This window comes from Scandinavium sp. (assembly GCF_032012665.1).
Taxonomy (GTDB): Bacteria; Pseudomonadota; Gammaproteobacteria; order Enterobacterales; family Enterobacteriaceae; genus Scandinavium.
In genome coordinates, this window is the sequence record NZ_DALZVG010000015.1 from 1 (window position 1) to 56,933 (window position 56,933).

The 56,933-nt window shown below is 48.4% G+C and carries 59 protein-coding genes (1 of these 59 running past the window's edge); 19 read left to right on the plus strand and 40 right to left on the minus strand.

The genetic code is table 11. From position 1 onward, the window contains the following. On the minus strand, positions 1-415 hold a 415-nt coding region (tpiA, locus tag RTU33_RS13095; protein ID WP_312627924.1), incomplete at its 3' end, for a triose-phosphate isomerase. A 111-nt stretch (positions 416-526) separates the two neighbouring features. Continuing rightward, positions 527-1,126, minus strand: coding sequence for a DUF1454 family protein (locus RTU33_RS13100; RefSeq protein ID WP_312627925.1), 600 nt, complete (start codon positions 1,124-1,126; stop codon positions 527-529). Positions 1,127-1,241: 115 nt separating this feature from the next. Here RTU33_RS13100 and RTU33_RS13105 point away from each other — a divergent pair, with 115 nt between their 5' ends. Next, positions 1,242-1,661 carry a DUF805 domain-containing protein gene (locus tag RTU33_RS13105; RefSeq protein ID WP_312627926.1) on the plus strand — a complete coding sequence of 140 codons (420 nt, stop codon included), beginning with the start codon at positions 1,242-1,244 and terminating at the stop codon, positions 1,659-1,661. On the opposite strand, the gene fpr is transcribed toward RTU33_RS13105, so the two are convergent. From fpr to gmk, 7 genes are all read right to left on the minus strand, one after another. Further along, entirely contained in the window at positions 1,662-2,408 is a 747-nt protein-coding gene (gene fpr, locus RTU33_RS13110; RefSeq protein ID WP_312627927.1) for a ferredoxin--NADP(+) reductase, read from the minus strand. 96 nt (positions 2,409-2,504) lie between these two features. Beyond that, a complete protein-coding gene (glpX, locus tag RTU33_RS13115) occupies positions 2,505-3,515 on the minus strand; it encodes a class II fructose-bisphosphatase (RefSeq protein ID WP_312627929.1) in 1,011 nt (336 codons plus the stop codon). Between the two features lie 43 nt (positions 3,516-3,558). Then, positions 3,559-5,640 carry an ATP-dependent DNA helicase RecG gene (recG, locus tag RTU33_RS13120; protein WP_312627931.1) on the minus strand — a complete coding sequence of 694 codons (2,082 nt, stop codon included), beginning with the start codon at positions 5,638-5,640 and terminating at the stop codon, positions 3,559-3,561. Positions 5,641-5,643: 3 nt separating this feature from the next. Then, positions 5,644-6,333 carry a tRNA (guanosine(18)-2'-O)-methyltransferase TrmH gene (gene trmH, locus RTU33_RS13125; RefSeq protein ID WP_312627932.1) on the minus strand — a complete coding sequence of 230 codons (690 nt, stop codon included), beginning with the start codon at positions 6,331-6,333 and terminating at the stop codon, positions 5,644-5,646. Positions 6,334-6,337: 4 nt separating this feature from the next. Then, on the minus strand, positions 6,338-8,452 hold the full coding sequence (gene spoT / locus RTU33_RS13130) for a bifunctional GTP diphosphokinase/guanosine-3',5'-bis pyrophosphate 3'-pyrophosphohydrolase (RefSeq protein ID WP_312627934.1): 2,115 nt from the start codon (positions 8,450-8,452) through the stop codon (positions 6,338-6,340). Between the two features lie 19 nt (positions 8,453-8,471). Continuing rightward, a complete protein-coding gene (gene rpoZ / locus RTU33_RS13135) occupies positions 8,472-8,747 on the minus strand; it encodes a DNA-directed RNA polymerase subunit omega (RefSeq protein WP_031523238.1) in 276 nt (91 codons plus the stop codon). 54 nt (positions 8,748-8,801) lie between these two features. Next, entirely contained in the window at positions 8,802-9,425 is a 624-nt protein-coding gene (gene gmk / locus RTU33_RS13140; RefSeq protein WP_312627936.1) for a guanylate kinase, read from the minus strand. A gap of 253 nt (positions 9,426-9,678) precedes the next feature. On the opposite strand from gmk, the gene ligB reads away from it, so the two are divergent. After that, positions 9,679-11,361: an NAD-dependent DNA ligase LigB gene (gene ligB / locus RTU33_RS13145; RefSeq protein WP_312627937.1), complete on the plus strand. Its 1,683-nt coding sequence runs from the start codon at positions 9,679-9,681 to the stop codon at positions 11,359-11,361. On the opposite strand, the gene RTU33_RS13150 is transcribed toward ligB, so the two are convergent. Beyond that, entirely contained in the window at positions 11,355-11,972 is a 618-nt protein-coding gene (locus tag RTU33_RS13150; RefSeq protein ID WP_312627938.1) for a trimeric intracellular cation channel family protein, read from the minus strand. The two genes, ligB and RTU33_RS13150, sit on opposite strands and share 7 nt — an antisense overlap. A 195-nt stretch (positions 11,973-12,167) precedes the next feature. Here RTU33_RS13150 and RTU33_RS13155 point away from each other — a divergent pair, with 195 nt between their 5' ends. The 8 genes from RTU33_RS13155 (at position 12,168) to RTU33_RS13190 (ending at position 19,473) form a co-directional block, all read left to right on the plus strand. Continuing rightward, positions 12,168-12,560 carry a hypothetical protein gene (locus RTU33_RS13155; protein WP_312627940.1) on the plus strand — a complete coding sequence of 131 codons (393 nt, stop codon included), beginning with the start codon at positions 12,168-12,170 and terminating at the stop codon, positions 12,558-12,560. Between the two features lie 186 nt (positions 12,561-12,746). Further along, positions 12,747-13,604: a DUF6387 family protein gene (locus tag RTU33_RS13160; protein ID WP_033631362.1), complete on the plus strand. Its 858-nt coding sequence runs from the start codon at positions 12,747-12,749 to the stop codon at positions 13,602-13,604. Positions 13,605-13,696: 92 nt separating this feature from the next. Further along, the gene (locus RTU33_RS13165) at positions 13,697-13,894 is read left to right on the plus strand and encodes a helix-turn-helix transcriptional regulator (RefSeq protein ID WP_021463370.1); all 198 of its coding nucleotides are present in this window, start codon (positions 13,697-13,699) and stop codon (positions 13,892-13,894) included. A 297-nt stretch (positions 13,895-14,191) separates the two neighbouring features. Then, positions 14,192-15,406, plus strand: a complete 1,215-nt coding sequence (locus RTU33_RS13170) for a tyrosine-type recombinase/integrase (RefSeq protein WP_142470231.1) — start codon at positions 14,192-14,194, stop codon at positions 15,404-15,406. Beyond that, positions 15,399-16,712 carry a site-specific integrase gene (locus RTU33_RS13175; RefSeq protein ID WP_205067603.1) on the plus strand — a complete coding sequence of 438 codons (1,314 nt, stop codon included), beginning with the start codon at positions 15,399-15,401 and terminating at the stop codon, positions 16,710-16,712. The genes RTU33_RS13170 and RTU33_RS13175 overlap by 8 nt, the downstream gene beginning before the upstream one ends. Positions 16,713-16,716: 4 nt before the next feature. Then, the gene (locus tag RTU33_RS13180; protein WP_205067602.1) at positions 16,717-18,552 is read left to right on the plus strand and encodes a DNA-binding protein; all 1,836 of its coding nucleotides are present in this window, start codon (positions 16,717-16,719) and stop codon (positions 18,550-18,552) included. A gap of 10 nt (positions 18,553-18,562) precedes the next feature. Continuing rightward, positions 18,563-18,970, plus strand: a complete 408-nt coding sequence (locus tag RTU33_RS13185; protein WP_096960497.1) for a hypothetical protein — start codon at positions 18,563-18,565, stop codon at positions 18,968-18,970. Between the two features lie 83 nt (positions 18,971-19,053). Beyond that, complete coding sequence (locus RTU33_RS13190; RefSeq protein ID WP_142470228.1) at positions 19,054-19,473, plus strand: hypothetical protein; 420 nt, start codon at positions 19,054-19,056, stop codon at positions 19,471-19,473. 51 nt (positions 19,474-19,524) lie between these two features. Here RTU33_RS13190 and RTU33_RS13195 read toward each other — a convergent pair whose 3' ends face one another. The 10 genes from RTU33_RS13195 to RTU33_RS13240 form a co-directional block, all read right to left on the minus strand. Next, on the minus strand, positions 19,525-20,103 hold the full coding sequence (locus RTU33_RS13195) for a DUF4755 domain-containing protein (RefSeq protein ID WP_205067601.1): 579 nt from the start codon (positions 20,101-20,103) through the stop codon (positions 19,525-19,527). A 237-nt stretch (positions 20,104-20,340) separates the two neighbouring features. Next, entirely contained in the window at positions 20,341-21,528 is a 1,188-nt protein-coding gene (locus tag RTU33_RS13200; RefSeq protein ID WP_205067600.1) for a relaxase/mobilization nuclease domain-containing protein, read from the minus strand. Then, a complete protein-coding gene (locus RTU33_RS13205; protein ID WP_205067599.1) occupies positions 21,525-21,908 on the minus strand; it encodes a hypothetical protein in 384 nt (127 codons plus the stop codon). Before RTU33_RS13205 ends, RTU33_RS13200 begins: the two co-directional genes overlap by 4 nt. A gap of 211 nt (positions 21,909-22,119) precedes the next feature. Beyond that, a complete protein-coding gene (locus RTU33_RS13210) occupies positions 22,120-23,808 on the minus strand; it encodes an AAA family ATPase (RefSeq protein WP_205067598.1) in 1,689 nt (562 codons plus the stop codon). Between the two features lie 22 nt (positions 23,809-23,830). Beyond that, positions 23,831-24,703 (minus strand): DNA adenine methylase, encoded by an 873-nt coding sequence (locus RTU33_RS13215; protein ID WP_021463360.1) that lies wholly within the window; start codon positions 24,701-24,703, stop codon positions 23,831-23,833. 88 nt (positions 24,704-24,791) lie between these two features. After that, a complete protein-coding gene (locus RTU33_RS13220; RefSeq protein WP_046623977.1) occupies positions 24,792-26,264 on the minus strand; it encodes a hypothetical protein in 1,473 nt (490 codons plus the stop codon). A gap of 412 nt (positions 26,265-26,676) precedes the next feature. Beyond that, positions 26,677-27,147 carry a hypothetical protein gene (locus RTU33_RS13225; protein WP_205067597.1) on the minus strand — a complete coding sequence of 157 codons (471 nt, stop codon included), beginning with the start codon at positions 27,145-27,147 and terminating at the stop codon, positions 26,677-26,679. A 27-nt stretch (positions 27,148-27,174) separates the two neighbouring features. Beyond that, positions 27,175-28,071 carry an SMEK domain-containing protein gene (locus tag RTU33_RS13230; RefSeq protein ID WP_205067596.1) on the minus strand — a complete coding sequence of 299 codons (897 nt, stop codon included), beginning with the start codon at positions 28,069-28,071 and terminating at the stop codon, positions 27,175-27,177. Between the two features lie 17 nt (positions 28,072-28,088). Next, the gene (locus RTU33_RS13235) at positions 28,089-29,312 is read right to left on the minus strand and encodes a site-specific integrase (protein WP_205067595.1); all 1,224 of its coding nucleotides are present in this window, start codon (positions 29,310-29,312) and stop codon (positions 28,089-28,091) included. A gap of 203 nt (positions 29,313-29,515) precedes the next feature. Further along, a complete protein-coding gene (locus RTU33_RS13240; RefSeq protein ID WP_312627951.1) occupies positions 29,516-30,379 on the minus strand; it encodes a YicC/YloC family endoribonuclease in 864 nt (287 codons plus the stop codon). A gap of 125 nt (positions 30,380-30,504) precedes the next feature. On the opposite strand from RTU33_RS13240, the gene rph reads away from it, so the two are divergent. Together rph and pyrE are read left to right on the plus strand one after the other, a co-directional pair. Beyond that, complete coding sequence (gene rph / locus RTU33_RS13245) at positions 30,505-31,221, plus strand: ribonuclease PH (protein WP_312627953.1); 717 nt, start codon at positions 30,505-30,507, stop codon at positions 31,219-31,221. A gap of 76 nt (positions 31,222-31,297) precedes the next feature. After that, positions 31,298-31,939, plus strand: a complete 642-nt coding sequence (pyrE, locus tag RTU33_RS13250) for an orotate phosphoribosyltransferase (protein ID WP_312627954.1) — start codon at positions 31,298-31,300, stop codon at positions 31,937-31,939. Positions 31,940-32,021: 82 nt separating this feature from the next. On the opposite strand, the gene slmA is transcribed toward pyrE, so the two are convergent. The 3 genes from slmA to coaBC form a co-directional block, all read right to left on the minus strand. Continuing rightward, entirely contained in the window at positions 32,022-32,618 is a 597-nt protein-coding gene (gene slmA, locus RTU33_RS13255; protein ID WP_312627955.1) for a nucleoid occlusion factor SlmA, read from the minus strand. Between the two features lie 120 nt (positions 32,619-32,738). Further along, positions 32,739-33,197: a dUTP diphosphatase gene (gene dut / locus RTU33_RS13260; RefSeq protein ID WP_312627956.1), complete on the minus strand. Its 459-nt coding sequence runs from the start codon at positions 33,195-33,197 to the stop codon at positions 32,739-32,741. Beyond that, the gene (gene coaBC, locus RTU33_RS13265; RefSeq protein ID WP_312628041.1) at positions 33,175-34,386 is read right to left on the minus strand and encodes a bifunctional phosphopantothenoylcysteine decarboxylase/phosphopantothenate--cysteine ligase CoaBC; all 1,212 of its coding nucleotides are present in this window, start codon (positions 34,384-34,386) and stop codon (positions 33,175-33,177) included. The genes dut and coaBC overlap by 23 nt, the downstream gene beginning before the upstream one ends. A 173-nt stretch (positions 34,387-34,559) precedes the next feature. Between coaBC and radC the strand changes: the two genes are divergently transcribed. The 4 genes from radC to mutM all read left to right on the plus strand — a co-directional run bounded on the left by radC (position 34,560) and on the right by mutM (position 36,768). After that, positions 34,560-35,228: a RadC family protein gene (gene radC / locus RTU33_RS13270; RefSeq protein WP_312627957.1), complete on the plus strand. Its 669-nt coding sequence runs from the start codon at positions 34,560-34,562 to the stop codon at positions 35,226-35,228. 205 nt (positions 35,229-35,433) lie between these two features. After that, entirely contained in the window at positions 35,434-35,670 is a 237-nt protein-coding gene (gene rpmB, locus RTU33_RS13275) for a 50S ribosomal protein L28 (protein ID WP_312627958.1), read from the plus strand. Positions 35,671-35,690: 20 nt separating this feature from the next. Next, on the plus strand, positions 35,691-35,858 hold the full coding sequence (gene rpmG / locus RTU33_RS13280) for a 50S ribosomal protein L33 (RefSeq protein WP_003024094.1): 168 nt from the start codon (positions 35,691-35,693) through the stop codon (positions 35,856-35,858). 100 nt (positions 35,859-35,958) lie between these two features. Beyond that, on the plus strand, positions 35,959-36,768 hold the full coding sequence (gene mutM, locus RTU33_RS13285; RefSeq protein WP_312627959.1) for a bifunctional DNA-formamidopyrimidine glycosylase/DNA-(apurinic or apyrimidinic site) lyase: 810 nt from the start codon (positions 35,959-35,961) through the stop codon (positions 36,766-36,768). 48 nt (positions 36,769-36,816) lie between these two features. Here mutM and coaD read toward each other — a convergent pair whose 3' ends face one another. From coaD to rfaQ, 7 genes are all read right to left on the minus strand, one after another. Next, a complete protein-coding gene (coaD, locus tag RTU33_RS13290; protein ID WP_312627960.1) occupies positions 36,817-37,299 on the minus strand; it encodes a pantetheine-phosphate adenylyltransferase in 483 nt (160 codons plus the stop codon). 3 nt (positions 37,300-37,302) lie between these two features. Continuing rightward, positions 37,303-38,073: a glycosyltransferase family 2 protein gene (locus RTU33_RS13295; protein WP_312627961.1), complete on the minus strand. Its 771-nt coding sequence runs from the start codon at positions 38,071-38,073 to the stop codon at positions 37,303-37,305. Continuing rightward, the gene (waaA, locus tag RTU33_RS13300) at positions 38,073-39,347 is read right to left on the minus strand and encodes a lipid IV(A) 3-deoxy-D-manno-octulosonic acid transferase (RefSeq protein WP_312627962.1); all 1,275 of its coding nucleotides are present in this window, start codon (positions 39,345-39,347) and stop codon (positions 38,073-38,075) included. Before waaA ends, RTU33_RS13295 begins: the two co-directional genes overlap by 1 nt. Positions 39,348-39,430: 83 nt before the next feature. Further along, on the minus strand, positions 39,431-40,426 hold the full coding sequence (locus RTU33_RS13305) for a glycosyltransferase (protein ID WP_312627963.1): 996 nt from the start codon (positions 40,424-40,426) through the stop codon (positions 39,431-39,433). 11 nt (positions 40,427-40,437) lie between these two features. Beyond that, complete coding sequence (locus RTU33_RS13310) at positions 40,438-41,538, minus strand: glycosyltransferase (protein ID WP_312628042.1); 1,101 nt, start codon at positions 41,536-41,538, stop codon at positions 40,438-40,440. A gap of 2 nt (positions 41,539-41,540) precedes the next feature. Next, positions 41,541-42,668: a glycosyltransferase family 4 protein gene (locus tag RTU33_RS13315; RefSeq protein ID WP_312627964.1), complete on the minus strand. Its 1,128-nt coding sequence runs from the start codon at positions 42,666-42,668 to the stop codon at positions 41,541-41,543. After that, complete coding sequence (gene rfaQ / locus RTU33_RS13320) at positions 42,665-43,735, minus strand: putative lipopolysaccharide heptosyltransferase III (RefSeq protein ID WP_312627965.1); 1,071 nt, start codon at positions 43,733-43,735, stop codon at positions 42,665-42,667. Before rfaQ ends, RTU33_RS13315 begins: the two co-directional genes overlap by 4 nt. 150 nt (positions 43,736-43,885) lie before the next feature. Between rfaQ and RTU33_RS13325 the strand changes: the two genes are divergently transcribed. After that, the gene (locus RTU33_RS13325) at positions 43,886-44,851 is read left to right on the plus strand and encodes a polysaccharide deacetylase family protein (protein ID WP_312627966.1); all 966 of its coding nucleotides are present in this window, start codon (positions 43,886-43,888) and stop codon (positions 44,849-44,851) included. 23 nt (positions 44,852-44,874) lie between these two features. Here the strand turns inward: RTU33_RS13325 and RTU33_RS13330 are convergent, their stop codons facing one another. From RTU33_RS13330 to rfaD, 6 genes are read right to left on the minus strand one after another with little or no spacing between them, the layout of a single operon-like run. Next, the gene (locus RTU33_RS13330) at positions 44,875-46,080 is read right to left on the minus strand and encodes an O-antigen ligase family protein (RefSeq protein ID WP_312627967.1); all 1,206 of its coding nucleotides are present in this window, start codon (positions 46,078-46,080) and stop codon (positions 44,875-44,877) included. After that, positions 46,068-46,976, minus strand: a complete 909-nt coding sequence (locus RTU33_RS13335; protein ID WP_312627968.1) for a glycosyltransferase family 2 protein — start codon at positions 46,974-46,976, stop codon at positions 46,068-46,070. Before RTU33_RS13335 ends, RTU33_RS13330 begins: the two co-directional genes overlap by 13 nt. Before the next feature lie 4 nt (positions 46,977-46,980). Next, entirely contained in the window at positions 46,981-48,087 is a 1,107-nt protein-coding gene (locus RTU33_RS13340; RefSeq protein WP_312627970.1) for a glycosyltransferase family 9 protein, read from the minus strand. Between the two features lie 3 nt (positions 48,088-48,090). Next, positions 48,091-49,074 carry a lipopolysaccharide heptosyltransferase RfaC gene (gene rfaC / locus RTU33_RS13345; protein ID WP_312627971.1) on the minus strand — a complete coding sequence of 328 codons (984 nt, stop codon included), beginning with the start codon at positions 49,072-49,074 and terminating at the stop codon, positions 48,091-48,093. Between the two features lie 3 nt (positions 49,075-49,077). Then, on the minus strand, positions 49,078-50,124 hold the full coding sequence (rfaF, locus tag RTU33_RS13350) for an ADP-heptose--LPS heptosyltransferase RfaF (RefSeq protein WP_312627972.1): 1,047 nt from the start codon (positions 50,122-50,124) through the stop codon (positions 49,078-49,080). Between the two features lie 8 nt (positions 50,125-50,132). Further along, positions 50,133-51,065 (minus strand): ADP-glyceromanno-heptose 6-epimerase, encoded by a 933-nt coding sequence (rfaD, locus tag RTU33_RS13355; RefSeq protein ID WP_312627974.1) that lies wholly within the window; start codon positions 51,063-51,065, stop codon positions 50,133-50,135. A 216-nt stretch (positions 51,066-51,281) separates the two neighbouring features. Here rfaD and kbl point away from each other — a divergent pair, with 216 nt between their 5' ends. Continuing rightward, positions 51,282-52,478 carry a glycine C-acetyltransferase gene (gene kbl / locus RTU33_RS13360; RefSeq protein WP_312627976.1) on the plus strand — a complete coding sequence of 399 codons (1,197 nt, stop codon included), beginning with the start codon at positions 51,282-51,284 and terminating at the stop codon, positions 52,476-52,478. A 9-nt stretch (positions 52,479-52,487) separates the two neighbouring features. Beyond that, positions 52,488-53,513 (plus strand): L-threonine 3-dehydrogenase, encoded by a 1,026-nt coding sequence (tdh, locus tag RTU33_RS13365; RefSeq protein ID WP_312627978.1) that lies wholly within the window; start codon positions 52,488-52,490, stop codon positions 53,511-53,513. An 87-nt stretch (positions 53,514-53,600) separates the two neighbouring features. On the opposite strand, the gene RTU33_RS13370 is transcribed toward tdh, so the two are convergent. From RTU33_RS13370 to envC, 4 genes are all read right to left on the minus strand, one after another. After that, on the minus strand, positions 53,601-54,518 hold the full coding sequence (locus RTU33_RS13370) for a hypothetical protein (protein WP_312627979.1): 918 nt from the start codon (positions 54,516-54,518) through the stop codon (positions 53,601-53,603). Next, on the minus strand, positions 54,511-55,743 hold the full coding sequence (locus RTU33_RS13375; protein ID WP_312627980.1) for a glycosyltransferase: 1,233 nt from the start codon (positions 55,741-55,743) through the stop codon (positions 54,511-54,513). The genes RTU33_RS13370 and RTU33_RS13375 overlap by 8 nt, the downstream gene beginning before the upstream one ends. A gap of 88 nt (positions 55,744-55,831) precedes the next feature. Further along, positions 55,832-56,764, minus strand: coding sequence for a divergent polysaccharide deacetylase family protein (locus RTU33_RS13380; protein ID WP_312627982.1), 933 nt, complete (start codon positions 56,762-56,764; stop codon positions 55,832-55,834). A 3-nt stretch (positions 56,765-56,767) separates the two neighbouring features. After that, a protein-coding gene (gene envC / locus RTU33_RS13385) for a murein hydrolase activator EnvC (protein ID WP_312627983.1) crosses the window boundary here: on the minus strand, positions 56,768-56,933 show its 3' end. Its footprint extends 1,106 nt past the window's final position; only the last 166 of its 1,272 coding nucleotides appear in the window; its start codon lies beyond the right edge, outside the window — the gene reads right to left on this strand; the stop codon is at positions 56,768-56,770.

The following is a 56,933-nucleotide window of genomic DNA, read 5'->3' on the forward strand; positions in this document are numbered from 1 at the left end:
TTTTGCCCGCTTCGTTTTCTGCTTCGGTTTCACCGATGCACAGAACCGGGATCAGGCCCTGCTCTTTCAGCACGGCGAATTTTTTGGCGATCAGCTCGTCGGATTCTTTGTGATAGGTACGACGCTCAGAGTGGCCGATGATGATGTATTTCGCGCCAATATCTTTGAGCATTTCTGCGGAGGTTTCACCGGTGAATGCGCCGGACAGGTTCAGGTCAACGTTCTGCGCGCCCAGGTTGATGTGGCTGCCGCCAGCGGCCTGTTTTGCCAGGTCGATGTACATTTCTGGTGGGGCAATAGCTACGTCGCAGCCGGTCACGCCGGTCAGCTCTTTACGCAGGTTCGCAACCAGCTCGTTTACCATATGGCGGCTGCCGTTCAGTTTCCAGTTACCCATCACTAAAGGATGTCGCATTTGAATTCTCCACGCTTTGAAAAGCGAATAAAGGAAGATGGCCGCCCGTAAGGCGCGGCATGGTCTGTGAAACAGTATAGAGATTCGGCGCTGGAAAGGCTTTGCTTTTTGTCATTTATTGTTGTTTTCCAGCGTCTCAGATAGCGCCAGCTTAATCGGTTCAACAGCGAAGGTCAGCCCCTTTTCACCGTTATCTGCCACCACATAGCGCAGTGCACCCTCACTGACGGTGTAATAGCTTTTGCTCTTACCCGCCACCAGCAGCTTTTGCAGTTTCTGCAGGCTCTGCGCTTTGGTAATGGCCGGGGTAAACACCCGCAGAACTGCGCTCATATACTCCTGCGCCTTCGCTTTGGCGGCCTTCTGCTCCGGCCCCTGAATGGGCAGCCAGGTTATCTGCATTGATTTGATTTTCAGCGTGCCACGCTCAAGCGCGGTGGAAGCGTAAAGGTTTTCATTGATTTTGCTGGCGGCGCGGGTCAGCGTCAGCTGATCGCGGTTGGTGGTGATGGAGCGAAATTCGTTCAGCGGCAGCGTGGGATTGTCGGCGTTAAATTTCTCGCGGAACTGGCTGATGGAGAGATCAAACGTTGGCGAGCCTGTCAGCAAATAAGGCGCGGTGGTGGCGTCTGTGGTTTCAGCCGAAAGCACAAATGGGCTGACCACAAGCACAGTCAGCCCAAGAAAACACACCATCAGCCATTTTGTCATGTCTGTTACCTAAGATTGTTATACGACGACGATTAAAACGGTAAACCGCCCCGCTTGTCAAAAAGAGACCACTTCAGGGTAAACTACGCGACATGATGACAATTAGGAATGTTCCATGACTCTGCAGCAATGGTTATTTTCAATTAACGGGCGCATCGGGCGCCGCGACTTCTGGATGTGGATGGGCATTTGGGTACTGGCGATGATTGTGCTGTTTACCCTGGCAGGAAACGGCTGGCTGAATCTGCAAACCGCTGCCTTTGCGCTGGTGTGCCTGCTCTGGCCCACGGCGGCCGTGACCGTAAAACGCCTGCACGACCGGGGCCGCTCGGGCATTTGGGCGCTGCTAATGATTCTGGCGTGGATGCTGCTGGCCGGAAACTGGTCCGTTCTGCCGGGCGTCTGGTCGTGGGCCGTCGGGCGGCTGCTCCCGACAATTATCATGGTCATGATGCTGATTGACCTGGGCGCGTTCGTTGGCACCCAGGGAGAAAACAAGTACGGCAAAGAGACGCTGGATGTCAAATACCGCTGATCACCAGTAGTGTTCAGCGGTCATATGGCCCGGTCGGCGGCGCAAATGTTTGGTCATCTGCCGGGAATCTTTCAGTAACTGCTGCGTATCACGTACCATCTGCGGGTTGCCACACAGCATCACATGACTGTTTTCCGTGGTCATCGTCAGACCGGCTGCCGCTTCCAGTTCCCCGCTTTCAATCAGCGCTGGCACGCGGCCCGTCAGCGAACCTGGTACACTTTCGCGGCTCACGACGGTTTGAATCCTCAGTTTCCCTTCGTAGCGCTTTTGCAGCTCCAGCATCAGCGGCAGGTAGCTTAAATCGGCGGCGTAACGCACGGCGTGAACCAGCACGAGGTTTTTAAAGCGCGCCAGATCTTTACCTTCCTGCAAAATCGACAGATACGGCCCAAGCGCGGTACCGGTTGCCAGCATCCAGAGCGTCTCGCAGTCCGGCACTTCGTCCAGAACGAAGAAGCCGGCAGCTTCGCTGACCACCTGCACCTCGTCACCCGGCTTCAGCGCCGCAAGGCGCGGGCTCAGTTTGCCTTCAGGGACGGTGACCAGGTAAAACTCAAGATCGGGATTATTCGGCGCATTGACGTAAGAATAGGCGCGCTGGACGCGCTCGCCGTCGATTTCCAGCCCAAGCTTGGTGAACTGGCCAGCCGTAAAAGGATGAACAGGGGCATGCACGGTGAGGCTGAACAGGGCATCCGTCCAGTACTCGACTTTGGTAACTTTACCTGTAACCCAATCCGCCATGATCTTCTCCTCGCTGCGTTGATGTGCCTATCTTCGCCAGGCGAGAAGAAGATTTCCAGCCCTTAACCGGCTGGAAAGCTCTTGCGGACAAATGATTTACAGGATGTGGCGCTGAATTTCCGGGTCTTTACGGTCCAGATAATGAATGGACTGAATCCGGCGAATGGTACGTGACTTACCGCGAATCATCAGGGTTTCAGTGGTGGCGATATTGCCTTTGCGGGTAATGCCGTCAAGCAGATCGCCTTTGGTGATCCCGGTGGCGGAGAAAATCACGTTATCGCTCTTCGCCATTTCATCCAGCCGCAGCACTTTCCCGGCTTCGATGCCCATCGCCGCACAGCGCTCAAGCTCATTCTCACCAATGCGACGGTTCTCCGGCGTATCGCCTTTGACATCATGGCGCGCCAGCAGACGCCCTTGCATATCGCCATCCAGCGCGCGGATAACCGCAGCGGAAACAACGCCTTCCGGCGCGCCGCCGATGCCATAAAGTACGTCCACTTCGCTGTCCGGCATACAGGTGAGAATAGAGGCCGCCACGTCGCCATCAGGAATAGCGAAGACGCGCACGCCAAGCTTTTGCATATCGGCAATGACCCGATCGTGGCGCGGTTTAGCAAGAATGGTGACGGTAAGCTCAGTCAGAGGCTTGTTCAGCGCCTTAGCGACGTTGCGCAGGTTCTCTTCCAGCGGCAAATTCAGGTCGATAGCGCCTTTCGCGCCTGGACCAACAATCAGCTTTTCCATATACATATCCGGCGCGTTCAGGAAGCAGCCTTTGTCACCCACCGCCAGCACGGCCAGCGCATTCGCCTGGCCCATTGCCGTCATGCGGGTGCCTTCAATGGGATCCACTGCGATATCCACCGCATCACCATTGCCGGTGCCAACCTGCTCGCCGATAAACAACATCGGTGCTTCATCAATTTCGCCTTCGCCAATGACGATGGTACCGTCGATATTGACCTTGTTCAGCATGATGCGCATCGCGTTTACCGCAGCGCCGTCGGCGGTGTTTTTGTCACCACGGCCCAGCCATTTGTAACCCGCAAGCGCTGCGGCCTCGGTCACACGCGAAAATTCGATGGCAAGTTCTCGTCTCATAACGTACTCATTGTGGAAGATAAAATTGCGCGCAGCCGCAGGGCTACGCGTTGGAATAACGTTCGGTTTCCGGCATCCAGCGCTCGATAAGCGCCTGCGCCTGCTGCGGGTATTTTTCGTGAATATGGCGGGCTATGCGCTGAACGTCCGGGATCATCGCCTGATCGCGCAGCAAATCCGCGACCTTAAATTCCGCCGCCCCCGTCTGGCGGGTTCCAAGGAGTTCGCCGGGACCACGAATTTCCAGATCCTTTTGCGCAATCACAAAGCCGTCATTGCTGTCACGAAGCACCTGCAGGCGCTTTTGTGCCGTTTTCGACAGCGGTGCTTTATAGAGTAGTACACAGTGGGAAGCAACGGCCCCGCGCCCAACGCGCCCGCGCAGCTGATGTAGCTGCGCCAGACCCAGACGCTCCGGGTTTTCGATGATCATCAGGCTGGCGTTGGGTACGTCCACGCCCACTTCAATCACCGTCGTCGCGATAAGCAAATGCAGTTCCCCCTGCTTAAACGCCTGCATGACTGCCTGCTTCTCGGCGGGCTTCATTCGACCGTGAACGAGGCCGATATTCAGCTCCGGCAAGGCGATTTTCAGCTCTTCCCAGGTGGCTTCTGCCGCCTGCGCTTCCAGTAATTCCGACTCTTCAATCAGCGTACATACCCAGTATGCCTGGCGGCCTTCATGCGTGCAGGCGTTACGCACGCGATCGATAATTTCGTGACGCCGCGTATCGCCAATGGCCACTGTCGTAACCGGCGTTCTTCCCGGCGGCAGTTCGTCGATAACGGACGTGTCGAGATCGGCATACGCGGTCATTGCCAGCGTGCGGGGGATGGGCGTGGCGGTCATGATCAGCTGGTGCGGATGGAAGCCCTGCTGCTGTCCTTTTTCCCACAGCGCCAGGCGCTGATGGACGCCGAAGCGGTGCTGTTCGTCGATGATGACCAGCGCCAGGCCGTTAAACTGTACCTGTTCCTGGAAAATGGCGTGCGTACCAACCACCATCTGTACCTGACCGCTGGCGATGGCCTCCTGCTGGGCCTGGCGCGCTTTTCCTTTCTGCTTCCCGGCAAGCCAGCCCACTTCAATGCCAAGCGGCGCAAACCAGCTGCGGAAGTTATTGGCATGCTGTTCGGCCAGCAGTTCCGTCGGAGCCATCAGCCCGACCTGCTTACCGTGCGCAATGGCGCGCAAAGCGGCAAGGGCTGCGACCAGCGTTTTCCCGGAACCCACGTCGCCCTGAACCAGGCGCATCATCGGAATGTCCTTTGCCATGTCTTTTTCGATTTCAGCCACCACGCGTGCCTGTGCACCCGTAGGCTTGAACGGCAGTGCCGCAAGCAAGCCGTTTTTCAGTTCATCTTTCGCACCCAGCGGCTCAGCATGATAGCGCTGAGCACCTGCACGCAGGGCAAGCATGCTGAGATTGTGTGCTAACAACTCTTCCATTATCAGGCGGCGCTGCGCCGGGTGCTGACCGCTGTCTAAATCCGCAAGCTGTAACGTTGGCGGTGGGCGGTGCAAGGTACGCAGGGCTTCCGGCAGGCTCATCAGCCCTTGTGCCAGTTCAGGGGGTAACAATTCGGAGATAGCGCAGGTGTCGAGCAAATCGAGCGCCTGATCGGTCAGTTTGCGCAACGTGGCCTGACGCACGCCTTCGGTCGTCGGGTAGACGGGCGTCAGCGTTTCCTGTAACTCTGGCTCGCTCATGTCACCCTGAACCCGATATTCCGGGTGGATCATTTCCGCGCCATACTTCCCGCGTTTAGCTTCACCATAGGCCAGCACGCGTCGGCCCGTAGCGAGGCTGCTTTTCATCGCCGCATTGAAGTTAAAGAAGCGCATGGTGAGGATGCCTGTGCCATCACTAATCTGGCACGTCATCATCCGGCGGCCACCGAAGGTGATATTGCAGTTCAGGACTTCGCCTTCCACGGTGGCGTAAATGCCGGGCAGAAGGTCGTTGATTGGGTAGAGATGGGTTCGGTCTTCGTAGCGCAGCGGCAGGTGTAGCAGCAAATCCTGCACGTTATGCAGGCCGATTTTAGCCAGTTTGCTGGTCTGCGCCGCGCCAACGCCCGTGAGCGCACTTAGCGGCACAGCATCCAGCAGACGGCCCTTCATGGCTTACTTCGCCGCCTGCATGGTGGCCCACCAGGCTTCATCCGCCTCGATTTCGCCACGTTCGTTGACGGGTGGATAAGGCAACTGCTTACGCCGGGCGACATGCGCCAGAACCGGATAACCGCCCTCAAACAGCAGACGCTGCTGTTCATCGACGGGCAACGTGCTCTCTTCGCGTTGATACATTCCGGCGTTCTGCCGCTGGCGCTGGGCTTCGTAAAGAATAAGCGCAGAAGCCACGGAGACGTTCAGCGACTGTACCATGCCGGTCATCGGGATAATGATGTCTTGGTCTGCCAGATCCAGCGCCTCCTGAGTGATGCCGGTTTTTTCCTGCCCCATCAAAATGCAGGTCGGACGCGTGTAGTCGATATCGCGAAAATCAACGGCTTTATCAGAGAGATGAGTGGCAAGAATTTGCATGCCGCGGCCTTTAAGGATGGCGACGGCTTCGCCGATGGTTGGATGCGTTTTAACCTGGACCCAGCTGTTACTGCCCGCAGCCGTGGAGGCCATGGTGCGCATGCCACCTTTTGGCCAGACAGCGTGAACTTCGTGCACGCCTACGGCATCTGCCGTGCGGACAATTGCCGAGACGTTGTGAGGCTTATGAACTTCTTCCATGCAGACCGTCAGGTCAGGCTGACGCCTGGCGAGCATCTCACAGATACGCGCGTAACGCTGTGAATTCATAACACTAGTTTCTGTTACGGGTGACTTTAATCACATCCGGCATAACGCGAATTTTGCGCATGATGTTGGCCAGATGAACGCGATCGCGTGCCGTCAGACGAATAAAGGCGCTGTAGACGCGGCCATCTTTCTCTTCCGTATTCAGGCTCTGAATATTCGATGAGGCGGTGTTGATCGCGGCGGTCAGGTTCGCCAGCGCACCCTGATGGTTGAACATATCCACCTTAATTTCGGTGATAAATTCCTGTTCGGTTTCTTTATCCCACTCCACGGCCATGAATTTTTCGGGCTCTTTCTGGTAACCGCGAATATTTCGGCACGACTCGTGATGGATAACCAGCCCTTTACCCGGGCTGACGTGGGCGATGATCGGATCGCCAGGAATTGGGCGACAGCATTTAGCGAAGGTGATCAGCACACCGTCTGCGCCTTTGATGGGCAGATGACCGTGACCAGAAGGCACCGGAGGCTGTGCTGCACCGGCTTCACCCTGCTGAAGGTTTTTCGCCACCACCACGCTCATTGCGTTGCCAAGACCAATTTCGGCCAGCAGATCGTCAAGCGTGGCAAGCTTCATGCGCACCAGCTCACGGTGGATGTTTTCCTGAGGAATTTCAGCCAGTTTTCGGCTTCCGCCCAGTGCATGATTCAGCAGGCGACGGCCAAGACTCACGGAGTCATCGCGCTTCAGGTTTTTCAGCAATTGGCGAATACGAGCACGCGCTTTGGAGCTGACAACAAAGTTCAGCCACGCGGCATTCGGACGGGCACCAGGTGCGGTAATGATTTCTACCGTTTGCCCGCTGGTCAGCGGCTGCGACAGCGGATAAGGCTGCCTGTCGACGCGTGCGCCCACGCAGGCATGGCCGATATCGGTATGCACGGCATAGGCGAAGTCGACGGGTGTTGCGCCCGCGGGAAGTTCGACAATGCGGCCTTCCGGGGTGAAAACATAAATCTCATCCGGGAAGAGATCAGATTTTACGCTCTCGATAAATTCAAACGAGCTACCGGCACTCTGCTGGAGTTCGAGCAGGCTCTGCATCCAGCGCTGGGCACGGATTTGCGCCGTGGTGCTGCTTTCGCCGTTCTCTTTGTAAGCCCAGTGTGCAGCCACACCCATTTCCGCCATTACGTCCATGTCTTCGGTGCGAATCTGCACTTCAACAGGCACGCCGTGCGGACCAATCATGGAGGTGTGCAAAGATTGATAGCCGTTCGCTTTCGGAATGGCGATGTAGTCTTTCACTCGCCCTGGACGCGGCTTGTAAAGGCTGTGCATCTGCCCGAGCACGCGATAGCAGGTGTCGACATCATGAACGATGACGCGGAACGCGTAGATGTCCATGATCGAGTGAAAACGCTGCTCTTTGAGCACCATTTTGCAGTAGATGGAGTAAAGATGTTTTTCCCGACCGCTGACGCGGCTTGGAATGCCCGCTTCCTGCAGACGACCGTCAATTTCAGAGAGGATCTTCTGAATCATCTCTTTACGGTTGCCCCGCGCGGCTTTTACCACTTCTTTAATGACGCGATAGCGGTTCGGGTACAGCGCTTCAAAACCCAGCTCTTCGAGCTCAGTTTTGATGTGGTGAATACCTAAACGGTGCGCCAGCGGGCTATAAATTTCCAGCGTTTCACGGGCAATGCGGCGACGTTTATCCGGGCGAAGCGAGCCCAGCGTGCGCATGTTGTGGGTACGGTCAGCAAGTTTGATGAGAATGACGCGGATATCCTGCACCATCGCCATAATCATCTTGCGGAAGTTTTCGGCCTGCGCCTCTTTCTTGTCGCGGAACTTGAGCTTATCAAGCTTCGACACCCCTTCCACCAGCTCGGCAACGCTTTTGCCAAACAGCTGTTCCATGTCCTGATAGGTGGCGGGGGTATCTTCGATCACGTCATGCAGAAGCGCAGCCATCAGCGTTTCGTAGTCGAGTTTCATCTCGGCCAGAATGCAGGCTACAGCAACCGGGTGCGTGATATAGGGTTCACCGCTTGAACGTGCCTGTCCCTCGTGGGCATCACGTGCAACGAGGTACGCCTGCTGGAGACGCTTAATCTGGTCTTCCGGCAGGTAAGATTGAATCAGCTGATTCAGGCTCTCAAACAGATACAAGGGCGACCCGCAGAGTTAATTAACGACGACCTTCAGCAATGGCGGTAACGGCCTGCAGTTCTGCGGCTTCCTGCTCTTGCTGCTCCTGGCGCTCGCGCACGTCGAGGATCTGGTTGTTGATCAGACCTTCTTCGATTTCGCGCAAAGCGATAACGGTAGTTTTGTCGTTTTCTTCCGCAACCAGCGGATCTTTACCGCCTACCTGCATCTGACGAGCGCGACGCGCGGCGACCAGTACCAGGTCAAAACGGTTACCAATTTTCTCTACAGCGTCCTGAACAGTTACGCGTGCCATATTTCAAAAGCTCCACAGGTGACGAAATGACTGGGCATGATACTGAATGTGGGTTCAGTCTGCCAATAGTTTGCTGATTAAAGCGTCATGGCGCTGCATTTGGCGGCGCATGCGCAGACGTTCAGCCCGAATGATGGTTTTCAAATCGCCGAGGGCGGTATCAAAATCATCGTTCACAATCAGGTAGTTGTACTCGGCGTAGTGGCTCATTTCGGCAACGGCCTGCGCCATACGTTTAGCGATGACTTCTTCGCTGTCCTGGCCACGGCCGCGCAAACGACGGTCGAGCTCCTCTTTCGAGGGCGGCAGAATAAAGATGCTGCGCGATTCCGGCATGGCTTTGCGGATTTGCTGCGCGCCCTGCCAGTCGATATCGAGAAACACATCTACACCGGTTTTCAGCACCTGCTCGATGGTTTCACGTGAGGTGCCGTAATAATTTCCAAAAACTTCCGCATGCTCAAGAAACGCATCCCGGCCAATCATCGTTTTGAATTCGGCATGATCGACAAAGAAATAGTGTTCACCGTGCACTTCACCCGGACGCGGAGAACGCGTGGTGTGTGAAACAGAAACCTGGGTGTCATACAACGGTTGGGTTTTCAGCAATGCCTGAATCAGGCTGGATTTACCCGCGCCACTAGGGGCAGAAACAATATAAAGCGTGCCTTGAGCCATGAGAGTCTTGTGTATGTGAGTCGAAAGAAAGTCTACATACGAGCCTATTATACACGTCACCGCTGCGTGACGTAGCCTTTGTCACACTTTTTACGTCAGTTTCTTCCCTTTTGCGTACTGCTTTCCCGATTTTTTGCTGAGTTACAGCAACAAACGCTTTTCCTCTGAAGACGCTTCGCAATCCCCAAAAAGCCGCCTCGCAGACGATTCATCTTCACGTTACAACCTCTCCCAATTAAGCAGGAGAAGCGAAATGACAGGGATAAGAAGGATTTTTGCGGCATTGCTGGCATGTCAGGCGTTTTCAGTCCAAGCCGATTGTCCTGAATGGCCTGAAGCCAGAGCCGCCAAGGAAATTGCCAGACTGCAAAAGCAGACAGATACCTGGAATATGGCCTACTGGCAATCCGGGAGCAGCGGCGTCAGCGATGATGAATTCGATCAGTTGAAAGACCAGCTAAAAGCCTGGCAGCGCTGCTTTGGCCAGGATGTTACGGAACCGCCTATCCCGGCACTTAATGGATCAACCCTGCACCCGGTGGCACACACGGGAGTTCGTAAATTCAAAGACCGTCAGGCGCTGGTGCAGTGGATGGCAGGAAAAACGGATTTGTGGGTGCAACCCAAAGTAGACGGCGTGGCCGTCACTTTAGTTTACCGGGACGGGAATCTGATGCAGGCGATCAGCCGCGGAAATGGCCTCTCCGGAGAAAACTGGACGGCAAAAGTGAAGCGCATTCCCGCAGTACCAAAACGCGTTGAGGGCCTGCTGACCAACAGTGTCCTGCAGGGTGAGCTTTTTCTTCAGGAACAAGGACATATTCAAAAGCAGATGGGCGGCATGAACGCACGAGCAAAAGTCGCGGGGGCTTTACTGCGTAAAGCCGACTCAGAAATGCTGGCCTCGCTCGGGTTATTTGTCTGGGGTTGGCCAGACGGCCCGGCAGCCTTTCCTCAAAAACTGGCCTTATTGCAAAAGGCTGGCTTTCCTCTGGCGGCGCAGTACTCCCTCCCAGTGAACAGCCCTTCAGATGTCGAAGAACAGCGACAGCGCTGGTTCACTACGCCTTTGCCATTCGCAACGGATGGCGTGGTCATACGTTCGGCCAGCGAGCCGGAGAGTAAATACTGGCAGCCGGGAGAGGGAACCTGGGTTGCAGCATGGAAATATCCTCCCGCCACGCAGATTGCCGAAGTGAAGTCGATTGAGTTCGCCGTTGGGCGAACCGGTAAGATAGCCGTCGTGGCTCTGCTTGAGCCTGTCATGCTGGATGATAAGCAGGTTCGCCGGGTCAATGTGGGTTCGATCAGGCGCTGGCAAGAGCTGGATATTGTCCCGGGCGACAGGCTGAACATCAGCCTCGCCGGTCAGGGCATTCCGCGCATTGATGATGTCGCCTGGAGAAGCACAAAGCGAGTCAAACCCGAACCGCCACAAGTTTCCTATAACACGCTGAGCTGCTACCGGGCTTCTCCTGCATGCCAGCCTCAGTTTCTGTCCCGGCTGATGTGGGCAGGTCAGCAGCTGCATATAAATGGCGTTGGCGAAGCACTGTGGCGGCAGCTTATGCGAACACACCGCTTAGAACATCTTTTTTCCTGGATGACGCTAAGCGAAACGGAGCTGCGGCAAACGCCAGGCATTTCGCCAGAAAGAGCGAACCTGTTGTGGCATAAGTTTGATCTTGTAAAACAGCAGCCGTTTATTCAGTGGTTAAAGGCGCTGGCGATACCGCTGAATCAAAAAGCATTTCCTGCGCTGTCGGCGAAGCGCTGGTCGCAGGTTCTGAGAATGTCAGAGCAGGAGTGGCAAACCCTGCCTGGAATGGGCAAAGCAAAAACCAGCCAACTGCTACGTTGGCTGGCCGATCCGCAGATTCGCGAGCTTGGGGGATGGCTGGCAGCACAAGGCGTGCCGGGCTTCCAGGATCAGTGAGCGCTGTGCTTGTAGTGAAAGACAGGCAGACCCAGCTTCAGGCGAAGCGCCAGCATACGCATCGTGAAACCAAACAGCAGTGTGGCAATCACCACAACATCATGGCTGCTGACGTAATGCTGTAAAGCGATGTAGAGCACTGCTGAAGCGAAAGAGACGCCGGCATACAGCTCTTTCTGGAAGACCAGCGGGATACGCTTACAGAACATGTCTCGCAGCACGCCGCCAAAGACGCCGGTAACGACCGCAGCGATAGAGGCGATAATCGGGCCTTCACCCATATCCAGCGCAATCTGCGCACCGATAATGGAGAACACGACCAGGCCCAGAGCATCCAGAACCAGAAACAGGCGGCGCAGATGAGGCATCACCGGAGCAACAATGGTAGTAACAACAGCGGCGACAGCGACGATCACGACATACTCAGGGTTCTTCACCCAGCCCAGTGGATAGTGACCGAGCAGAATGTCACGAACGGAGCCACCGCCCAGCGCAGTGGCAGTCGCAATAATGATGACGCCAAAGGTGTCCATCCGGCGGCGTCCGGCGGCCAGCGCACCGGTCATCGCTTCGGCGGTGATACCAATTAAGTAGAGAATATGTAGCAGCATACTTGCCCCCGTCACAGATGGCGGCAGAGTAGCGATTTGTGCGGAAGATCACGATTGAGATTTTCTAAGGCAAAGAAAAATAAATTAGTTTTTCTAATTCATTAACCATCATTTCGTAGGCATTGAGCGATCATAAACTCAATATAAGGATTAGAAAAATTATCGTTCATATCGAATATTAAAGGAGAAATGACGATGAATATCTCTGCGGCGCTAAAAGCGCTGGCCAATGGCGTTAATCCCGACACCGGGGAATTTATCGCGCCCGGATCCATTGTTAATCAGCCTGATGCCATTCGCCTGTTGTTTTCGCTTTCCGATGAGCTGGCAGAAGAGCCTGAGAAGCTGAAAAGGGGCAAGCCCACAGCAGAGGAACGTCAGCAGAGAAACATTGCAGAAGGTCGGCCCGCAAAATCAAATTTTCCCTGGACGGAACAGGAAAAGATGCAGCTTGAAGCAGAATTTCTGGAAAATCCCTCACTGGATGCGCTGAGCCTGAAATTTGGCCGCTCGGAGCGGGCAGTGGCAATACAGCTGGAGAAAAAGGGCTTGATTACGGCTGAACAGTTTCTTGCGCTGACGCTATAGAAAAGGCCCGCCATGCCGGGCCTCTCAGGCTTACTCAATATTCTGAATCTGAATATCGATTTCATTGTTATTTTCTTTAATAATCAGCGGGTTGATAACAACTAAAGATCTTTAAATCGATATTTACTCCCCGAATCACCCCCCGTATAGTTTACTTAAATATTGAGTTATAGACGGAGAGGATGAGTGAAAAACTGGACAACTGAACATACCAAAGAAATCAAGAAATGGTTAGATATCGACACATATCGTAAGTTCGAAGATCTCACCCTTCTACAGTTATACCACGAGCTGTGGGCCAGAACACTGTTCTTCAAAAGCTACAGGGAGGATTTTGAGGCAAAAGCCCTAATGGGATACTTCGAAAAAATTTTCAGCGGAAATCCATTCTTGATTGAGGAAAAGCAACTTGGCTATATGGCACCGGACAACCGATTGTTTCAACCGCCTCATTTCTTTCTAACTACACTTGAACGACTTGCTGAACTGAGCATCATCTCAATGCAACGGGGCACTTTTGTGTGGCATGGCGATGATAAGTATTCAATCAACGGTGAGCTACAGGAAGAAACTCTCTACGAAAGTTTACCCGACCAATTCCAAAGAACAGTCATGTTAGAAGTTGATCTCTCAAGTGGCACAGACGACGAAATTGCGGAATCACTCAAAGCGGCATTACCTCAGTGGCGTAAGTACATGGAAATACAGGAAAACCCTCTGGATTCCGTTCGCTTTGGATATGGAACCATTAAGAAGCTTATCAACTATCGAATCATCCCTATGCTCGACATTTTAGTTTGGACAAAGATTAAACAGATTCGTGTATCGGATGATCGACTGTCCAGGCTGCTTTATACCGATGATGATGATGAAAGTCAGATCAGACTTCACTATCATGTAAAGGATACCGACAGACCACTTGCCCTCAAAGCGGCCTCAGTTGACTTCATCAGGCAGTTTTATTACTTCATAAACAAGAATAGCCATTTAAAAAACATGAGAGTTTCAGACACCATGAAACTCTCTGATTCTGAAAAGAGTTAATTTCTATCATTTAGGTGTTATGAAGTTCGCTACTTTTGTTGCTGATTCATTTATATAGTAATTCCCATCGCAACTGAAATGAGGAATAAAATATGAATCAGCAGAATACTCGCCTTATTCGTTTACCAGAAGTTATCGACAGAACTGGATATGGTAAGGCTTGGATTTATCATCTTATCAATCAAAACCTATTTCCAGCCCCGATTAAAATTGGTGCTCGTGCAGTTGCTTTTATTGAAAGTGAAATTGAAAACTGGATCTTAGAAAAAATTGGGAATTCACGTAATTAAAACTGTGAGATTTAGTTATAGTGGTAATGTAAACTTTGAGGCCTAATTTAGGGTAAAATTTACAATATACTTTACAATAGTTGTAATAGATAATATTTATAAGTGTTTGCGAGAAATGACTCTGGATAACTTATGTTTTATTCAGACTGATATTAATTTCTGTAAATATTAGTTCTTTTTCTCTATTCAAATCATAGTATTAATAATAAATCTATCATAAAAATATTTGTAAAATTATAATTAATAAAATATATATCCAGAGCAATCTATTAAATGTAAAATTTAAAAGGAGGGGGTATGTGCATTTATAGTGTGAGGAAAACAATTTTCGAAAACGGGGAAAGATATTGTGTCTTAATTAATAAAAAAACATTAAAGCCATTATTTTATCCTAATATGTATCTAACCGCCAATTTTCGAAATAAAGGGCTTTCTATTAATACAATTGAATCTAATGCTAAGGTGTTAGGTTTGTTGCAGTCTTTTTTTGATGAAAAGAACATGAATATAATGGAAAGGATTTTAGGAAGAAAATTTCTTACTTCTTATGAAATTGATGACTTAACTCAATATCTGACAAAACGCCATAAGGTAAGAAAGGTTGTTAATATCAATAGTAATATTTTGAAGGATTATACTAAATATAGCAGACTAAGCACTGTTGCTAATTATTTAGAGTGGCTCTGTGAATATTTGATAAGGTATGATTACGAACGCCGTGAGGATATATCGAGGTTTATAAATAGTATTAGGGAAAGAAGACCAAGGAAACAAATAGATTTTGATTTCTATACTAAAGTTCAAAAGTCATTAAGCGATTCGCAGATAGTCAAGGTTTTTAAGTGTTTACAACCAGAATCCGAATTAAATCCTTTTAGCAAATCTGTTCAATCACGAAATGAATTAATTATTACTATGTTGTATTGCCTCGGCATTCGTGCTGGAGAATTACTCAATTTAAGAATCAGTGATATAGATTTTGAGAAAAAGATTATAAAAATAGTCCGAAGGCATGACGATATATTCGATGATAGATTAAATCAACCATTAGTTAAAACCCTCAATAGGGACTTGTATTTTTCCGATTGGTTAGAAAGTAAAATATATAATTACATGACTGGTGAAAGGCAGAAATATTCTAAAAAAAACAAACATGATTTTTTGTTTATCTGTCAAGGTAGTTTATCGAAGTGTGGTTTCCCTTTAACCATATCTGCATACGAGAAAATGATTATGAAAATAAAACGAATAGACCCAACTTTGAATGATTTTTCAGGGCATCGTCTTAGACATACTTGGAATTATGTATTTTCTAAAGAATCATCAAATCTTCGAAAAGAAGGAGTAAGTTTTGAACCTGAAGAGATTAGATCTTATTTAATGGGTTGGTCTCCAAACTCAGGGACAGTAAAGTTCTATAACCATAAATTTAATATAGAGCAGTCTAATTTATTGATGAGAAAGGTGCAGATGAAAATAGAGTATTTTTTAGGTGGAGGTCAAAATGAATAAAGCGAGATTAAAAAAGTATAATAATGATTATATATTGAGTAGTTCTGGATATGAGGTCAATACCTTTGATGATAACTGGAAAATAAGCAAAAACTGTAATCTGAATATTGCTGAAACTCTAAAATATTTAAATGAAGGGCTATATGATGGTTTTATAAAAACAATGACATATTTTGTAAGTGAGTTAAGTGATGGTTATGCGGAGCATGTGTTCCATACTTTTAACAAGATGATTAATAAACAGGTAGTAGATTATATAGATGAATCATTAATATTAAACTTCATGGCTAGGTTGGGTAAAAATCGTTTGTATCAATTCAGTAAATTAAAAGTAATGCTAAACAAATGGCACTCATTAAACTTTCCAGGGATAGATTCAAAAGTCATTAAACTATTTAATGAGATAAAAATAAAAAAATATGGCTATGGTGATGTTGTAAAAATGAGGGACCCCAATAAAGGACCTTTTAATATTGAAGAGTTAAAGTGTATTTCAAATGCTACGGAAGAGGCTTATAACACAGGGAAAATAAGTATCCATACTTACGCCATGCTAAAACTTTTATTGCATAGTGGAAGAAGGATTTCGCAATTAACAGCCTTGAAAAGGAAAGATCTATTTAATGAAAATAATATTTATTATTTGAATATACCAAGAAAAAAACAGAGAGGTGTAAATAAAGGTAGCTATAGAAAAGTTGAAATAAATGAATCGTTATGGGACACATTGCACAAAATATTAGATATCAATACTGAGATTATTTCTGATTATCTTGGATGTGAATTAAAGTATAAAAACATTGATAAAATCCCTCTTTTCTTATCAACATATAGCTTACGAAATTTAGACAGGGATATTGATATTGAACACTATTTAGAAAATGAAGATCTTCATATAACTACAGGATCAATGAATCGTGCAATAGCATCATTGTCTAAGAAAATGAAATTAGTCTCTCCAAGAACGGGGAAGATTATACGAATTAGCTCAGTCAGATTTCGATACACATTTGCCACAATGCTGGCTAAGTCCGGTGAAAGTTTAGCGTCAATTGCTATGTCTTTGGACCATTCTGGAACAGGAAGTGTAGGCTGCTATGTTCAGAATCTTCCTGATAATGTAATAGACATAGATAAAGCGATATCTAAATATCTTCAGCCTATATCTGACATTTTTTTGGGTAAACAAGCTTATGAAGGCGACATTTTGCTTAATATTTTTGTTAGCGACATTCGAGGATGTAGAACAGAAAAAAATGTATTAATTAAAGGTTGTACTGAGTGCAAACATTTTAACAGTTGGTGATATTATGAAAAATTTAATTTTTGAAAGTTCAAAGTCAAAAGCAGAAGAAAACATCAGTGATTTCATTAATTTTTGTAGAAACAAACTTAACGTCTATGGCCCAGATTTCGATTGGAATAATAATGTGTGGAAGGGGTTTTATACATTTAGAAAACTCGATGCCAAGAAAGGAATTTTAAGCCCACAGGATACATTAGATTCGGATTTTTTAGATTTTGCTAAAGCATTTATCATTTACCATCAGGCTCTTGGTAATAAAATAAAGCTTAAGGAAGAAATGAGAGCTTTAAAGCTAATCGAGAAGTCGCTTATCCAGTTGACAGGTAATGCTAAGATAACTAACTGTACCATAATGGTCTTTGATAATGCAGTAAGGATCTCAAAATCTAAATATAGTATTTCAGTTGTTGCTAAAGTTGGCAAGACATTAGAGCGCATATCAAAATTTCTTATTAACCATAATTTCGTTAAATCTTTTACCATGAAATGGGTTAGTCCTATCAGGGCTAAGAAATCAGCAGATAGGCAATCTATAGATGAAATTATTGGAAAAGATGGAAAACTTTCTGATTTAAAGGCAATGGAGGCTTTAGCGAGTATCTTTGCTAAAGAGGATCATTTGCTTAGTTTAAAAGACATTTTTACTACATCCATATTTGCTTTGTTGATGTGTGCCCCATGCAGAATAAACGAAATTTTATCTCTTTCAGAAGATTGTGAAATATTTGAGAGTGATAGTGAAGGAATCGCTCGTTATGGATTGAGGATTTATACATCTAAAGGAGCTGGGGCAGATATAAAATGGATATCTACTGCTATGGTTCCAGTTGCGAAGAAAGCTATAGCAAGATTAAGACGCATTTCCGAGCAGGCAAGAGGATTAGCTCAATGGCATGAAAATTTAAAAGAAGAAGTATTTATGACAGCGACATGTCCTAATATCAATCCAAATAAGCCTCTAACCGTCATAGAGGTGTGCCAAGCATTAGGATATGATATAACCGAAAGAGAAAAATGCAAAGATAAGTTAAGACGATTAGTTTTAAATTATGGGATAAATAACTTAATACGATATGATTTTAATTTTACATTAAAGTCATTATGGAATGAGATTCGTAGTTTCAAGCCAAAAGAATTTCCATATTTGGATCAATATTCAAAAACCAAATATAGCAATGCGTTGTGCTTGATAAATGAACATCAATTACATCCAATGAAAGACACTAATGAATGGAAATTGTATCGACCTACATATAGCTTTTTTATGACTGATATTAATAAAAACTCTGCTGTAAACAAACTTTATAAGAATATTTTTGAACGTCATGGGTTTTATGATGAACATGAAATACCCTTTTCCATGCATTCACATCAACCAAGGCATTTGTTGAATACATTTGCTAAGTTTGGCGGTATGAGTGAACTAAACATTGCAAGATGGTCCGGTAGGAGAAACATCTATCAAAACAAGTATTATGACCACACATCAAAAGAGCATATGCAATCTTTCGTTAAAGCATTGGGTATTGATGATACAAAACCTCACTCATGTCCAAATTTAGACGGGGATATTAACAAGGCATCTAAAGTCATTAAGCTTGAGAATCTAACTCATGGTGCGTATCTATTCTCTACTATTGGTTATTGTCAGCATAATTATGCCATTACTCCATGTTCAAGATACCCTGGTTTAAATTTGGAAGATATAAATTCTTCTTTGAAAGAAAAAATTGAAAAACTTATCTCAATAAATTATAAAGATAAAGAAGATGGCGTTTATGGTGCTGAAAGATGGCTTAATCATAATTTAATTCACCTAAAAGGAATAAATAATAATTAGAGAGGTTTTTATGGCGAAACATTTAACAAGAAGAGAGATTAATTATATTGTAGGTTGTATAACAAATTGGGACGATAGTAGAAATAAATTGACTTGGGATAATCTCTGTACCCTTATATCTAGAAAGTTAGGAAGGAGGCCTACTCGTCAAGCTCTAAACACACACAAAGAAATAGTTGACTCGTTAAGATTTAAGAAAAAAGTATTAAAAAGAGAAGCTACAGGCTTACAAAAGCCAGATAATCTAATCTCCGCACAGAAAAGAATAGCCACTCTCGAAATAAAAGTTAAAGAATTAGAGATGGCTAATAAAGTTTTGCATGAAGAAAATGTTAAACTAAATTATTGTTGTTATCTAAAAGGGATAACAGAAAACGAGCTAAATTCTTACTTTCCTGAAATTGATAGATGCAATTGATAGGTTATACCTATTGACTCAATGATATTTTATGGTAGATATACAATATCAGGACGATATAATTAATTGCAAGGATGCAAATTATGGAAAAACTAAATAGCATGGAACGTTTTCTAATTCTTTTTGAACGTTTCGTGAAGAAACTCGAAGAATCTGGACTATCAGAATCAGATATAATTGATAAATCTTACCTTTTTTGTGTTGGTTTCTATATCAAGTATAAAAATGACATTGATAATATAGAGTTAGCTAATAGAGATGTTGTTTTATCTTTTATGCTTACCTCTTATTACTGCTTTATTAACAATGTTGAAAAAAGAGTAATCGATGCTGATAAAATAAGAAGAATGTGTGGATTACTCATTCACTTCATCATGAAGAATAAAGCTAATTCAGAAACTGTTTTTATAACAGAAAAAAGAAAATATGATCGTTCCGTGTTAGCAAAATCATTAAGAGATAAGAATGTAAACTATATAGCGAACTATAACAAAAATGCTTAAACAGAATCTACCTCGATATAGACTCTGTTTTAAGCAAGATGTGTTTTGATTTCATGCAGCATTCAAATTCTGGTCAAAGATCTCCATCCATTGGTTAAGTTGTGCTTTGAGATCATTAATGCCCTTACGAGAGTTAAAAGAATCATTACGAGGATAGAACTGGATATGCCACTCTGGTTTACGAACGTCTTTTACACGGATAAAGAGACCTGTATCAGCGATGTTTTGACTTAATGTTTTACCGTTTTCTCTGATACTGCTTAATCCAGTACCTGCAACTTCACCACCATAGGTAATGTTGTAGCTCCACTCTTTAATTTCCTCAAAAGAATATGTATTTGCTCCTTCGCTATTTTTAAGGAAAATCTCTTGTTTATTTGTGTCTAACCGGATTTCACAATCATTGAATTTATGAAGATAGATCCCATCATTGTTTTCATTTAGGTAATTGAATGTCGCATCATTGTTTTTCCTGACAATATATTTACCAAAAGCTGTTGCACATAACATAGCGCTGATAAAAAAAATGGGAACCCAATATACTGACATCACTTTAGAACCCCCAAAGTAAGCAACAATAATAGGGAGTGCAATCGCCAGCAATACACGCTTCATCATGAAGAATTTCATACGTTTGTTCCTGTATGATATAACGATATTGTAAATAGGCTAGTAAAATCAATCTATTAGCCGATAGTTCCTTCAAAGTACATTTTGTACAAAGCTATAAAGTTATCAAATCATTTGTACCGATCGATATTTTCATCCTGATAGGTTTCGCCTATCATATGTAATTAATCGATCGATTGTGACGATCGATTAATTATACTAAAATCAATTGCATAGCTGCTTTCAGCAAAAATAATGCTAAATTTTCGACCTAAAAACGTTTGATTTTATAGTTTTTTCAACAGCAGAAAGAGGGGTATTGTGTATATAAAGGGGGGTAGCCGAAAAAATCTTCGGAGGCTGTTTAAACGCCCTTAACAATGGATTACGTAGTTTTTTGAGGGTGATGACTATTGTGTCTATAAAAGGAATGGTTTCTATCCATCGCATCGCTACGTCCACATAGCTTTTACCTGTGGTTTTAACTTTCTCTTGATAGATATCATCTACTACAGGCAAGACAGATAAAGGAAGCAGGGTGTTTTCTGCATCTATACCACCAAAAAAACTTACGGCATCAGCTTTCACTATCCTGATAATTTCTTCTGGGTTGGTTGCATTGAAGGCAATGGAAGCTTTTCTGTCATCTACGGCAAGGGGAGCAATGATGATGAACGGCTCTAAGTTTTTCCATGAATACTTTTTACCTAATTGGGATGCCTTGAATGAAATGTTGGCGTACTCAAACGAAAAACCGTTCATTTTTCCGGTTGAAGCCCTGTTGGGAATTGCTTTTATCTTTTGTGCTGCAAGCTGCTGCACAAACTCATCTTCTGAAATCTTGCTGGTTATGAGCGTATCTATAGCTTCTTGTATGATTGTTTTTGGGCATTTTTTGCCAGTTCTTTTCTCCTGCATCGCTTCATTACGTGATTTTTTACGTTTTACTGGTGATGAAGAGGGTTTTAGTGCATCAGCACCTTTGGTTTGTGTTAGCTGGTAGTCTTTTTCAAGATCCTGGATGATACGGGTGCTGATAAGGTTCTCATTTTTACCTAAGTAGAGCTTCCCGGATGTTGCATCAATGCGGCTTGCTACTATATGGATATGTTGGCCATCTTTATCATCATGAAGCACGTATGCACGTAAATGCGTTTCAGAGAAGCCCATACGCTTCATATAGTCATCGGCTAACATTTTCCATCGTTGTATAGATAGACTCTCACCAGCAGGCAGACGCAGAGAATTGTGCCATACAGGTTTACTGACATCGGAGCGCAGGAGCTTCGTAGCGTTGAACTCTGCACTTAGTGCTTCTGCGAAGCTTTCTATCACATTGCCACCAACCACACTCGGATCTAATTTGTGGTGCGAAGCAGGTTTTAATAAATAAGAAATTAGCCCGTTAAAGGTTTTTCCTCTTTTGATTTTTTGCATCCCTTTCATTCATTTCTTTCTCCCCATAGATCTGCACCAACAAGATTTATGCGAAGCTCAGAGATCTGGCGCTTCACTGCGAATAGTTCTGTTTGCGTCAGAGAGCTACCCTGGCTTTTGTTATCCAGATGAGCGACAAGCTTGTTCAGCTTCTGTGAAATTTCGCTCAGAGATTTCCAGGCTTCTAAGTTGATGGCAGGAACGGACAAAGGAAGCTTATCCAGGGACGCTAAGCGAAGCCACTCTCCCTTGCTTTTATCACCGCGTTTCGTGTCGAGAAGCTGTAGTTCTTCATGGTTGAATCGGGCGCTGACACAATGAGTACGCAATGATTTAGCTGGGACTTTGTTGTTTTTCTTACAGAATGGTAATCCTATAGTTTCTTTCATAGAAGCTCCTTTTCGTATATTAGGTTTTGTATTACTTTTATTGTGAGCAATTCCGTTGCAGCACTTTGTACATTTATATTTCAAAAATGTGATATGTCAATATTTTGAATTTGACCCGGCTCTTCTTTTTCAACCGTAGGGCGAAAAACAAGGGAACTCAAAGAAGCGTAGCTTCGATGAGTTAGCCCTTGCTTAAACAGATATTGATTTTTTAGTCTTGGGCTATGCTGTTAAAATCTGTAGTCCATTTTACATTACTAATATTGTTTTGTATCATGACTTTATAAAAAAGTTGCTTTAAACCGTTGTAAAAGAACTCTAATTCCTTTTGGTTTTCAGCCCTGACAATCCAATTTCTTGTGATCATCGTAAAGTAATTTCTATGGTCATTAAATAATTTTTTGTATTTAGCTCTTTTGTATCCATGAGTAGACTCACTATTTTCTTTCATGGATTCATATTGCATTTTTATAGTGTTTATTAATGGTTGAATTTCTGTGAGATAATAATCTTTCGTAAAACCAAGGTTATATATATCAGGATTACGCCAAAATGAAGCATCATCTTCTTTTAGAACGGTCTCACAATGTTCAAGGATAAATTCCTCTGGGGATTTTTTCCCAGGGAGAGAAATTGTGCTTTTTCTTACATCACCTTGATGATCACCGTCATATATACAAATAGACTTTAATGATGTCTCCATAAGAAATGGATCATCGAAAATAGTTTTTAAATTGTTGGCACCAATAGAACAATCTACGAGATGGAAACAATCTCTTACTGCTGCTAATTCAGGCCTTTTTGACGTCCAGTAGTTAAAAATCTCATTAAATAAATAGCGTGCCTCTGGGTCTTCGGTAAATACAGGTATTTTGTGTCGACTGTAAGTGCTATCCTTGCTTTTGTTTTGTAAAAACATTTTTATTTTTATATAGCTTGGGTCTTCTAAACTTATTATATTACTATGGTCATTAATCAAATATGTTATTTTTATTTTTGAATTAGAAGAAAATTTTAATAATGATAGGCTATGCGTTGTTAAGAATATTTGTATTTTATATTCCTTCGCATATTCGTTCATCTTTTCTAATAATTTAGTTTGCAAATATGGGTGAAGAGTAGCATCAAATTCATCTATAAGGAGAATGCTTTCTTTGTCATGAATCGATTCGGTCAATGATTGGTAATAGAATCTTAGGCTTACCAAAGCTTTTAATATGATAAAAAGGTTATCTTCCCCGGAAGAGATAGTGTTCGAATCTATATCAGGATTATTCGTTTTGAATTCTGGGCCGGACTTAAAATCATTAATACTATTAGATGCTATATTACTAATTTCGAAACCTAAAAACTCCTTATATATATTCGAGATCAAATTATTATATTCATCAGGAAGGTTAGATCTTTGGATAGATATATCAGAGTCTTTTGTTTCTCCGATTGGGAATAACCTTGATAAACCTAAATAAATTACGGGTCTTGAAGGAAGTGATTCTTTTGGCTTCCCTCTCGAATACATTGGTTTTAGAGCGTATCGTTGAGCTAAATTATCATCTTTAGAGTTATGCTTTCTAAAATCAAGGGTTTGATCATCTAAATAATTTACACTAAATAGCTTACCTTTAATACCATCTGCTGGATCAGTATATTTTGAATCTTTAACAATGGCTTCCATTTTAGGGTTAGCTATTTTATTTATATCTTTTATTATTTTTATGCACTTACTATTTATATGCGGGTTAGATCTTGCGGTAGGCATTTGAAATGCATTGCTTATTAGATGAAGTAATGTTGTTTTACATGCGCCGTTAGTGCCAGAAATCACGTTTAGATGACTGTCGAAGGAAAGATTTATCCCTTTGAGCTTTTTAAAACTAACAAAATCTATATTCTTAATCATTTTATCCTACCATTCTATAAATTTAAGAAACGGTCTCTTTAATTTTTTTCTTCCCTAACTCCACGGATGGAATTTTTAGATTCTTTGAGAAAATGATTACTTCTGAGCCAACTCTTTTAGATTGTGCTGAATATTGCAGATCAAAATCAATTATTGTTTGTCCCTTGTATATCTCTTTGATTTGCTCCGTGTTGTCATAGGTTGCAATCCAATGCAAGATTGGCATCTTTAAGAGTTGATTTTTGATGTCAACATGATCCTGATGTTCATAGAAGTTTCTATAAAGTTCCTGTCCTTTAACATAATAAGGAGGATCTAAATACATAAGCGTATTTTCATGCGACTTTATGCTTAAATCTATTAGTAAATCCAAGGTGTCCTTGTTCTGTATTATTATCCTATCTTTATATGCTGCTATTCTTTTTATTCTATTAACTAAGTCTTCTTTGTTGAATCTTACGTCAAGTTTCCATTTACCAGCTTGAGCCTTTCCACCAATAACTCCGGCATTCAATATTCCAGAACGGTTTGTTCTGTTCATAAAAAATGCAGCAAAGCCTAATGAAAGGAGATCATCATAGCTGTTTGCGCTTAATATTTCCTTTTGCTCGTACCAAGTATTCATTGAAACTTCTGTCTGATGAATTTTTTCACAAAATTCTTCACAATTATTTAAAATTGAGTGCCAGAATGAATATATGGCCGGATCATAATCGTTAATCGTAACTTTATGGACATATTCTTGCATCAAGAGTTCGAGTGCGACACCAGCTCCACCAGCAAAAGGTTCAATGTAATGGCAATCCAAAAGGGAGTTATGCTTGATAATCCCTTTTAAGTAATAAGCAAGCTTACCTTTACCGCCTGGATATCTTAAAGGTGTATAGAATGCCATTTTTTACCGTTGATTAAGTATGATTTTTAGTCATTATAACATATCCATTTGTGTGTGGCACCCCTCGCTTGAAAGGCGAGGGGTTGTCTCATTTCCATATTGCCGAGAAGAGACAATGGAGATTGTCAAACTGGGTGTTTAACGAGCTTTTATCAGGAAGCGTGTCTTTATTATGCATGTATTGCTGTAATGAACCTTGGCTCACCGTTATGCTTGAAGATACTGACTGGACTGAGGATACCTGGCTATTTGTTAGAATTCCTTTGTCTTTAAGATCATTACTTACAGCAACGACTTTATCATGAAGTCCTTGTTGTTGTTTTTTTAGATTAATATTGTTTTTATCTAAATAGCAAATCAAAGATAATTCTAAAAATGCTCTAAATAGGACTGAAATGGACATCGGGCATTCATCATGTCTTAATTTACCTTTCAGTTCATCATATATTTTCCTGCATTTCTTATTGTCGAAATTATATTTTACATTACTTGGTATCAAATTATTTCGATTGGGATTGTGCTTAACACTTTGTTCGTCTTTCTTATTGCTGTTATGAGCTTTGTTTTCATTCTTTTGTTTTGATTCTGATTCTGTAGTTTCACTTTGTGAACTATTATTTTTATATTCATCGTTCTTTGAATTACTTTTATTATCTGATGATGAGTTAGAATGATATTTCTCCTCATTATCTTCTTTATAAGAGTTTGGATCAGATAATTCCCACAGCTTTCTGAGTTTTATGTTAGGTTTAGTAATATTTAACTCATTTAATACATCACGACGATCAGTTTTATGCCTTATTTTGTTAACGGTAAAAATAGGCCTACCCTTATCATCTACTTCCAACATAGCATTAATTATTTTTGATATTTCATCTATGAATCTTGCTTTATTTTGACTACAGAACAATTTTGCATTGATTACTTCAAGCCCAAGTGCTTCCCTAACATCTGGATCGCCTAATAAACGAGTAATATTCGTGATTTTCAATATGCTAAAATCTGATGGGACTTTTTCCTCAAGTTTTTTTTCGTTTTCCAAGAATTTTAAGAATTGGCTTCCAAATGATGAATTACCATTTTTTGACTGATATCTCTCTTGTTCTTTTGTATCCCAACGAACACGTCCTGCCCCATTATTTTGTCCACTGTGTTTTAAATTAACCCAATGTTCAAAATCTTCAGGAGTGTCAAAAACAACACAATCAATTTCATTTGGTAATTGATTACTAATTTGTATTATTTTTTTTATGCGCGATTTTAACTTTTCATCATCTGAAAGTTCTGGCTCCTGCAAGAGCTTCAAAGCCGTTAGGCGACGATTACCTTCAGCTACTGTATATGCTTTTTGGTTATCAGAAAGATCATTTTTATAAACAATTAATCGCTCAGAAGGATCTAATCCAAATTCTGATATGTCTTTTGCCAAAGCTTCAATCTTAACTGATTGAATTTCAATCATTAAGTTTACTGCTTCTCGTTGGCTTTCTACAATTCTTGGAAAGCGTGGGTTGTCTAAATCCAGTAAAAGGTTGTTGATGTGTATAGTATCAAAATTCATTTACTTCCCTGCCTTTTTTTAATAATTTCAAGAAGTTATGGTAAGTCCCAGAGATGTACGTTAAGTAATCAATTGTCTAACTTAGTAATTTACGTATAACGAAGCAGAGTTTCAATTTTTTTCATCCCATAAGATGAATTCAAACAATAAGTACTTAACTCATTGATTATGGTGTATTTTATATTTTATGAAAAGAACGTCAACGTCTTCAAGTTGTTCAAAAGCTCTCAGACCTGACGTGAACGAAATCCTACCAAGCTCCGATTTTGAATTTCTTACTTGGATTGGTAATAGGTATAGTAGTGGACAACATAATATAGCTTCGCAACAATACCTCTTGCCATGTATTTTTAGGAGCTGAATGTTATTGATTTAGGCATGATATAATTGAGTATCTTTTAAAGATTATTGCTCATGTTTCCATTTTTGTGATGTTAATCAATGGTATCGGCGCATTAATACTTAAGTCATATAAATCATCTATTAATGGGATGCTTACAAAGACTAAATCAACCTTCTCGTCAATAATATATTTATACATAAAGCAGGACGGGCATGATGTTAAAAAACGTAATTCCGTTTTTGTCATTCCTGCTTTGAAAGCCATACTATTAAATTTATCCAACACTTTTTGTTCAATGTCAAAATACTCATCCTTATGTATCCCTGTGCTTTCCAAAATATAATTGTTATTATCTACCTTTGATACAATGAATAAGGTATTGTCTGGCTCGTTTTCAATAACAGGGAAATTACCACTCTTCCTATAAATTATATTGTTTTCTAATTTAAAGAAAAATGTTTTATTTTTATAATTAATAGTTTTATGCTTTGTAAAATGGATGTTTGTTTCCTCCCATCTTATATTTATTTTGTATTTCATTTAATCCCCTTTTTATCATTTGTAGGGCTATGTATTTTGTCTTAACAACCCCTCTATTTTTGATACTGTTTTATTGAATATGTCTTTTTTATTCGTTGCATTTATCCAGTCTTGCAGCGATATATCCGAACCTGGATTTCTGCGCTTTGTGTATATTCGTGTAAAATCAATTGTGTCTGATGCATTTGCTATAATTTCATTGACAGAATTTATGATGTCAGTATCCAAATGAATTCTGTTCATTCTTAAAAATAATAACAATTCTGAAATCGCTTTTAATGAATTTTCAAGCTCTTGAACAGGGTCGTAAACTCTCAATCCTGTAGGGTCTGGTTCAAGTGCGTAATTTACATGATTTGATAAAGTGCTAATACGATTCCATAATTCAGTTCTTTCTGATTTTTTTGTGCTCGGAAAATCAATGTATTCACTAACATTTGAGACTAAAGTGTCTAAAGAGTTTATATCTAAACCCCTAGCTTTTGCTATTATGTCTCTTATAAGAAATACATTATTTTCAATGTTAAAATCAAATTTATTTTCTGTGTTAAAGGTACCTTTATAATAATCTTCTTTTCTACCATTATCGATAATTAGAAAATATAGTTTATTGTATTTCAGATAATGGTTTTTCTTAATAAAATTATCAATCGTTGATTGTATTTTTACTTTATCTGTCCTTACGGTAACTTGTATTGCGATACTCTCTTTTTCATCGTATAAATCTATTGTATCCTGATTTATTTTATCAATATTTGTGTTTGTTAAACTTATACCAAATAGATTATTTCCAATTTTTAAATAAAGATCTTCAGATAGCACTGCTCCATCATTCAAACCAATTGCTGTCAAGTTTTTCATTGTGTAAGCATGAGTACTCAATAAATCCGTAAGTTTTTTTAACAAGACTTCATTCTTCATCATGACGGTTTTTCCTTTTGCTAACAGCTATTCTTAGTATATTTTTCAAATGTTCCAGCTAACTTCTTAAGAGCATCTTTTCTTTCTTCAAAGTAATCATATCTGTCATAAATAGCTTCTACACCCTTCAGCTTGTGGTTCAGACATCTTTCTGCGACATGTGGGGGAACAGACAGTGATGCAAGTAAACTTCTGCAAGTCCTTCGTAAGTCATGGACTGTGAAATATTCAATATTACCCATTACATTAGGTGGTTGCTTCCTCTTACCCGGTTCTACCCCGAATAGCTTGGCTATCGCCCTGTTGAGGGTATCTTTTCCCATATGTAGATTCTTACTGGATCTGCGGTTAGGAAAGACATAATCAGAACCAAAAGCTCTGACCTTTAGCTCTTTTAACATTTCAATTGCCAGTGGTGGTAGCGGAATCACAATGCCCACTCCTGACTTACTCCTTTCTTTTGGTAAAGACCATTTTTTCTCATCCAAATCGAATTCTGCCCAAGGAGCCTCGGTTAGCTCACTTTTGCGAACAGCAAGGAGTAGTAGCAGAGCACAGGCAAGGTAGTTATCACGAGAGAAGCTGTCAGAGTGTTCTCTGAAAACTTTAAACACCTGACCAATTTCTTCCAGACTTAATGCTCTTTCTCTGCTTTTTTCGATTCCACCTGCATCATTGACCTTGAACGCCATTGCTGGGTTGCTCTGAAGCAGCCCAAGCTTAATGCCGTGGTCAAAGAGTTGCTTCATGTAGAGTAGGGCATCGTTTGAAATGGTTGGCCTTCCGCTATCTGTAATTTTTTGCAGAATTGACCGGATATCAATGGGGGTTATCTTCGTCAAAGAAAGTTGACCAATAGTAGGGGCAATATCCTTCTTGTATACCCTTTCTGGGATTTGTGGATGCTTCAACCGCCTAACCAGGTCTTTGTGCCAGTCTTCAAACAATCCATCTACCGTTGTGATTTGCTTCGGTCGGTTAAGTTTCCGTTCAGCAATAGGATCATCTCCGGTGGCAACTTTTCTTCGAGTATCCTCAGCGAGGCTACGTACCTCAGACAGAGATAGATGGGATACCTTGCCAAGTGTGAGTTCTCGTCTCTTAGAGCCGATTGTGTATCGAAGCATCCAATACGCCTCACCTTTTTGTGGGACTTTCAGGTACAAGCCTCGCCCATCTCCAAACTTCCCCGGTTCTCCTGCTTTGATGAGAGCCTGAACCGTCCTGACAGTGAGTGAGGCCATATACCTATCCTGATTAAAAATCGTCGTGGGGGGTATATGGTTATAAACTGCCAGATGAGACTAGTAAAGCAAAAGCGCTCCCCGTTTTACTCCCCACTTATTGGTGGTTTTTAATGTATCTAAGTGGTCTTTAATAGACTATGATTTAAATAAAAAAGCCCATTTAACATGGGCTTATGTATCTCAGTGGACTTTAAAAGAATTTACTCGATATTTTGAATCTGCTCGCGCATTTGCTCGATCAGCACCTTCAGCTCAATGGCTGAAGCAGTAACCTCTGCATTAATGGACTTAGATGCCAGCGTGTTTGATTCGCGGTTGAACTCCTGCATCATGAAGTCGAGACGACGGCCAACGGCTTCTTTTTTCTTCAGGATGTTCCAGGTCTCTTTAACATGGGCTTCGAGGCGGTCCAGCTCTTCGGCCACGTCGATGCGCTGAGCCATCATCACCAGCTCCTGCTCAAGACGGTTGTTCTCGAGCTGAACCTGAGCCTCTTCGAGTTTTGCAACCAGGCGCTCACGCTGCCACTGGAGGATTTCTGGCATATGAGCACGGACTTTAACCACTTCCGCACTCACACCGTCAAGTCGCTGTTCGATGAGTGTTTTCAGCGCCTTGCCTTCGGTTTCACGCGCCACAATGAAGTCATCGAGAGCACCATCCAGGGCGGACAGAATTTCAGCGGTGATGGCATCAAGGTCCTGCTCCTGAGCAGCCATGACGCCGGGCCAGCGCAGAATGTCGACCGGGTTAATCTCACCCTCATCGCTCTGCATTTTGACCCAGTTAGCCGCGTTGACCAGCTGCCTGGCGAGGTTTTCATTGAGGATAAGCTCCCCTTGTGCGCCGGGATCCTGCTCAAAGCGCAGGGTACATTCAACTTTGCCGCGCGTCAGGCGGGTACGGATACGTTCGCGTACTACAGGTTCAAGGCTACGGAACTGTTCGGGCATGCGGAAGTAAGTTTCGAGATAACGCTGGTTTACCGAGCGCAGTTCCCACGCGGCGCTGCCCCATGTGCCCTTGATTTCACGGCGGGCGTAGGCGGTCATACTGCGGATCATAGACGTTCCTGTTTTTAAAGGAGAGATGGGGGGATTATAGCTACCGGGGCTTTCTCATGATAGGAATAAGCGCGTTTAATCCGTATAATGCGCAGCCACATTCGTTTTAAGCCGGAGATTTCATCATGCGTCCAGCAGGCCGTAGCGCTCATCAGGTGCGTCCCGTAACCCTGACCCGTAACTACACCAAACACGCTGAAGGCTCTGTGCTCGTCGAATTCGGTGACACCAAAGTGCTCTGCACCGCCTCCATTGATGAAGGCGTACCGCGTTTCCTGAAAGGTCAGGGCCAGGGCTGGATCACCGCCGAATACGGCATGCTGCCGCGTGCGACCCACACCCGTAATGCCCGCGAAGCGGCAAAAGGGAAGCAGGGTGGCCGTACCATGGAAATTCAGCGCCTGATTGCCCGTGCCCTGCGTGCGGCCGTGGATCTGAAAGCACTGGGCGAATTCACCATCACTCTGGACTGTGACGTGATTCAGGCCGATGGCGGCACGCGCACAGCTTCCATTACCGGTGCCTGCGTGGCACTTGCTGACGCACTGAACAATCTGGTTGTTGCAGGCAAGCTCAAAACGAATCCGATGAAAGGCATGGTTGCTGCGGTTTCCGTCGGAATTGTGAACGGCGAAGCGCTCTGCGACCTGGAATACGTCGAAGACTCCGCCGCCGAAACGGACATGAACGTGGTGATGACCGAAGACGGTCGCATCATTGAAGTGCAGGGCACGGCAGAAGGCGAACCGTTCACCCATGAAGAATTACTGACCCTGCTGGCGTTGGCCAGAGGGGGGATTGAATCTATTGTCACGACGCAGAAAGCGGCGTTAGAAAATTGATATTAAGGGCGACGATGTCGCCCTTTTTTTTGTCCACAGAAAAGCAAAACAGAAAAGTAAGATGAGGAGCGAATCCATGAAACCGTATCAGCGCCAGTTTATTGAGTTTGCGCTTAACAAGCAGGTATTGAAGTTCGGCGAGTTCACGCTGAAATCCGGGCGCAAAAGCCCTTACTTTTTTAATGCCGGGCTGTTCAATACCGGCCGTGACTTAGCTCTGCTGGGCCGCTTCTACGCTGAGGCGTTAGTGGATTCAAAGATTGATTTCGACTTGCTGTTTGGCCCGGCATACAAAGGGATTCCGATTGCCACCACCACCGCAGTGGCGCTGGCGGAACATCACGAACGTGACGTTCCGTACTGCTTCAACCGTAAAGAAGCGAAAGACCACGGGGAAGGCGGCAATCTGGTCGGCAGCGCGCTCGAAGGGCGTGTCATGCTGGTGGATGACGTGATCACCGCAGGCACTGCGATTCGCGAATCCATGGAAATCATTCAGGCGAACGGTGCGACGCTTGCGGGCGTGCTGATTTCACTGGATCGTCAGGAGCGCGGACGTGGCGAAATTTCTGCGATTCAGGAAGTGGAACGCGACTACAGCTGCCAGGTGATTTCCATCATTACCCTGAAAGATCTGATTGCCTATCTGGAAGAGAAGCCGGAAATGGCTGACCATCTGGCGGCGGTTCGCGCTTATCGCGAAGAGTTTGGCGTATAAGGAAATGCCCGGTGGCGCTGTGCTTACCGGGCCTGTGAAACCCACAGGCCGGATAAGACGAAGCCGGCATCCGGCAGCAATGTTACTGCAGCTGTGCGGCCACTAAAGGCCAGCGGGCGTCAAAATCATCCGTCGGACGGTATTTGAATTCACTGCGCACAAACCGGGAAAGCATCCCTTCGCAAAACGCCAGTAGCTGGCTCGCCAGCAGCGTTTCGTCCATGGTGTAGCCTTCACCTTCACGCATTTTCTTTTCGCGGAGCACCTGGCGCAGCTGAGCTTCAATACGTTCAAAAAGCTGATTGATGCGGCCCTGCAGTCTGTCCTGCTCAAACATCAGGGCGTGGCCGGTGAGAATGCGCGTCAGGCCTGGGTTACGTTCACCAAAGCCAAGCACCAGCAGCACAATCAGGCGCAGGCGAGCGCCGGTATCTTTCTCATCTTTCAGAATCAGATTAATGCGCGTAATCAGGCTGTCTTCGATAAACTCAATCAGGCTGTCGAACATCCGGGTTTTGCTCGGAAAATGGCGGTACAGCGCGGCTTCAGAAACGCCAACGGACGCCGCCAGTTTTGCGGTTGTGATACGTTGACTGCCGTCACTGGATTCAAGCATCAGCGCCAGAGATTGAAGTATTTCTTCGCGACGATTCCTTTTCGCGGTTTGTTTTTCTGCCATGTTGTCAAATACCCCTGAAAATAAACACTCGCCAGGCGCACATCCACACAGTGACCGCAAACGGTCGCTTGCGGTGATGTTATTGCATTATTTCGCTGCAGGATGCTGCTTCAGAACGGCTTATTTGCGCCCTGAATGGCCGAAGCCGCCTTCGCCACGATCGGTGGCGTCAAACTCTTCCACCAGGTTGAATTCTGCCTGAACGACGGGCACGAACACCATCTGGGCAATACGCTCGCCCGGTTCGATTGTGAAGCTCTGCTGGCCACGGTTCCAGACGGAAACCATCAGCTGGCCCTGATAGTCAGAATCGATAAGACCCACCAGGTTGCCGAGCACCACGCCATGCTTATGACCGAGGCCAGAACGCGGCAGGATCACGGCCGCCAGAGACGAGTCGGCAATGTGAATGGCCAGACCGGTTGGCAACAGCGTGGTGGCACCTGGGGCCAGTTCTACGGCGTCATCAAGACAGGCTCGCAGGTCAAGTCCGGCAGAGCCGGAGGTGGCGTAAGTCGGCAGCGGGAATTGCTCGCCAACGCGCGGGTCCAGAATCTTAACGTCGATTTTTTTCATCATAACGGGTCACGATCTCGTCCAATAGTAGTTGGCCCAGGAGTTCCTTTCGCGCAAGCGGTAAGACTTTATCTCCATCCTGCCAGAAAAGGTGTAAAGCATTGCTATCGCTATTAAATCCTTGATTTTTCTGCGACACATCGTTGGCGCAAATCAGATCAAGGTTCTTGCGGGCTCGTTTTTGCTGCGCATATTCTTCCACATTATTCGTTTCTGCGGCAAACCCTACGACATAAGGACGAGAAGTTTTCAGCGCGGCTACACCGGCAACGATATCCGGGTTTTTCACCATTTTTATCGTTAATTCATCGCCTTGCTTTTTGATTTTCTCATCAGCAATGGCCGCGGCGCGGTAGTCCGCCACGGCGGCACAACCAATGAAAATGTGCTGCTTCTGAACGTTCTGCTGGACCGCCGTTTCCATCTCCAGCGCGGTGGTAACGTCAAGGCGCTGAACAAAGGGTGGCGTCGCCAGTGATACCGGGCCGCTAACCAGCGTGACGTTCGCCCCGCGCTGTGCTGCGGCAGCGGCAATCGCGAATCCCATCTTCCCGGAGCTGTGATTAGTGATGTAGCGCACCGGGTCCAGCGGCTCCCGGGTGGGGCCAGCGGTAATCATGATATTGAGATGTTGCAGATCTTTGACAGGAGAAAAATGCGCAGCTGCCATGTCGACAATCACCAGCGGATCGAGCATGCGACCAGGACCGACATCACCGCAGGCCTGGCTTCCGCTGTCCGGGCCCCAGATCAGCAGACCCCGCGAGGAGAGGGTCTCCAGATTGTGCTGCGTGGCCGCCGCGCGGTACATCTGCTGATTCATTGCGGGCACTACGGCAACGGGTGAAGGCGTGGCCAGGCAAATGGTGGAGACTAAATCGTTCGCCATACCCGCAGCAACGCGGGCGATAAGGTCGGCGGTGGCCGGCGCCAGAATAACCAGATCGGCCCATTTCCCGAGTTCAATGTGGCCCATAGCCGCTTCAGCGGCCGGATCCAGCAGGCTGTCAGATACCGGGTAGCCGGAAACGGCCTGCAGGCTCAGTGGAGTAATGAAGGCTTTTGCTGCTTCGGTCATGGCGACACGAACATCGGCGCCTCGTTCACGCAAACGACGCACCAGCTCCGGCGTTTTATACGCAGCAATACCGCCGCTGACGCCGAGAACGATTTTTTTACCGGCCAGGCTCATCATGATGCTTTCCTGTGAAGGAGAGTGGAATTCGGCCATTTTATCACAATCCCTCTGCTGTCGTGATGCAAAGGAAAATTCACTTTGCGAGGCGCTACGCAACTTTTGCAAGGGTGCGTCGTCAGGCGAAAGGTAGCCATGGCACTATAAAGCACGGCTGTAGGGGGAGAGGTATGAACACGATTGAGTCAATGTTGCCGCGCGAAAAGATGCAGATTGACGGCATTGATAAATTATCTGATGTGGAGCTGCTGGCGCTGTTCCTGCGCACCGGTACGCGGCGGTATGGAGTGCTTTCCTACGCGGAACATTTGCTCAACCACTTTGGTTCACTGCATGGGCTACTTTCGGCTCGTGAACAAGATTTGCTGCAAATAGAAGGCATTGGCATCGCTAAATACGCCCAGCTTAAAGGCATTGCCGAACTGGCGCGGCGCTTTTTTAACGTTCGCCTGATGGTCCTTGATGACCCGCTCAGCAGCCCGGATATCACCCGGGAATTTCTGCAAAGCCAGCTGGCGCATGAAGAACGTGAGATCTTTCTGGTCATCTTCCTGGACAACAAAAATCGGGTTCTTAAGCACTGCAGGCTGTTCAGCGGCACCCTGAGCCATGTGGAGGTGCATCCCCGCGAGATAGTGCGTGAGGCCATGAAGGTCAACGCCGCTGGTCTGATCCTCGCACACAATCATCCGTCAGGCAGCGCACAGCCCAGCAAAGCGGATAGAATCATTACGGAAAGAGTGATAAAGTGTTGCAACTTCATGGAGATAAGCGTCCTCGATCACCTGATTGTCGGCAAAGGTGAAATAGTTTCCTTCGCCGAAGAGGGCTGGATTTAGCGATCCATCGGGATCTTTGTCTGTTCGGGACTTGAGCACACCGCGGAGTCAGCGTATACTACGCCACCTTTGAGAATCTCGGGTTTGGCATTTGGGCCTGGCAATTGTAGGTTCCTTAGAACTTGCGATAACCGGGCTGTAAAGCCTGACGAGGCGCCAATACCCCATACGAAGCTCGAGCTAATTTGATTTTTGGAGAATAGACATGTCCCGAGTCTGCCAAGTAACTGGCAAGCGTCCGGTGACCGGTAACAACCGTTCCCACGCACTGAACGCGACTAAACGCCGTTTCCTGCCGAACCTGCACTCTCACCGTTTCTGGGTTGAGAGCGAGAAGCGCTTTGTCACCCTGCGTGTATCTGCTAAAGGTATGCGTGTTATTGATAAGAAAGGCATCGATTCAGTTCTGGCTGACATCCGTGCCCGTGGCGAAAAGTACTAAGTACTAAGAGGAATTAAATCATGGCTAAAGGTATTCGTGAGAAAATCAAGCTGGTTTCTTCCGCTGGTACTGGTCACTTCTACACCACCACGAAGAACAAGCGTACTAAGCCGGAAAAACTGGAACTGAAAAAGTTCGATCCAGTTGTCCGTCAGCACGTTCTGTACAAAGAAGCTAAAATCAAATAATTTTAGTTTCGATGTCACGAAAAACCTCGCTTCGGCGGGGTTTTTTGTTTTCTGCGCGTCCCCATAATAGAAAGCATCATGCAAAGCCATCGGAGACGTCATGCCCGAATTACCTGAGGTAGAAACCAGCCGCCGCGGTATTGAACCGCATCTGGTTGGGGAAACCATCCTGCACGCAATTGTTCGCAATGGCCGCCTGCGCTGGCCCGTATCCAGTGAAATCCACAGCCTCAGCGACAAGCCCGTGCTCAGCGTTCAGCGCCGCGCAAAATATCTTCTGCTGGAGCTACCGGACGGCTGGATAATCATCCATCTGGGTATGTCGGGCAGCCTGCGCATCCTTCCGGAAGAGCGCCCGGCGGAAAAGCATGACCACGTCGATCTGGTGATGAGCAACGGCAAAGTGTTGCGCTATACCGACCCTCGCCGTTTTGGCGCGTGGCTATGGACCAAAGAGCTGGAAGGCCACAGCGTGCTGGCACATCTCGGCCCGGAGCCGCTCAGCGAGGCATTTAACGCAGACTACTTCCGCGAGAAATGCGCTAAAAAGAAAACGGCGATCAAGCCCTGGCTGATGGACAACAAGCTGGTGGTTGGCGTCGGGAACATTTATGCCAGCGAATCGCTGTTCGCCGCGGGCATTCACCCTGACAGGCTGGCATCTTCGCTTTCTCCGGAGGAGTGTGAGCTGCTGGTGCGGGTGATAAAGGCCGTGCTGCTGCGCTCTATTGAACAGGGCGGGACGACGCTAAAAGACTTTCTGCAAAGCGACGGCAAGCCGGGCTATTTTGCCCAGGAGCTGCAGGTGTATGGGCGTAAAGATGAGCCGTGCCGGGTTTGTGGTGCACCCATCATTGCGACGAAGCACGCCCAGCGGGCGACGTTTTATTGCCGGCACTGTCAGAAATAACGCGCGGTTTCGAGGCCCGGTAAGGTGTAACCGCCACCGGGCTACGAATTAAGGCTTTAGTTTGTCCATCAGCGCCTGATGAACGGCTGGCGGCAGGAAGTGTGCGACGTCGCCATCGTGGCGCGCCACTTCTTTCACCAGCGATGAAGAGATAAACGACCACTCTTTCGACGGCATCAGGAACACGCTTTCCAGATCAGGCATCAAATGGCGGTTCATATGCGCCAGCTGCATTTCGTACTCAAAATCCGCCACCGCACGCAGCCCGCGAATCAGGATATTGGCCTGCTGCGCCCGGGCAAAATTAGCCATCAGATCGCTGAATCCAACCACTTCGACGTTAGGCAAATGCGAAATCGCCTGCTGCGCCAGCGCCACGCGTTCATTGAGATCGAACATCGGCTTCTTGCTCGGGCTGGCGGCAATCGCCAGCAGCACTTTATCGAACATAGCGCTTGCGCGGGTAACGATATCAATGTGGCCGTTGGTGATAGGATCAAACGTGCCCGGATAGATGGCTTTTGTGCTCATGACTCACGCCTTCTTGCTGAAGCCACGGGCCAGCGCCCACAGCTCGGTGTACTTATTAAACGTATACTGCGCGTTGACCATTGCCAGCAGCCAGCCCTGTGCACCATCGAGAAAACCTGCGCGCAGGATGAGCGTTTTGACGAAGGCACCGACGGTATGGCTGAAGATGCCCGCCAGCGACGTTGTCTTACCTTTCTGATGGCGCTCCTGCGCCCAGGCGGTAGCGTATGCCAGCTGCTTGCGCTGGAAATCGGCGAAGTCACGGCAGGTCAGGTGCTTCAAATCACCTTTCAGTTCGACCACTTTGGCACCGCGACATTCCAGAGATTCATGTACCTGATTGTCGTTGTACTGCCATTTTTCACGTTCGTACAGGCGTAATACCCGGTCCGGGTACCAGCCGCTGTGACGCATAAAGCGCCCCAGGAAATAGTTACGACGGGCGATACTGTAGACCGCGCCGGGCTCTGGCGCTGAGAGGGCTTGCCGCAATGCCTGTTCGAGTTCTGGCGTTACGCGCTCGTCGGTGTCGATCATTAACACGTAATCGCCTGTAGCAAGTGCCTGAGCGCGCTGACGCTGAATGCCGTAGCCTTGCCAGTCGGTATTCACGTGAACTTTTGCACCGAGGTTTTTCGCCAGCTCAACGGTGCTATCGTCACTGCCGGAGTCCAGCAGAACAATCTCGTCGGCCCACTGCACGGAGGCCAGGCATTCCGGCAGCAGATCGGCCGCGTTTTTGGCAATCATGACCACCGACAGGCGAACAGACATTAATGGCTCCGCTGAGGCAGGTAAGGTTGCAATAACTCCAGTAAACGGACGAGCGCCCCCTGGTTCTGATGCAGAACCTCGACGGCATGGCGGCCGTACCACAGGCGATAATCTTCATCCGTCAGCAGGGTAGAGACTTCTTTTACCAGCGTGTCGGTATCGCTTACGGTTATCAATCCATCCGCCTGCTGGAGCCTGGCGCAGATATCTTTAAAGTTGAAGGTATGCGGTCCCATCAGAACAGGGATAGCGTGCGCCGCAGGCTCCAGCGGATTGTGTCCGCCGCGCTCAACAAGGCTGCCGCCGACAAACGCCAGATCGGCAATGCCGTACAGCAGCATCAGCTCACCCATCGTATCGCCAATGACCACCTGTGTTGCCGTGGACGGAATTTCGCCCGTGCTGCGCAGGGTGAAAGTCATCCCCGCTTTCTGCACCAGCTCACGTGCATCCGCGAAGCGTTCAGGGTGGCGCGGCACCAGAATCAGCAGGAGATCAGGGAAGCTTTCCAGCAGCTTTTTGTGTGCGTCGAGAATAATTTTCTCTTCGCCATCGTGGGTACTGGTGGCAATCCACACCTGGCGACGCGGAGCCCATTGGCGGCGCAGCGTCACCGCGCGGGCCGCCAGTTCAGGCGTGACGGAAATATCGAACTTCAGGCTGCCGGTAATGGCAAGCTGGTTACGTTTGAGCCCCAGAGAGAGGAAGCGGCTGCCGTCCTCTTCGTTCTGCGCGGCAATCAGCGTGATGCGGCTCAGCAGGCGACGCATGAAGCTGCCGAGCTTGCCATAGCCTTTTGCAGATCGTTCAGACAGGCGCGCGTTAGCAATCACCAGCGGTATTTTGCGCTTGTTCAGCGCGGCAATCATGTTTGGCCACAGCTCCGTCTCCATCACGATGACCAGCTTTGGCCGCGTGGTGTTGAAGAACCGGTTCATGGCGCCGGGCAGATCGTACGGCAGATAAACGTGCTGGACGTCTTTGCCAAAGGCCGACATCGCACGTTCGGAGCCGGTTGGCGTCATCGTGGTCACTGTGATCGGAAGTGACGGATAACGATGGCGCAGCGCACGCACCAGCGGAATAGCGGCCAGCGTTTCACCCACTGAGACGGAATGCAGCAGTATACCCTCAGGCACTACCTTATTTTTGCAAAAGCCATAGCGTTCGGCCCAGCGTTTGCGGTACGCCGGTGCCTTGCGGCTGCGCAGCAGTAACCGCAGCCAGACCAGCGGCTGAATCAGGTAGAGCAAGAAGGTATAAAGAAATTCCAAGCGAGTTATCCGTTTTTATCATTCGGCGGGCAAATTCTAAGCATTAAACCAGCGTAAAGCTATCCCTTTGGGGTTACGGGCGTTCAATCGGTCAGATAACGTTTCAAACGGAAGTAGCGGCGGCCAAGACGCCAGCGCAACCGTGGGCTTTTCGCACTCTTCCAGATCAGTTTCCAGATCCCGCGATCGAAGAATTCCCGCACGATCGTCGCTTTTTTACGTGGATCTTTCATATTGTCGAACGTATGAATAATCCCCAACCCCTCTTTGGCTATCTGCCAGTGGCAAGCCGCGATGCCTTTCACCTGTTCGGGATAACGCTGGTTGATGGCATCGAGCATCTCCAGAATTTTCATATAGTGGCGGGCAGAGCGGATCAGCGTCTCGTCAGTGTCCGGCATATGGGATACGGATGCCGAGTGGATGTAGTAATCGTAATACTGCTCGCTCGTATACTGCACGCGTTCAGCGGCCAGCAACACTTCTGTCGTCCAGGGAATGTCCTGATGACGCAGGCCCGGCTCGAAATGGAAGTGATGCTGTCGAATAAAGTCATGGCGATACAGGTTCAACCAGGTGACGTGCAGGAACTTACGTGAATCCAGCGCCTGCTTAAGCCACGTCGGGCCGCTCAGAACACCGGTGGACTGCAATTTTTCCGGCGGGAAAATCGGACGGATTGGTTTTTTGTCATTTTCCCAGACGTAGTTTCCGTTGCAGGTCACCACATCCAGCTGGTTTTTTAACGCCAGGTCCAGCAGATGCTGATACATACCCGGCTTGAAGAAATCGTCGATATCCGGGAAAGAGAGATATTGTCCTGTTGCCACGGCAAGTCCGGTATTGCGGGCAACAGATACCCCCTGGTTTTCCTGCTCGAGTACCTGGATTTGTGGCAGCTGCTCGCGCCATTTCTCGACGATGAGCATTGAGCCGTCGGTGGAACCGTCATTAACGATGATCACTTCCATGCTCTCAATGTTTTGTGCAGCGAGGCAGGAGAAGAACTGATCTAAAAATTTTTCGCCGTTATAGACGGCGACAACCACGCTAAGCAGTGGTGAGGTCGGGTGTTGCATACAATACCTGATTACTGTTTAGTGCCCGCAAGCGCAATATATTGACGGCAGATAGCCTCAATCCCGTAGGTAGAAATGGTGCTGTTATCGATAGCAGGTGGATTTTGCCAGATGTCCCACATGGTTTTAGCAAGGCCATCATCGTTCATTTCGCTCAAACCGCGAGCAAGCTCACCATTGAGAATTTCGGACGGTCCACCGGGACAACGCGTGCTCACGGGTGGCGTCTGGCAAATAATCGCTTCAACCAGCACGTTACCGAACCCTTCACAATCCGAGCTCAACACCAGCTGTCGGGCATTCTTGATCCACGGATAGGGATTCGGCACAAAGGCTCGGAACTGCGTTTTGTCAGCAATACCTAACGTTTTTGCCAATGCTTTCAGTTGCTCAATATGCTTCTGACTGCCGTTCCCCATCATGATCAGCTGACCCGGAATGCCACTTTTAGCGAAGGCCCGCAGCAGGCGATCGTGGCGCTTATGCTCATGGAAACGACCGACATGGATGACGTACTCCTGTCCCTCGAACGCAAAAGGTTCAGCGGCAAGCTGCTGGATATGTGCAATATCAAAGGGGTTATGGATAACCGCATCCCGCTTAAGGGTGATGCGCAGATTTTGGGTCAGATCATGAAGTACGGCGTTAGATACCGCGACAACCTGCGCGTTTTCATAGACCCTGCGTATTTTGGTTCGCTTAAACCAACGTGACGGGGCACGGCGATGGCGAAGGTAAGCAAACGAGAACATGCCATGAACGCAGTACCAGATTTTATCGCGGCTAATGACGCGGGTACGCGCGACGATGCGATCCGTTTTATGCAGGTGGGAGAAAACGATATCAAACGGCCCCTTTTCCTGCGCTTTAATGATGGCTTCGTCCAACAAGCGAGCGCGGCGCCACAGTTCCGTCACCTTCCGCCAGGGTTTTTTACAGTTATCCTGAACGATCTGATAGTCGATGCCTTCCGGAATGGCGTAGTCACACACTTTGCGCAAGGAGAACAGTGATACCTGATGACCCATTTCTACCAGTCCACGCGACAACGTCAGCACTGTTTTTTCAGCACCTCCGCCGGGTAAACCGTCAATAACCATAAGGATGCGCATCATTAATCCAGTAAAGTTTGATAAAGCGTAATGAGCTGACTTGAGAGCCGCTCCGGCGTTGCATCCATGACTTTATGGCGAGCAGCCATGCCCATTTTGTTATCGTAGTTCTGCACCGGTATTGCCATCACGGCGTCCCGTAGCCGGGCGATATCCAGCGCATCACAGACAAAACCGTTTGTTCCTTGCTCAATAAATTCAGCCCCACCGCAGGTGCGTGAGGTAATGACAGGCAACCCGCAGGCCATCGCTTCCAGAATGACATTCGGAAACGGATCGTACAGGGTTGGCAACAGTAAACCGTCTGCCGCCTGATAAAACGGCAATGTCTCTTTTTGCATACCGCAAAAGCGAACGCGATCTTCACACCCAGCTGAACGTGCCAGCGCATGATAGTGCTTTTCCGCCTTGTCCTGACCGACGACAATCAGATAACGATCGGTGCTGGCAATGGCGTTAATCGCAGCCGCCAACCCTTTACGTTCAAATCCTGACCCCACAAAACAGAACGCCACGGCGTTCTCGGGAATAGCCAGTTTTTCACGTAGCGCAAATTTTTGCACGCTGTCTGCCGGAACGAAGCGGCTGGAATCTATAGAATTATAAATCACGTGGATTTTTTTTGCGTCTACGCCAAAATCTTCGATAATTTCCTGCTTCACCATCTCCGCATTACAAATGACGGCTTTCAGCTCTGGCGCCTGATACATGGCCCTTTCTGCACCCATCACGTAGCGATGATAGCGATCGAGCATCAGCATTTTCCCGCGCCAGGCGGGTAAGATGCGCTGACGCTGCAGTAACCAGCGGCGATGAACGCCATCCCCTGCGCGATAAATATCGCAACCCGGAATTCGCTCATGGCTTTGCACAATATCAAACTGTTCGGCCTGCCAGAGTTTACGCGCCGCCTGGGCAAAACCGCGCTCGCGGCTGATGCGGCCCCATTTCTGCGGGTTACAAATGTGAATATGCCAGTCGTCCTGCTTTTCGCCCTGCCACTGGCGAGTGATGACGTTGAGCTCCAGATCCTGATTGCTGAGCGCGCTCAGCGCACGGGAGACGAAACGCTCGGCGCCGCCGTCAGGGCGATATTTTTGCCGGACAATGGCCAGGCGATGTTTTTTCATGACAGGCATTTCCTTGCAGCGGCCACCACGCGTTCGACCGGAATGGCATTCAGATAGCGCTCTTTGGTGTTGGTATCCACCGCATCAGGATCCGGAAGTGGGCCGTACTCGCCAGCCCAAATCACCTCTCCGTTCACCTGCCACGGGCTCCAGAAGGTGAGTTTTGAAGGGCCAAAAAGCGCCACACACGGCGTCTGCAATGCGGCAGCCATATGCATTGGCACAGAATCTACACCAATAAAAAGCGCGGCGTGGTCAATGAGCGCACCCAATTGACGAAGCGTTAACTGCCCGGCCAGCGACACGACGCCTTCCTGAGGACAGGCCGCAAGAATGGTGTCGATCATTGCCAGCTCTTTTTTGTCCGGGCCGGAAGTCAGCACAATCGTATGCCCATCCTGCTGGAGCGCAGTGAGGGTTTGCGCCATTTTGCCTTCATCCCAGCATTTGAAGAACCAGCGGGAGGTAGGCTGTACCACGACAAACTTCTCAGTCACGCCTTTTTCGAGCAGCTTGCCGGAAACGGTTTGCCAGTCTTCCGGTTCATAACTCATAGCGACCGAGCTGACAGGAGGGATGCCCAGCGGAGCAAGAATCGAGAGATTTTGCTCAACGGTATGCATCTGATTATGCCCGTTTATGGACGCAAGAGCAGTGTGACAATGCCGCCAGAACCAGCCCCGGCGCTTATTAAAATCGAAGCCAATTCGCACTGGCGCGCCAGTAAAACGAGTGATGATGGCACTTCGCCATTGGTCGGCAAGGTTAAGAACCAGTTGATAACGCTGGTTGCGCAACGTCGTCAGCAACTGCCACTCTTTTTGCAAATGCCCGCGGGTACCCAGCTTTTTCCATTTGCGGTCAATACCGTAGATCTGATGAATGTCGGGGTGCGCGGCCAGCATATCCCTCGTTTCCTCATACAGCAGGACATCGATTTGCGCATCGGGCCAGCGCTGACGCAGAGAGTGGATCACCGGGGTGGTCAGGAGCATGTCGCCATGATGACGTAATTTAATCAAAAGAATGCGTAAATCGGACACGTTAAGTGAATTGTTCATCATCATCTTATTGGGAGCATATTGCCTGCAATTCTAATAGACATGATGCGGAGTTGCATCCTTTCTCAGCAATGTCAGCTTTTTCCTGGCAACTGTTTACTCTATAAGATGAGAGTGCGTAACATAGCCCTAACCCTCATTCACCATGGGATCATTATGACCAAACCTGCTTTTATCATCACCATCGATACTGAAGGCGACAACCTTTGGCAAAACCATCGGGAAATTAAAACTGAAAATGCCCGATACCTGCCGCGCTTCCAGGCTCTGTGTGGAAAATACGGTTTCAAGCCGGTCTGGTTGACGAACTATGAGATGGCGGTCGATCCGGTTTATATCGAGTTTGCCAAAGATGTGATTGCCCGTGGCCAGGGGGAGGTCGGCATGCACCTGCACGCCTGGAACAGCCCGCCGGAGTATGATTTGACCGGCGATGACTGGCGCTGGCAGCCCTATCTGATTGAATATCCGGATACGGTACTGCGCGAAAAAGTGCTTTTTATGACCGATCTGCTTGAGAAAACCTTCCAGACGAAAATGCTCAGCCACCGCGCCGGTCGCTGGGCATTCGACAGCCGCTACGCAAAATTGCTGATCGAGCTTGGTTATCAGGTTGACTGCTCAGTGACGCCGCGGGTGAACTGGCGCAACGCGAAGGGAGCCCCGCAGGGCAAGGGCGGAACGGATTATCAGCACTTCCCGGACAGCGCCTGGTTTATGGACACAGAAGCTATCCATCAGCCGGGAAACAGTCCGCTGCTGGAAGTGCCGATGAGCATTCAGTACAAACATCCCGGCTGGCTGAACAGCGTAAAGCAAGGTTACGACCGCCTGCGTGGCAAATATCGCTCTCCTTCCGTCAACTGGCTGCGCCCTGCGGGCGGTAATGCGGATGAGATGATCAAAGTCGCTGAGAAATGCCTGGCTCAGGGAAACGACTACGTAGAATTTATGCTCCACTCGTCAGAATTTATGCCCGGCGGCAGCCCGACGTTTAAAGACGAAGCGGCAATTGAAGGGCTGTATCAGGATCTGGAGACGCTCTTCGCCTGGCTTGCGCAGCGGACACAGGGAATGACTTTGGCGGAGTTTTATCAGGTGAAAAATCAAAACGCCGGATAACCGGCGTTTTATAAAGCAGTCTATCAGGACGAGTTTTTCTCTATGCGGGAACTTAGCGCAAAGACTGTTATGAAAAATATAACCCCTTCAGAGCTCAAAAGGATGACATCTGTGAGCCCATAGCCGAGCAGCAAAAGAGTGGCAGTCAATAAGAGGCCGTTTTGATGCTTAAGCCCCTGCCATAGTAATGAGACAAAAAAGAACATTAGCAAAATAATGCCGGGTATGCCCTGAAGCGAATATTTCTCAATAAACTCATTGTGTAAATGGACATTCATAAAAATCATCGAGGATGCAAGATGAGGGTGCTTTTTAACGTACTCGCTTGTCCATTTACCTCGCTCTTCCATGGATTGACCCAACGGGTGATTTAATCCATTGGCGATGCCAACCGTCCACATTGAAAAACGAGCGCCCAATGAAGTCGCATCCTGACCGTCCTGGAAACGGGTAATCTCAGTCTGCGTTTGGGCGATTTTAGGTGCAATGAGCGGTTTATAGCTAAGCGCAATCAGGCCAGCAAGCACACACAGTAGCATTATGATTGGTTTAAGATGTATTTTCCGGAAATGGAAAAGCGTGACCAAAAGAGTAACGACCAGATACAATCCCATTGCTGCACGAGTTCCCGTGAGTAACACCACCGCATAAGCAATAATGATGACCAGTCCGGCCAGCGCGTAGGCTATTTTTGTGCGTTGTATAAACAGGCTGTAGACGAAGGCAAGAGACAGCATGGAGTATAGGTAGGCAGAAAGCGTTGCACGGTTGATGCCCATTTCTACACGGCCCATACCATGCATGGCCTGCCAAAACGCAAACCCGGTAGCCAATACGAAACCTGTTCCTGTTGCCAGCAGAAGCCAGCGCTGGAAATAACGAGAGGAGACATAATGCCTGAAACTGTCGATATAAAACACCAGTACACTACCCAGAATAAGCTTTTTACCGGCCCCAAGATAGTCGCTGTAAAAGTTTAGCCCTTCATTATGATACTCATAAGTGAAATACCAGACTACATTCAATAGGCCAATCAACAAAATAGGCAAAGCAATGCTAAAAGATCTGAGGGTGATGCCTTTATAATCGCACATCAAACCAATAATACTGGCATAAACGGCAATGTAGAAAAACTCCCTCTGTTTTCCTGAGCTTACTAAAACTAATGCCAGCGAAATAAGGGTAAGTGCCAGCGTGAGCTGATAAATTCTTAATCTCACTTTTTCCATAATGCTTTTAACACCCTTTTTTTATAGCTGAAACGCACATCTTTTGACATGAAAAAACGCCATGAATACATTTTGTTAACGCGTTTCCGAACTATTTCACGCTGAGAAGATGTCAGATGTTTCCAATGGTTAGTAAAAATATCAAACCAATGGCAGTTAATAAGCGATTCAAACTTATCAGGAAAGATCTCTTCCATCTTCAATGTACAGTCAACCAGATGAGCGATTTTATCTGGGGTGATATCACTGGAGAGGCTTGATCCTGTTTTGACGTAATAGTAATGGCCATTGCGCTGAAAATATATTTTACGTGATGTGGCAAGCATTGCCGGAAATACTGCAAAGTCTTCATAACAGGAAATCGCGGGAACGGGGTATTTCTCGAACAATTCGCGATGGATAAACTGCCCTCCCAGATGAGCCTGGAAATCCTTATGAATTAAGAACCGGGTGATTGCTTCATCTGTCGTAAGGGATACAGGATTAAATCCACCCCATTCGGGAGTGATTTTAGAAAGATCGCGAACTTCCAGAAGATGGGTGATCAGCATATCTGGCAGATGAGGTCGTAAAAAATTAATTGCATCCTGCAGGCTTCCAGGCTTAAGCAAATCATCACTGTCCAGCATAAAAATATATTGCCCGGAAGATTGCTGGATACCTTCGTTACGTACCATTCCGACATTACAGTAAGAAACCTGCCGGGTAATGAAGTGAGGAAAGCGTGCAGACCATTGCTCAATAATATTCTGGGTTGAATCAACAGAGTTGTCATTAATAATGATAACTTCCGTCTGTTCTGCTTCAGACCCTATCGCATCAAGGAGGCTATGTAGCACACCAGCAAGCGTTTTTTCCGCATTATGGGCCGCAATAATGACGCTGAGAAAGGTCACCTGATCAAATTCCGGAAATCAAAGAGTTAGCAATTTTAACAGCCTGCGGCAGGCTGGACACGAACTGGAAAAGCCGTGATTGTTCTTCCTCGCCGATGGCAAACAGCTCTTCGCGTGTTTTATCAAAGTAGTACCGCGTCTCAAACACATACGAACAGATGTTTTCATCTTTGCCGATCAGCAACGTTTCGCCCAGCGGGCGCTGCTCGCGGTAGCAGCACGGGCCATATAGCAGAACAACAGGAACGTTAACCGCATCGGCAACGTAAACGTTGCCCGAGTCAGAGGCAATATAACAATCCATTCTTGAGATAGCCCACGGCACGTCTTCAAGAGGAAGCTGCCCGAGGAGGCTGGTGATATTGGGCTGTTCACCGATCGTCCGATAGAGCTCGTCCAGCCAGGGCTGTTCGTTCTCGGTGCCAAAAATATAGTAATGGCAGGGCAAAATGCTCAGGGTGTCAAAGATACGCTGCCAGATAGCAGGCGGAATGGTTTTAGCTTTATTCCCGGCGGAAATACTGAGGCCGATGCGAATCACGCCTTCTTTGTCCAGACTTACAGGCCACGTTTGCGGGCGATACAGCGGATATGTGGCATGTTTTGGCGCATCCTGCCAGCTCAATGAGCGATCGGCCAGCTGCAAATAATTGGTGACAGACAGCGTTTGTTTCCCGTGCTCAACGACGCCATCCGCCGCCATGTAGAAAATGGCGTGATACCAGCGGCGCGTGTAAATACTTAAGAACTGCTTGTTTTTGGCGTTACAGACGGCAGCAAAAAATAAATTCGTGCTGTTAGGCTGCAGCAAATACACGTTGTCGTAGCGATTCATAATCTGCCAGGCAAAGCTGAGTTTGGCGAACACGTTGCGCTTCATTTTACCGATGAGATAGATCGTCCCGATGGTATCGTCGCGGCCAGCCAGCGGCTCCACGGCCCGACTAATCAGCACATCACTCTTCTTCAGGTGGCTGAGCAAAGGTGTGGCATTGACGAAATCGCCAATCTTTGCCGTCTGGATGACAAGGTTTTTACCCGTCTCTTTGCGAAACAGCTTTCCCAGCAGCTTTACCGGAAGAAAGAGGATAAACAAAAGCACATAGCTCATTGACTACGTTTCCTTGCCCGTACGTTGCAGGTTTCGCTGTAAGGCGTTAAAAATCGCATCGGCCGTGATATCTCCCATCTTGCCCGTTGGGCTGGCATATTGTTGTTGATTTTTGCCGTAGCCGCCAATCAAACCCGGGTCTGTCGGGCCAAAGAGCGTAATGTTGGGGCGGTCTAAAGCGGCTGTCAAATGGCTCAGTCCCGTATCGACGGAGACAACGGCCTGCGCACCGGCTAGCTCAGCGGCAACCTCAGCAAGCGTGAGTTTTGGTAGCACCTGCACATGGCTCAGGCCTGCGGCAATCCGCTCGGCACGCTCACGCTCATGGCTGGCTCCCCACGGCAGTTTAATCTGGAATCCGCTGGCTTGCATTAGTTGAACAAGCTCACGCCAGTGCGTTTCGGGCCAGTGCTTATTATCGCGGGTGGTGGCATGCAGCAATATCACATACGGTGACGCGGTTTGTTCCTGTAAATGCTGAAAATGCTGCGCAATCGCATAATCACCCTGCGTCTCAGGCTTTGGATAACCCAGACTTTTTGCAAACAGTTCACGCGTGCGTTCAACGGCGTGCTGCTGCTTTTCGATGTGATGGCGACGATTATAGAACAGGCTCGCCAGCGGTTCGCGGGCGCTGGACCAGTCCATACCGTGCTTAACGCCGCGCGCCAGGCGCGTGACCAGCGCGGCGCTTTTCACCAGGCCCTGAGCGTCGATGATGGCGTCGTATTTTTGCGCCTGCACCTTCTGGCGAAACGCCTGACGTTCGGCTTTCACCGGCGTGGAGAACCACGCTTTACGCCAGCGGCGAATCGCCACGGGAATGACATTGTCTACCGCTGAGTGCCAGGACGGGATCTGCGCAAAACCTTCCTCCACTGCCCAGTCAAAACGAATGCCCGGAATGGCCTGAACGGCATCGGTCAACGCAGGCAGGGTGTGGAGCACATCGCCCATCGAGGACGTTTTCACGATCAGCACTCGCATCCGTTATGCGTCCCCGGCCAGCAGCAGTTGGTTTAACTCTTCCAGCACGCGGGCGGGCGTGATGTCGATCAGGCTCTGATGATAGCCCTCTTCGCCGTCACCTTTGCGCACTTTGTGGTAGCCGGTAATCAGACGAATCACTTTGGCTTTGTCCGACAGCGGCGGGGTGAAGTCCGGGCTGCTTGGGCCATAAAGTGCAACCAGCGGGCGGTTCAGCGCCGCGGCAACGTGCATCAGACCCGAATCGTTGGTGACTACGGCTTTGCAGGCGGCAAGCAGGATCACTGCCTGCTCAAGCTGGGTTTCCCCGGCCAGGTTACGACACCAGGCCTGCTGTTCCTGACTGAGCGCGGTGAGGATTTCGTTCCCGGCATCGTGATCTTTTGCCGATCCAAACAGCACAACCTGATAGCCTTCGTCGATCAGCTGTTTCGCCAGTTCGGCGTAATGATAATGCGGCCAGCGTTTCGCCGGGCCGAACTCAGCGCCGGGGCAAAAGCCGACCATCTGCCGTTCTGTGGAGAGGTTAAAGGCGGCGCAGGTCTGCGATTTTTCGCCTTCACTCACCTGAAGCTGCGGCCACAGCAGCGGCTGAGGCAAATCTTTCGCCGAACGCATAACGCCTTTGTCGTAGGCCAGCGCCACGTAACGCTCAACCATCAGCGGCCAGGCCGCTTTGTCGAGCACGCGCGCATCGTTTAGCAGACCGTAGCGCATTTCGCCGCGCCAGCCGGTACGCTGTGGCACACCCGCAAAGAAGGGCACAAAGGCTGATTTAAAGGAGTTAGGCAGGACATAGGCACGATCGTAACGCTTTTCACGCAGGCTGTGCCCGAGCTTGCGGCGCTCGCCAATTTCCAGCGCGCCGTGTCCGAACGGCATAGGAATGGCTTCATTCACTTCCGGCATACGCGATAAAAGCGGACGGCACCACGCGGGTGCCATCACATCAATGATCGCCTGGGGATAGCGCGCCTTGAGCGTGCGATAGAGACTTTGCGACATCATCATGTCGCCCACCCATGACGGGCCAATCACCAGTATTTTCATTTTTTATCTTATGCGTCGCGGTTCAGCCAGTGCATGTACTCGGTAACGCCTTCGGCCACGGTTTTGAAAGGCTTATCATAGCCTGCCGCACGCAGATTGGTGAGGTCGGCCTGGGTAAACGCCTGATAGCGACCTTTCAGTTTTTCCGGGAACGGGATGTACTCAATGCTGCCTTTTTTGTGGAACGCCAGGGTTGCATCCGCTACGGCCTGGAAAGATTCCGCACGCCCGGTACCGAGGTTGAAGATACCGGAAACACCGTTTTCCCAGAACCACAGGTTTACCGCTGCGACGTCGCCCACGTAGACGAAGTCACGCTTGAAGCCGTCGCTGCCTTCGAACAGTTTAGGACTTTCGCCATTATTCAGCTGGGTGTTGAGGTGGAATGCCACGCTCGCCATGCTGCCTTTGTGGCCTTCGCGCGGTCCATAAACGTTGAAGTAGCGGAAGCCTACTACAGGAGAATCCACTTCCGGCAGGATCTGACGCACGTATTCGTCGAACAGGAACTTGGAATAGCCGTAAACGTTCAGCGGCTTTTCATATTCGCGCGACTCGATGAAATCCGAGGTGCGCCCGCCGTAGGTGGCTGCAGAAGAGGCATACAGGAACGGGATTTCGCGCTCCAGGCAGTAGTGCAGCAGCTCTTTCGAGTACTGATAGTTATTATCCATCATGTACTTGCCGTCCCACTCGGTGGTGGAAGAGCAGGCACCTTCGTGGAACACGGCTTCGATCTCGCCCATCTCTTCGCCTGCCATAATCTGGATAAGGAAGTCTTCTTTATCCATGTAATCGGCGATGTTGAGATCGACCAGGTTGACGAATTTGGTGCCATCTTTCAGGTTGTCCACCACCAGAATGTCGGTGATACCTTTATCATTCAGGGCCTTAACGATGTTGCTGCCAATGAAGCCTGCGCCGCCGGTAACGATGATCATAAACGATAACCTTTGAAATGTGAGTGACCGGGACTATCCCGGACGCTAATGGTTCTTATCATACCATCACTGTGCGGACTCTTCACATTCACCGACAAGCCGCAGGGGTACACGTGATTTATGCTACAAAAATGCTTATCTGCCGCGGTGTCATCTCGTATACGCCGGAAGCATTGGGTAATATGTGCCAAATTTTGCCGAATCTGGAGAGTTGCAATGCGTGGTGATTTTTACAAACAGTTAACCAGCGACCTGGAGACCGCCCGCGCGGAAGGGTTGTTTAAAGAAGAACGCATCATTACCTCCGCCCAGCAGGCGGACATCACCGTCGGCGACGGTAGCCACGTCATCAACTTCTGCGCCAACAACTACCTTGGCCTGGCCAACCACCCGGAACTTATTGCCGCAGCAAAAGCCGGTATGGACAGCCACGGATTCGGCATGGCTTCCGTTCGTTTCATCTGCGGCACCCAGGACAGCCATAAGGCGCTGGAGAAGAAGCTCGCTGATTTCCTCGGGATGGAAGACGCGATTCTGTACTCCTCCTGCTTTGACGCTAACGGCGGCCTGTTTGAAACCCTGCTCGGCGCAGAAGATGCCATTATTTCCGATGCCCTGAACCACGCGTCGATCATCGACGGCGTGCGTCTGTGCAAAGCGAAGCGTTTCCGCTATGCCAATAACGACATGGCTGAACTGGAAGCGCGCCTGAAAGAAGCCCGCGAATCCGGCGCGCGCCACGTGCTGATCGCCACCGACGGCGTGTTCTCCATGGACGGCGTCATTGCGAACCTGAAAGGCGTATGCGACCTGGCAGACAAATACGATGCGCTGGTCATGGTCGATGATTCCCACGCCGTTGGCTTTGTCGGCGAAAACGGTCGTGGTTCGCATGAATATTGTGACGTGATGGGCCGCGTTGACATCATCACCGGCACCCTGGGCAAAGCGCTCGGGGGCGCATCCGGCGGCTATACCGCCGCACGTAAAGAAGTCGTTGAGTGGCTGCGTCAGCGCTCCCGTCCGTACCTGTTCTCCAACTCTCTGGCTCCGGCCATCGTTTCCGCCTCCATCAAAGTGCTGGAAATGGTGGAGTCAGGGGCAGAGTTACGCGATCGCCTGTGGGCCAACGCCCGCCTGTTCCGCGAAAAAATGACCGCCGCAGGCTTTACCCTGGCCGGTGCCGACCACGCCATCATTCCCGTGATGCTGGGTGAAGCCACCGTCGCGCAGGACTTTGCCCGCGAGCTGCAAAAAGAAGGCATTTACGTCACCGGTTTCTTCTATCCGGTGGTGCCAAAAGGCCAGGCACGTATCCGCACGCAGATGTCCGCGGCGCATACTCCTGAGCAAATTGAACGTGCGGTGGACGCGTTTACCCGCATCGGTAAGCAACTGGGCGTCATTGCCTGAGGATGTGAGATGAAAGCATTATCGAAACTGAAGGCCGAAGAAGGCATCTGGATGAACGACGTTCCTGAACCGGAAGTCGGGCATAACGATCTGCTGATTAAGATTCGCAAAACCGCTATCTGCGGCACCGACGTACACATCTACAACTGGGACGAATGGTCACAGAAAACCATTCCGGTCCCGATGGTTGTCGGTCATGAATACGTGGGCGAAGTGGTTGGCATCGGCCAGGAAGTGAAAGGCTTCAAAATCGGCGACCGCGTGTCCGGCGAAGGCCACATCACCTGCGGCCACTGCCGTAACTGCCGCGCGGGCCGTACGCACCTGTGTCGCAATACCATCGGCGTTGGCGTCAACCGTCCGGGCTGTTTTGCAGAATATCTGGTGATCCCGGCGTTTAACGCCTTCAAAATCCCGGACAACATTTCTGACGATCTGGCCTCCATCTTCGACCCTTTCGGCAACGCGGTTCACACGGCGCTGTCGTTTGATTTGGTTGGCGAAGACGTGCTGGTCTCCGGCGCAGGCCCGATTGGCATTATGGCGGCAGCCGTGGCAAAACACGTTGGCGCACGCAATGTCGTGATCACCGATGTGAACGAATACCGTCTCGGCCTGGCGCGCAAAATGGGCGTAACCCGCGCGGTGAACGTGGCGACTGAAAACCTGAAAGACGTGATGGACGAACTCGGCATGACCGAAGGCTTCGACGTGGGCCTGGAGATGTCCGGCGCGCCACCGGCGTTCCGCACGATGCTGGACACCATGAACCACGGTGGTCGCATCGCGATGCTGGGCATTCCACCGTCAGACATGTCCATCGACTGGACCAAAGTTATCTTTAAAGGGCTGTTCATCAAAGGCATTTACGGCCGTGAGATGTTCGAAACCTGGTACAAGATGGCCGCGCTGATTCAGTCTGGCCTCGATCTCTCGCCAATCATCACCCATCGCTTCGGCATTGATGATTTCCAGAAAGGCTTTGACGCGATGCGTTCAGGCCAGTCCGGGAAAGTTATCCTGAGCTGGGATTAATCCGCGTAATTGCCGGATGACGCTGCGCTTATCCGGCCTACGGAAGCTGATTTCTGTAGGCCAGTGCAGGCTTAGCGCCGCAAGGCATCAGCTTTGTTGCTGCTTCTCTTTATCCGTCAGATAGCGCACTTTGCGCGTGTAGTCCTGCCCTTTGAACAGCAGCTTGCTGTCAGCTGATTGCAGATATTTCTGCCACTCAGAGAGCGGGAAACCGCCATGGGCACCGACCACCTCTTTTGGGATAACCGCTTCCTGCCCGCCGATTTTTTTGGAGACCGGCCAGTTCATCCAGTCGCCCAGATTCACCGTTTTCAGATCAAGCATATCCAGCAGCGCGGCCAGCGGCAGCTGATCCGTTGGCGGCTGGCTGTCGTCCATCAACTCCCAGGTATCCTGGAAAAGCGTCAGCCACAGCGGACAGATACGACGCCAGGTTTTGCGCGTTGCGGCCAGGAAGGCCCCGTTGACGTGGTCGACGATATACGGGCGCACGGTGCCCTGGTAGTAAGCCGGTACCTTTTCAGCCGGTGCGCCTGCCAGCTTGGCGATCATTTTGCCCTGACGAAAGCTCGAATAAATATGGCCTTCTTCAACCCTGAACCGGGGCATCTGCAGCAGGTTCAGGTCTGAATCGATCATCAAAACGCCTTCACCGCGCGCCTGCATTGGCGCGTTCAGTTTCACCAACCGACTCAGGTAGATCTGCTTGTAGCGGTAGGTCTCTTCACGCTTTGGCAAATCGAGCGTAACAACGCGGGTTTTTACCGGTAGCGCGCCAAACGCGCTCTCTGGCTGATCGCTGACGATAACAATCTCTTCAAGATCGGGCGCGTAGCGCTCGGCGAAGGTGGCGGAAAGTAACGCCTCCTCAACATAATCTGCCCCGGTGCAGGGGATGACGACCGAGGTAATCGGCACGCTCTGAGCAGAAGGCGTCAATGAAGCATAAGGAATATTGTGGCGCGCCGTGATGTGACGATAGCGGGCATTCAGAAAGTTAAACATGGTCGGTCCGTCCCGAAGAAATAGAGGCTAGTTCGCGTTCAACACCCGCGACGTAATGCTCAATGGCGTAGTGATGGCGCACGTGCTGACGGGCGTTTTCAGCCAGGGCCCGGCGCAGTTCAGCATTTTGCCAGAGCAGGGAAAGGTTGTGTGCAAGAGCCTGAGTATCACTCCACGGGAAAAGCAGGCCGGTTTGCTGATGGTGGATAAGCTCAGCGGTCCCGGTGACGTCAGAACCGATAACCGGCACCCCCAGCAGCATTGCCTCCAGCACTACGCGAGGCAGCCCTTCGCTGGCTGAGGCCAGGATAAAGAGATCAAAGGCGGCGAGATAATCCAACGGATTATTGCGAAATCCGGTAAAGACAACCCGTTCTGCAAGCCCGCACGCTGCGGCCTGCGCTTCGAGCGATGAACGCTCCGGGCCTTCGCCAATCAGCAACAGCTTCCACTTTGCGTCGGGATGATTCCGGCTGAACAAGGCCAGCGCTTCGAGCGTGTGATGATTCGCTTTACGGGGGAGTAGTGAACCAATGCTGCCGAAGACAAACGTATCGTCATCCAGTCCCAGCGAACGGCGCATCGCCGCACGATCCGGCAACGGTTGGTGGATATCGATGGCGTTATTCACGGTGACGCAGAGCTGACGCTCAACGCCGTTGTTGAGCAGCACGCTTTCCACTCCATGGGAAACGGCAATGATTTTATCCACCTGCGCATTAACCAGCGCGACCAGCGACGGCGAGAGGACAGGTTTAATGCGGCAGTGCTGAACCAGCCCAACGGGCAGGCCCTTTACGGCATGATAGCCCTCTTCGTTAGAGCCAGGCTGATTATTCATGTACAGGATGTCGTACCCGCCCTCCTGCAGCAGCTTGCGCAGACGGCGTGCGTCAGGCTGGATGCGCCACAGCGTATCCATCTTTCGGGTAAAGACTTTGCGCGCGTCGCGGGAGAAGAACAGCAGGCTGCGACCGACTTCTTTCAGTAACTTTGCCCAGCCAGGCTGACGACGGGCAGGCATCAGGATCATCGGAATGCCGAAGGTGCTCAGCACTTGCTCAATGCTCTCCCCGCCCGCACGAAGATAGTTGTGGTAGAAGCAGCAGGTAATATCGAACCGTTGCCTGTCGATGCGTTTGAGCAACTCCAGCATGCTGTTGGTGCCACCGCCCCACTCTTTGCCGCTGTCGAACAGCAGGATTTTCCGTTTTTGCGGCACCATGCTCTCTGATTCTCATATTAAAACCAGTGGGCATTATAGAGAATCTCGCCGCAGATTCAGCGTTTTTTATCGCCGTCTTCCAGACCGCTCAGGGCTTATCCCAGCCCTGCCACTGCAGCTGGAAGTATTGCACCAGCGTGCTGTGCGTAATGCTGTCGCTTAACACATCGAAGAAACGGCTCGCATAGACTGGCTGCTGCGGTTTTTTCGGTTTGCACAGCTTCACGCCCCGGAACGGATTGCGTGGCGCCGCAGGCTGCACTGGAGCGGCATTGTTCGGGGTTGAGGTATCGACCTGAGGTTCATTCAGCAGGCTGCTGGGGCGAACCAGGGTGATATCGGGCGGCAGGTTGTACACCATCTGCTGAAGCACGCGCACCGTGGTCGGATGCGGATGTCCGATGGCAATCGCAGAACCGCTGCGCCTCGCAATCTGGATAGCACGATTAAACTGCGTGCGAATATCCGCTTCGTTTTGCGTGTCGTCGAGGAACACTTTGCGCTTAATGACCTTCACGCCCGTTCCGGCGGCGGCCCGCATCGACTGGCTGTTGCCAATCGTCATGCTGTCGAGAAAGTAGAAATTGTAATGGCTCAGCGTCTGCATCACCTTCTGCATGCCAAACAGGCTGGAGGTCATGGCGCTGCCCATGTGGTTATTCAGGCCCACGGCATAAGGCACCTTGCTTACGGCTTCCCGGATGATGCGCTCGATCTCATCGCTGCTCATGTCCGGGCGCAGGGTGTCTTTCTCCAGCGGCTGTTTACTGATTGGTGCCATCGGCAGATGGATCAGCACTTCATGGCCGCTATTGTGGGCTTTGGTCGCCATTTCGCGGGCATGCGGTGCATTGGGTAAAACGGCGACGGAGAGGGTGTTGGGCAATGCCAGCACCTGATTTTCCTGCTGGGGGCGATAGCCAAAATCATCAATGACTATCGAGAGTTTTCCGGCATGGACCGGGGCAACCATCGCCACTAAGGCGGCGACGGACAACGCTAACGGGCGAAATTGAAGCAAAACTTATCTTCCCAACCACGGCTGTGGATTGACCGCCTGACCCTGGCGGCGAATTTCGAAGTAGAGTGAAGGTCGGCCCTGACCGCCACTGCTGCCCACAAGGGCAATCGGCTGGCCTGCGCGGACCTGAGTGCCGACGCTGACCAGCGCGCTCTGGTTATAGCCGTAA

What these genes read in the sequence shown, in the direction of transcription:
- RTU33_RS13100 (WP_312627925.1), bottom strand. Translation starts at nt 1,126, where the DNA reads ATGACAAAATGGCTGATGGTGTGTTTTCTTGGGCTGACTGTGCTTGTG.
- RTU33_RS13105 (WP_312627926.1), top strand. Translation starts at nt 1,242, where the DNA reads ATGACTCTGCAGCAATGGTTATTTTCAATTAACGGGCGCATCGGGCGC.
- fpr (WP_312627927.1), bottom strand. Translation starts at nt 2,408, where the DNA reads ATGGCGGATTGGGTTACAGGTAAAGTTACCAAAGTCGAGTACTGGACG.
- glpX (WP_312627929.1), bottom strand. Translation starts at nt 3,515, where the DNA reads ATGAGACGAGAACTTGCCATCGAATTTTCGCGTGTGACCGAGGCCGCA.
- recG (WP_312627931.1), bottom strand. Translation starts at nt 5,640, where the DNA reads ATGAAGGGCCGTCTGCTGGATGCTGTGCCGCTAAGTGCGCTCACGGGC.
- trmH (WP_312627932.1), bottom strand. Translation starts at nt 6,333, where the DNA reads ATGAATTCACAGCGTTACGCGCGTATCTGTGAGATGCTCGCCAGGCGT.
- rpoZ (WP_031523238.1), bottom strand. Translation starts at nt 8,747, where the DNA reads ATGGCACGCGTAACTGTTCAGGACGCTGTAGAGAAAATTGGTAACCGT.
- gmk (WP_312627936.1), bottom strand. Translation starts at nt 9,425, where the DNA reads ATGGCTCAAGGCACGCTTTATATTGTTTCTGCCCCTAGTGGCGCGGGT.
- ligB (WP_312627937.1), top strand. Translation starts at nt 9,679, where the DNA reads ATGACAGGGATAAGAAGGATTTTTGCGGCATTGCTGGCATGTCAGGCG.
- RTU33_RS13150 (WP_312627938.1), bottom strand. Translation starts at nt 11,972, where the DNA reads ATGCTGCTACATATTCTCTACTTAATTGGTATCACCGCCGAAGCGATG.
- RTU33_RS13155 (WP_312627940.1), top strand. Translation starts at nt 12,168, where the DNA reads ATGAATATCTCTGCGGCGCTAAAAGCGCTGGCCAATGGCGTTAATCCC.
- RTU33_RS13165 (WP_021463370.1), top strand. Translation starts at nt 13,697, where the DNA reads ATGAATCAGCAGAATACTCGCCTTATTCGTTTACCAGAAGTTATCGAC.
- RTU33_RS13170 (WP_142470231.1), top strand. Translation starts at nt 14,192, where the DNA reads ATGTGCATTTATAGTGTGAGGAAAACAATTTTCGAAAACGGGGAAAGA.
- RTU33_RS13175 (WP_205067603.1), top strand. Translation starts at nt 15,399, where the DNA reads ATGAATAAAGCGAGATTAAAAAAGTATAATAATGATTATATATTGAGT.
- RTU33_RS13180 (WP_205067602.1), top strand. Translation starts at nt 16,717, where the DNA reads ATGAAAAATTTAATTTTTGAAAGTTCAAAGTCAAAAGCAGAAGAAAAC.
- RTU33_RS13185 (WP_096960497.1), top strand. Translation starts at nt 18,563, where the DNA reads ATGGCGAAACATTTAACAAGAAGAGAGATTAATTATATTGTAGGTTGT.
- RTU33_RS13190 (WP_142470228.1), top strand. Translation starts at nt 19,054, where the DNA reads ATGGAAAAACTAAATAGCATGGAACGTTTTCTAATTCTTTTTGAACGT.
- RTU33_RS13195 (WP_205067601.1), bottom strand. Translation starts at nt 20,103, where the DNA reads ATGAAATTCTTCATGATGAAGCGTGTATTGCTGGCGATTGCACTCCCT.
- RTU33_RS13200 (WP_205067600.1), bottom strand. Translation starts at nt 21,528, where the DNA reads ATGAAAGGGATGCAAAAAATCAAAAGAGGAAAAACCTTTAACGGGCTA.
- RTU33_RS13205 (WP_205067599.1), bottom strand. Translation starts at nt 21,908, where the DNA reads ATGAAAGAAACTATAGGATTACCATTCTGTAAGAAAAACAACAAAGTC.
- RTU33_RS13210 (WP_205067598.1), bottom strand. Translation starts at nt 23,808, where the DNA reads ATGATTAAGAATATAGATTTTGTTAGTTTTAAAAAGCTCAAAGGGATA.
- RTU33_RS13215 (WP_021463360.1), bottom strand. Translation starts at nt 24,703, where the DNA reads ATGGCATTCTATACACCTTTAAGATATCCAGGCGGTAAAGGTAAGCTT.
- RTU33_RS13220 (WP_046623977.1), bottom strand. Translation starts at nt 26,264, where the DNA reads ATGAATTTTGATACTATACACATCAACAACCTTTTACTGGATTTAGAC.
- RTU33_RS13225 (WP_205067597.1), bottom strand. Translation starts at nt 27,147, where the DNA reads ATGAAATACAAAATAAATATAAGATGGGAGGAAACAAACATCCATTTT.
- RTU33_RS13230 (WP_205067596.1), bottom strand. Translation starts at nt 28,071, where the DNA reads ATGATGAAGAATGAAGTCTTGTTAAAAAAACTTACGGATTTATTGAGT.
- RTU33_RS13235 (WP_205067595.1), bottom strand. Translation starts at nt 29,312, where the DNA reads ATGGCCTCACTCACTGTCAGGACGGTTCAGGCTCTCATCAAAGCAGGA.
- RTU33_RS13240 (WP_312627951.1), bottom strand. Translation starts at nt 30,379, where the DNA reads ATGATCCGCAGTATGACCGCCTACGCCCGCCGTGAAATCAAGGGCACA.
- rph (WP_312627953.1), top strand. Translation starts at nt 30,505, where the DNA reads ATGCGTCCAGCAGGCCGTAGCGCTCATCAGGTGCGTCCCGTAACCCTG.
- pyrE (WP_312627954.1), top strand. Translation starts at nt 31,298, where the DNA reads ATGAAACCGTATCAGCGCCAGTTTATTGAGTTTGCGCTTAACAAGCAG.
- slmA (WP_312627955.1), bottom strand. Translation starts at nt 32,618, where the DNA reads ATGGCAGAAAAACAAACCGCGAAAAGGAATCGTCGCGAAGAAATACTT.
- dut (WP_312627956.1), bottom strand. Translation starts at nt 33,197, where the DNA reads ATGATGAAAAAAATCGACGTTAAGATTCTGGACCCGCGCGTTGGCGAG.
- coaBC (WP_312628041.1), bottom strand. Translation starts at nt 34,386, where the DNA reads ATGAGCCTGGCCGGTAAAAAAATCGTTCTCGGCGTCAGCGGCGGTATT.
- radC (WP_312627957.1), top strand. Translation starts at nt 34,560, where the DNA reads ATGAACACGATTGAGTCAATGTTGCCGCGCGAAAAGATGCAGATTGAC.
- rpmB (WP_312627958.1), top strand. Translation starts at nt 35,434, where the DNA reads ATGTCCCGAGTCTGCCAAGTAACTGGCAAGCGTCCGGTGACCGGTAAC.
- rpmG (WP_003024094.1), top strand. Translation starts at nt 35,691, where the DNA reads ATGGCTAAAGGTATTCGTGAGAAAATCAAGCTGGTTTCTTCCGCTGGT.
- mutM (WP_312627959.1), top strand. Translation starts at nt 35,959, where the DNA reads ATGCCCGAATTACCTGAGGTAGAAACCAGCCGCCGCGGTATTGAACCG.
- coaD (WP_312627960.1), bottom strand. Translation starts at nt 37,299, where the DNA reads ATGAGCACAAAAGCCATCTATCCGGGCACGTTTGATCCTATCACCAAC.
- RTU33_RS13295 (WP_312627961.1), bottom strand. Translation starts at nt 38,073, where the DNA reads ATGTCTGTTCGCCTGTCGGTGGTCATGATTGCCAAAAACGCGGCCGAT.
- RTU33_RS13305 (WP_312627963.1), bottom strand. Translation starts at nt 40,426, where the DNA reads ATGCAACACCCGACCTCACCACTGCTTAGCGTGGTTGTCGCCGTCTAT.
- RTU33_RS13310 (WP_312628042.1), bottom strand. Translation starts at nt 41,538, where the DNA reads ATGCGCATCCTTATGGTTATTGACGGTTTACCCGGCGGAGGTGCTGAA.
- RTU33_RS13315 (WP_312627964.1), bottom strand. Translation starts at nt 42,668, where the DNA reads ATGAAAAAACATCGCCTGGCCATTGTCCGGCAAAAATATCGCCCTGAC.
- rfaQ (WP_312627965.1), bottom strand. Translation starts at nt 43,735, where the DNA reads ATGATGATGAACAATTCACTTAACGTGTCCGATTTACGCATTCTTTTG.
- RTU33_RS13325 (WP_312627966.1), top strand. Translation starts at nt 43,886, where the DNA reads ATGACCAAACCTGCTTTTATCATCACCATCGATACTGAAGGCGACAAC.
- RTU33_RS13330 (WP_312627967.1), bottom strand. Translation starts at nt 46,080, where the DNA reads ATGGAAAAAGTGAGATTAAGAATTTATCAGCTCACGCTGGCACTTACC.
- RTU33_RS13340 (WP_312627970.1), bottom strand. Translation starts at nt 48,087, where the DNA reads ATGAGCTATGTGCTTTTGTTTATCCTCTTTCTTCCGGTAAAGCTGCTG.
- rfaC (WP_312627971.1), bottom strand. Translation starts at nt 49,074, where the DNA reads ATGCGAGTGCTGATCGTGAAAACGTCCTCGATGGGCGATGTGCTCCAC.
- rfaF (WP_312627972.1), bottom strand. Translation starts at nt 50,124, where the DNA reads ATGAAAATACTGGTGATTGGCCCGTCATGGGTGGGCGACATGATGATG.
- rfaD (WP_312627974.1), bottom strand. Translation starts at nt 51,065, where the DNA reads ATGATCATCGTTACCGGCGGCGCAGGCTTCATTGGCAGCAACATCGTT.
- kbl (WP_312627976.1), top strand. Translation starts at nt 51,282, where the DNA reads ATGCGTGGTGATTTTTACAAACAGTTAACCAGCGACCTGGAGACCGCC.
- tdh (WP_312627978.1), top strand. Translation starts at nt 52,488, where the DNA reads ATGAAAGCATTATCGAAACTGAAGGCCGAAGAAGGCATCTGGATGAAC.
- RTU33_RS13370 (WP_312627979.1), bottom strand. Translation starts at nt 54,518, where the DNA reads ATGTTTAACTTTCTGAATGCCCGCTATCGTCACATCACGGCGCGCCAC.
- RTU33_RS13375 (WP_312627980.1), bottom strand. Translation starts at nt 55,743, where the DNA reads ATGGTGCCGCAAAAACGGAAAATCCTGCTGTTCGACAGCGGCAAAGAG.